Below are 57,671 nucleotides of genomic sequence, written 5' to 3'. Positions count from 1 at the left end.
GGCTTGACGCCGGGAGCGTGGACAAAGTGGTGGTCGGCGAGATGCAGGTCTTCTTCCAGCGAAAGTGTGCGCTCAATGCAGACTGACTGGCCTGGAACGTAACTCACGACCTCGCCGATGAAGGGCAATACGTTGTCCTCGTCATCCCCCCCCTTCGGGGGACGCTCCCGCCGCGCGGTCGCCTCGGCCGCTTCTGGTGCTCTGCGGGCCGGCGTGGCGGGCGGTGACGATCGCTCCAGAGCGAACCCTTCGATGCGGCTCACCTCGGCCGCGGAATTCACTTCGTGAATCCGCGCGATCAGCGGCGTGCCATGGTTATAGTGATTGACCATCACACTTTCTCCATAACCAGTCCGGTCACCGTCAAGCCTGGCCCAAAACCAAGCGATACGACACGCGTACCCGGCGCAATCGCCTTCTCCTCCACGATTCGTTTGAGGATGTGCGGGATCGTGGCGGAGGTCATGTTGCCGTTATCACGGAAGACTTCCTTGCTGATGACGACATGATCATCGCGCAGTCCAAGCTCGTCCTGAATGTGCTCGACGATCCTCGGTCCTCCCGGATGAATCGCGAACACGAGCGAATGCTTGTCGCGTTCGAAATCGATTCCGATGCTTTGCAGCAACGCTATGACGAAGCGGCGCACGTGGCGCTTGATGACGATCGGCACTCTGATCGTCAGGGTCATCTGGAACTGGTGCGACGAAGGCACTTCGGTCATGTCGTCAGCGGAGTCCGGGAGCAGGTTCTCCCGGAAGGCGAGGATTCTCAGGCCCCGGAGTCCTCGCGCTCGCACGTACTCGTCGGAGCAGACCGAATACTTGATGAATCCATCGCCGAACAGGGTCATCGCCACGATGTTTTCCGCGCTGGAGTCCTCGAGATTATGGTGAGCCGACAGAAGCTCGGTATGGACGACGTCCACACGTTGCTTCGGCGGCGTAGCCCCAAAGTGCGAGGACGACAGAAAGCCGTGCGCCATCCTGATGGCGGGAAAGGCGCCGTAACAGCCCATGTGATAGCTGTGAGTGACCGTCGTATCGAACCATTCCTTGTTTGCGACCATCCGTTCCACAGGACTCGGCGCGAGGTATCCGGTACTCGTCACGTGGATCATGTCATCGGGCGCAGCGGTGATGCCGTCGTACATCTCGGCGAGGCAGGTACCGACCACCTTTCCATAACTCTCATGACGCTCCCGGATATTCGCCCCTTTGGGATCCTTCATATCGGATGAGTGCAACCGCAGGTGCCTGTTCTCTGCAGTCGGTTCGGCGAGGACCAGCTCGCCATCGACGAAGCGAATGTCCCTGATCCGCGGGAAGAACACGAGTTGCCGCCGCCTGATCTGATCGGGCGATACAGCGTACTTCGAGAACTTGTCCTTCAGGTCGCGCATCGCCTGGCGAACGCCCTCCTTGTTCTGAATGTCGTGGGTCTTGCAGTAACCCATCGCCAACGCATAGGCGCTGACTTCCAGGGTAATGCGCTGTGCCACGGGCTTGGCAACTTGTGCCGGCCAGAAGTGGGTGAGAACCGGCTTGGCGAAAGTGTTCATTTGATTGATGCTCCTTTTTCGTGGCCAAGGCGCAGCGTGGCGATTTGCTGGATGCTCGACGAAATGACGAGTTCGGGTTTGCCGCTCGCCCCACGCTCCAATTCGTCAAGAAAATGGCGCCGCCCAAGCTCAGCCGGTATTGGCCGGATGGATCGTGCCGCATAGAGTTTGCGCAACTCGTCGCTGACCATGCCCGCATCCCACGGCCCCCAGTTGATCGAGACGGCATGGACATGCGGCCAGGTATGACAGAGCCGGTTGGCCAGTTTGTTCAACACCTCATTGGCAGCGCTGTAATCGCACTGACCGACGTTGCCGAAGCGACCGGTGACCGACGAGAAAAACACGATGAACTTCAGGCTCGACGGGCGCAGCTTGCTCTCCAGCACGAGTGCCGGAGTCACCTTGGTATCGAACACGGCGTCGAACGATTCGACGGACTTGTCCGCAATCAGCTTGTCGCTAATCACGCCTGCGCCATGCAGGACGCCATCGATGCGGCCACAGCGCGCATAGACATCGTCGATCAGGTTGCCGAACGCGACCCGGTCGCGCACGTCAAGGCTGTGATATTCGACCTGGGCGCCCGTCGCTCGCATCGCGGCCAGATTGGCCCGGATCTCGCGGTCCCTTATCACCCGTTTGAGTGCGCGGTCGACCTCCGCCGGGGTCACCTTGCCGTGCCGGGCTCGCATGTCCCGGATCAGGAACTGCTTCAGTTCGGCCGGATCCTCGATGTCGAAAATCGTCTCCGCTTCGTCCTCTGGCAGTGCGCTGCGTCCGACCACAATCAACCTTGGACGATACTTTTCGGCGAGCGCGCGGGTAACGTCCGCGGTGATGCCGTAGGCGCCGCCGGTGACCAGCACCACCGCGTCGGGATCCAGGGTCAATCTGGACAGGTCCTGACGGAGCACGTCATGGTTTTTCAGGTCAAGCCGCCAGCGTCCCTGCCCCGTGTACCCGACTTCGACACCCGGTTGCCCGCTGCGCATCTCAGCCAGCACCTGCGCCGCCAGCCAGTCTGGCTCCAGCCCGGGCGCGACGTCGATGCACTTCACGCGGACCGTCGACCACTCTCGCGCGACGGACTTTGCGACACCCAGAATGCCAGCGCTTTCAGCTGCAAACGCGCGCGACTGACTGAGGCCAAACTGTCCGTCGAAGGAGGTCACGTTGACTATCCAGCCCGCGCCGCCCTGAGCGCTGTTTTTCAGATCCCTCTCGAATACTTTCAACAGCAAAAACAACGCACGCCCATCCTGTTGATGGTGGCCACGCGCATCGCTGTCACCGGACGCCCCCATCAAATTGATCAGTGTGCCGACCGGTTCAGCCGAGCCAGCGAGCAGTTCGCGAAGCTGCTGCACGGACTCGAGCGACGAGAAATCGACTTCATAGCGGCCCTCATCCAGCACGCGTGTCGCTTTGCCCGGTATGAGCTGGCGTACAGAGTGGCCGCCACGCCTCAGCGCGCTCTTGAACGCGTTGCCTAGCGGCGTCTCATCGCCGATCAACAGGATCGGGTAACCGGCCGGAAAATCGGTTACGCCGACGCCATCATCAAAGTGTGCAGCAATCGGCTGGACCGTATAGCACTGCACCGGATCGGTCTGCGTCGTATCGATTTTGGACTCCACCGTCTCATTGAACGTGGACAGTGGAGTCTGAGCTTTTTTTGGGGACATCACTCCCAGCTCAGCGGCAACTGCGCCGCCCAGTAACTGCTCGTACCACCCCATAACCTCGTTCAGGGTCTTGAGCCCCGACAGCTCCTCGATGACCGCTTCTTCGTTGCGCTCGCCAAGCAGGTTGTATTTGCTCGTGAGGCCACTGAAAATCTCGATCCGCTTGATGGAATCGATGCCGAGGTCGGCCTCCATATGTGCGTCGAGATCCAGCATGTCGGCAGGATATCCCGTGCGTTCCGATACCGTGCTTAGCAGGTCAGCCTTGAATTCGGCAGCCGAAGCATGGCTCGGCGGCAGGCTGCCATTGCTACGCGTCGCAGCGGGCCCGCTTTCGAGCGGCGCGGCCACGGGTTCGGGGGCCTCGATGGAACCCGCGAACTCCAGAGTCGGCTCACTCGTACTGGAAGCGACCAACTGTTTGGGCAATACCGGGGTGGGCGGAGCCGCACTGAGGATCATCGGAGCCACGGAAGGGACAGCCTCCGCCTGTGCACGCGGAGGGGGCGCGAGATTCGCTGCGCTCACCTGAACAGGTATCGCCATGGGTTGCCCCACGTGCTGCGGCGAGTGCAGCAGTTGGACCCCGATCAGCTGTGCCTGGAAATCCAGAAAATGGCGCAGGCTCTGCTGCTGCTCGCATTGCAGGTCGAGGAGCCGCCCGACACCGTACTGGATCTGCGCGAACTCGGACTCCGAGCAGCGGGCGCCTGCAGGTTGGGGGCCGGCGCCAGTCGCCATTGGCCCGTCGCTTGATACAGTATCTGCTTTCATTGCGTTTCTCCTGTCGCTGATGGATGGACTCTCCAGGTGTCGAGTCGCTATCAACGTTGGCTTGGGGGCTTCGACGGGTGACTCCGCCGTGCGGGAAGGACGGGCTTCGACGGGTGACTCCGCCGTGCGGGAAGGACGGGCTTCGACCACTGGTGCGGCAATTTCCGTCACGCCCGGAGCTTTGCGAGGTTGCGCCGCCTTTCGTTGGGGTCCGTGCCATGGTTGTGCGCGAGCCGCGTTGACTCGCCACACCAGTGGTCCTGGGGCAGCCCGCTTGCCCGCCTCGGCAAAGACCTCCTCCGGACTACATTCAACCAGGCCGCGACCGGCGAACCACGTGTCAAGCCGCACCGGGAGCCCGATCGCCACAGCCTGGGTCAGCAATTGCGCGAGTTGCAGCCAACCGGGTCGACCCGGTGCGTCGATAGCCAGGGTCGTGTGCGTTCTGTCGGCCAGGATACGGTCGACCAACCCACCTAGCACAAGGCCGGGACCACATTCGATGAACACCCGGGCGCCAGCTTCGTAGAGTGCGTCAATTTCGTCCCTGAACCTGACAGGCTCCGCAATGTGCTTCGCGAGGAGCGCGCGCACCTCATCGCTCGTCTGTGGATAGGGGCGGCAAGTGGTGTTGCTGTACACAGGGATCGTCGGCGAACGGAACTCGACCGTTGCCAGTTCACCCGCCAGCGTGTCGCGCGCGCCGGCCATGATTTCGCAATGAAATGCAGCGCTCACGGGCAGCTTCTTGACACGCAGCGACGCTTGACTCAAGCACGTCACCGCCGCGTCGATCGCCTCGGTCTTTCCGGCGATGATGGTCTGGTCCGGTGCGTTCAGATTGGCAATGCTCACCTCAAGACCGTGCTGGGCGATCGCGGCCGCCACCTGCTCACCGTCGCCATCGAGCGCCGCCATCGCTCCCGGTGGCGCGCTCGCAGACAGCCGCCCGCGGAACCGCGACAGGTGCAGCAGGTCGTCATACGTGATCGCTCCCGCGGCGCACAGCGCGACATATTCACCGTAGCTGTGACCTGCGACAAAGTCGGGACGCAAACCGTAGCCAGTGAGCACCTGGAACGCCGCCATTTCGACCATGCCTAACGCAGGCTGAGCAATTTCGGTCGCATTCAGGGCCTGCTGCTGAGCCTCGCGCTCCGCGTCGCTGAAAGCGGGCAGTGGATAGATAAAGCGCGATATCGGCTGGCTGGGGTCTTCGCCGCGCCTGACCCGGTCATCTGCAAAGCACTCGTGCAGTGCGGGCAGCGCCACCGCCAGATCGCGCAGCATATTGATACGCTGCGAACCTTGTCCAGGAAAGAGGAAACAGACCCCGCCTGCCTTGTCGGCTGTTTCCCGATAGTAGATACCGGGCGGCTGCGTAATCTCCGCGTGCCTGGGCAGCAGTTCGAGAACGCGTAACAGCTTCTGTTTGAGATCCACGACCGAAGCGGCCAGCAGTGTAAGCCGGCAAGGCTGCCCGCCATTTGCGCGCCGCACGACGTGCTGCTCCCGGTAAAGCGAATACGCAAGCTGGGCGAGGTCAATCTGTTCCGCGTGCTCCAGCCCTTGCAACATACGCCGCACGTCACTTTCGATCTCGGCGCGGGTGGCGCCCGCGAACGCGAAGATTTCGCCGTCACGGGGATTCAGATCGACCGCATCGGAGTCACGATAGGCCCCGGTGTACTCCGCCAGCACGGCATGGAAGTTTGTCCCGCCGAAGCCGAACGCGCTGACGCCGCAGTGCCGCGGATGATTCCGGCCGTCGTGCAGCCATGGCCGCGTCTCGGTATTGATGTAAAACGGCGACCTGGCGAAATCGATCCCGCTCGCGGGCTTGTCGACGCCCAGCGTCGGCGGCAACACACGGTGCTTGAGGGCAAGCGCGGCTTTGATCAGGCCTGCCAGGCCGGCCGCCACCTTGGTGTGGCCGATCATCGACTTCACCGACCCGACCGCGCAAACTTGCGTCGCGAGCGATGCCTCGCCAAAGGCAAGGTTGAGTGACTCGATCTCCGATTTGTCGCCCAGTGCTGTGCCTGTGCCGTGTGCTTCAATCAGCGTGACGGTCGCGGGGTCCACGTCGCCATCGGCGTACGCCCGCTTCAAGGCCGTTACCTGGCCGGGAGGATGAGGTGCCGTCAAGCTGCGGTTGCGCCCGTCGCTCGAGCTGCCGATTCCCCGGATGACCGCGTAGATCCGGTCACCGTCGCGCTCCGCATCGCTCACGCGCTTGAGCACCACAGCCCCCACCCCTTCGCTGATCGCAATACCGTCCGCGGTCTCGTCGAAAGGTCTCGAGCGTCCGCGTGGCGAAAGAGCATGGGTTTGCGCGAAACACATATAACCGATTGGACTGTTTGTACCATCGACTCCGCCCACCAGCGCGACATCGGCATCGTGGTTGCGCAACTGCCTGATGCCCGCATCGAGCGCCGCGAGTGACGCAGCACAGGCAGCGTCCACCGTAAAGTTGGCTCCGCCCAGGTCGAGGCGATTGGCTACCCGACCGGAGACCACGTTACCGAGGATGCCCGGGAAGGTGTCCTCGGTCCATTTCGGCAGTTCATCCCTGAACAGCGCATCCAGGATGTGCTTGCGGGTCTGCTCGGGAAGGTCCGGCACCTTGGCGAGGTATTGAGGCAAGAGCGTGCGAAAATTGAAGATCGTGCCCAGGTCGTTCATCCCGCCTACCGCGAAGATCGTCGCCGTCTTTTCACGAGGGAACGGGCGGCGATCGAATCCCGCGTCTTCCAGTGCCTGCCTTGCGACCTCCAGCGCGAGAAGTTGCACAGGCTCGATGGAGGCCAGACTCGCCGGTGCAATCCCATACCGCTGCGGATCAAACTGGATATCGTCGACAAATCCGCCCCACTTCGAATAGACCTTGTCCGGCGTACCGCGCTTTGGATCAAACAGATCGGCTACGCTCCACCGATCGTCAGTCACCTCCCGGATCGCGTCCACCCCCCGCAAAATGTTTTGCCAATAGTCACGCAGTCCTTCCGCGCGAGGAAACAGGCAAGCCATCCCGACAATGGCGATATCCTCGCGACGGGACCGAGGAGGCAGCTGTATGCTGCGCGCTTTGCGATGCCTCAGCAGTGCTTCGCTGCCCGTCGATACGGAAGCGTGAAGTTCGGCGATGCTGCACGTGCGACTTCTTAGCCGTGCCACTTCGCCCAACATGTACATGCCTTCGCGACGCTGGGTTTCGCTATCGACGTTGACGTAGCGATCGTCACCACTCTGGGAGGCGGGATCGCTGTTGTGCGCGATCCCCTTGGCTGCGATGCGCAACCTGCCGATGTTCATCAACTCCAGCGCCATCAAGGTCTCGTCTTCGGACTTCGATGCCAGAACGAGCTCGCGCCGCACCCCTTCAAACTCATCGCAGAACGGCGTCTGCGCGCAGCGCGTGTAAATTCCGACGCCAGATTGCAACAGCGCTGTTTCCTGACAATCGACGGCCTGCTGCTGGAACTCCTCTACGATCGCTCCGGCGCGGACGATCTCATGGGTGAAGAGATAAGCCGTGCCCATGAGCACGCCCACCTTCATGCCGCGCGCGACCAGGGGCGAGGCCAGCACGGACACCATGGCCGCAGACATCGCGTCGTGGATGCCACCCGCAAACAGGACTTGAACCGATTCTGGATCCTTGATGTCGGCGCTCGTCAGGATCTCGATCGCGGATTCCCAAAGGATAAAGCTGGTGCGGGGGCCCGTATGACCGCCGCATTCGCTGCCCTCGAACACGAATCTGCGCGCGCCGTCCGCCAGAAAGCCGCGCAGTAAGCCCGGCGAAGGTACATGCAGATACGTGGTAATACCGACGTCCTCCAGTTCGCGCGCCTGGCTAGGCCGACCGCCCGCGATGATCGCGAATGGCGGCTTGACCTCCCGTACGATGTCGAGCTGCTGCTGGCGTAACTCGAGGGGTATGAAGCCGAGTATGCCTACGCCCCAAGGCAGATCGCCGATCAGCTCCTTGGTTCGGGTCAGCATCGCACGCACCTGCGGGCCACGCAGAACGGCCAGCGCCATGAACGGAAGTGCGCCCCCGTCGGCCACGGCTTTTGCAAAGGATCCGACGTCGCTGACCCGCGTCATCGGTCCTTGAACAATCGGGAAACGTGTTCCATGCAGTGTTGCAAGCGCTGAACCCGGTACAAGGGGAGTCTGCGCAGCCGCCCTTTCCAGGCACTCAGCGATGCTTTCGCGAACGGCGGTGATAACGCGTCCAACCGTCCCATAGCGCCTGGCAAGAGGCGCCGCGAACGCGATATCCTGTCCGACGGCGATCAATCCATTGTCGGGTTCTGCCAGGCCGTCCGCCACGGTCTCCTGCCAGGGTTCCCCTTTGGCAACCGCAACTTCGAGCTCACGCAGCCGGCCTCGACCCGAGCGGCTAAAGAACCGATAGAGCGCATCAGTTGCGCCGATCAACGAGGTTTCACTGCCATCGAGATGCCCCCACTGTGTGCGCGACTCGACCGTAGTGAATGGCCCTTCTTCGGCCAACCACAACTGCTCGCATAGAACCACGCCTGCGGCTCCCGCCAGCACGGCCGATGCGGCACTATGCAGGGCAACGCCGCCTTGAATCCAGTAGGGAATGCTGAGTTGCCCATGAAACTCTTGCAGCAACATGAACGACGAATGTGGACTGACCCGTCCGCCAGACTCATGCCCTTTGACAACGAGTCCGTCATAGCCCGCCGCCTGTGCCGCACGCGCCGTAGCCAGATCGTGCACTTCCAGGATGACTTCGCGTCCTAGCCGCTTCGCGGCTTCGTGGACCCGCGTGGCGTCTTCGGCCGTGAGGCCGGCCAGCACCAGAACGGGTACAGGCGCGAGCGAGCCGACGATTTCCGCGAGGCGTGTGAGGTCTTTCGACGCTTCCCCCAGGGTATCCCAGCGAATCCCCCAGTGCTCCGCGCTACCCGCCGCGCGGGTCAACTCGGCCAGCGCCGCCTTGATGTCCGGCGACTCCCTGCGGATGCCCAGGTCCAGCACGCCTGATGCCCCGGCCCTGCACGCGCCAATCGCGATCCCGGGTGTCAGCCGATGCGACGGTGTAATCGCCACCACCGGCACAGATTTCAATCGAGCTGCTCTCATGAGACCAACCTCTTCATCGTAAGTTGACGTGCATGACGGTGATGCGCTCTTGAACGATGAGTTGCCGTATTCGCTCGAGATCCATCTTTTCCCGCGCCGGCAGAATCACCAATCGCGCCCCGTGGGTCAGCGGCCAAAGAAATTCCCATACGCTGGCGTCAAAAGCGTAATCAGAGCTCTGCAATAGGGAATCGCCCTGGCCGATCGGGCTGATCTCTTGCATCGACTCCAGCCCGTCGATCACGTTTGCGTGGTCTTTCACCACGATGACCGGACAGTCCACCTCGGAAAACCTGCAAATTGCGCAGGCCGGCGAAACGTCTTCAGTCAGACAATCCAGAGGCCATGAACATGGCAAATCATCGGTTTGCTCACCGCAGTAAATGATCTGCGCGTTCGTCCCGGCGAACCGGTCCGAGAACGCTTCCTGGGTGATCACGGTTCTTGCGTTCGAAGCGCTGAGCGTGGCTGCAATCCGCGCGTCGTGGAGCGTCGGGTCCAGTGGCAAACAGGCCCCGCCAGCTTTCAGCACCGCCAGAATCGCGCGCACCATCGCCAACGATCCCTGCATGCAGATGGCACACAGATCGCCGGGGCCCAGTCCCTGGGCCTGCAGGAGAACGGCCAGTCCATCTGCCTGACTGTCCAGTTCGCCATAGGTGAGTTCGGACTGGTTGAACTTCACGGCACGTGCGCCGGGATTCAGTTGGGCGTACACCTCGAAGCGTCGGTGCACGGGTTGCCGAACCAGGTTAACAGCGGCAGGCGCCGGCCTTGCGGATCGTTGTGCCTCGTCTTCGTGCGCGCAGGCCACTGGCGCCTCGTGTAAAACCATCTCCTCGAGCATCGTCCAGTCAACCCCTGTGAAGGGGACACGGCACAACAGCTCGTCGCCGTCCATCCAGACAACATGATGATCGGTCATCCACTTGCCAACGTCAGGTCTGACAGTCATGATCAGCATCCCCCGTACGCCACACCGCTATGGCACCCAGCGTGTGGCTTTTCTTCCACCTACCCCGTTCGTCGCGCCTGCGCGCCACAATCGTCCCTGCGCGTGCGGCCCTCAGACAACCTCGGGTTGTCCGGACTGGCTCGGCCTACCCTCTCGCACTTCGGTGTGGGCGACGCGGCGTTTGTACGCATCGCGGTGCTTGCGCATGTTGTCGGTCAACTCTGAAATCACTTCCGACGCCGCGAAAATAATCTGATTGAAATTGAATCCCGCACCGATCATTTCCCGGTAAAACGATTTGGCCAGAATCCGCGCCATCTGATTGGGTGTCTGGGCTGATTCCGCCACAATTTCCCCAATGGTCTTCTCCCCAGATCGCGTCAACGCCATCTGCGTAAAGCGTGACCTCAGAATGTTTTGCAACTGAATCACCTGAATCGACTTCGTAATGACAAGCGTCAGAATGGCGAACAATTGCAGGTCATCGGCGCTGAAGCAATGCCGGTGTTGTGGCTGGTAGGCACGAACGACACCGATGACTTTTCCATGCATCACGATGGCCGAAAACATGCGTTTTCCCGTTCGGGTATCCGCGGCAATGCCTGCGGGAATGATCCCGCACTCCACATCCTCGCCCGGCACCGAAGCGTCATAACCGGGATGCATGGATCCTTGAGCGTCGGCCATTTCAAATGGCCTGTCCGGCACATCGCCAAATTCCGTCCCCGGACGCAAGCCGATCTCCTCCACCTGCCGTTCGCTCAACATTGCGATCGCGCATCCCGCATTAAGCATCTCGCCTGCCCTCAATGCCAGTTCGCCCAGACATTCATCCAGACTGCCAGCAAATTCGACATGGCTAAACGTATCGCGCAGCTTTGTCATCACAATGGCGTCAGCATTCATTTTTCGTCATCCTAAATGTTGTACAAGGATACCGCCCGTGCTGTGTTCTCTTTAACCATCATATTTGCGACCGACAATTCCAGTTCGGCCCCACCGATTCCCGAACAGCACTACCGCCGGGAGTGGGTCCGCTTCGTCTATCAACGATCAAACGAGTGTGGAATCAGCCAGCTAATACCGCCGGCTGATATCCTTCACACCGGTCCGCACATTCAGGAATGACCGCGCACGCCTCGGCAAGACAAGCTTACGCGTCGCGCTTCGTCGGTGAGCGTGTTCACGCATTCAGTGTTATGGATACCCCGTTCAACTCGCCCGTGTCACGATGACAACGAGCAATCTCAGTTTCGATCAACCCATTCTGGGTGCATTCAAAGCCGCATCCAGTTTTTTCGTCGCCTGGGGAATGCCCTGGAACCCCGGTTGCAGTTTCAAACGTCGATCTGTTAATGACCATGTTATTGGATAATTTTCTTCAATTCCGACAACCTGCCCTAGATTTCGGACGCGACCTTCATATTTTGCGACGCCGCACATCGCCGCTCGTGTAGTTGCCTCTCCTGTTCAATACAAGGGGATCGGCGATGCTGCGTCTGCTCCGGACACGAGCAGCGTATTTTGCAGACGAGCAGGGTCGGAGCTGCGAGGAGATGAAATCGGTGAGCAATGCCAGGGGGTTGACCGAACGCAACAACACCATGTCCAACACGTCTGCGCATGGATGTTCTGGTTGACACCTCGATCGGGTCATCGCACTCACGGCGCCTGGGAAGTCGCGGGTTTTCCTGTGGAATGCGCAGTCTGTTTGCTGTGCAATCTCGGGGCCTGGTGCCGCGGAATCGATGGTCGCCTTCACGCGGAATGCGCTGTCGTTCCGAAAACCGCCAAAAAAACCTACTTTTCGGACGAAAACCATCCGCCCCAATAATTCGTCAGTATGCTGCAACGCAACCGCTGGATAAATCTGCGGATACGAGACGGGGGAATCGATGAACCTGAGACACTGGAACGATGCTGCGGATGGTGCGCAAATTCAGACTGAGCAAGCGCCCCTCATGGACGGTACGCGCCAAATTGCGCTGCTTATTCTTGATGAATGTCCTCTCAGCGAAGCAGCCGCCGTTGCCGAGACCTATCAGCGGTGGAATGAGTCGTTACCCTATACGAGCGCAGACGCGCACCGCTACAGCGTCCACATGCTGTCTACCCAGAAAGGGTTCGTGTCATGCGCATCCTCAATTCGCCTGTTTGCAGAGAACATCGACGATTTCGACCCGCGCATCTTCAAGTCGATTTTTGTTGGCGGGGGCGGTGGTACGTGTGATCCGCGGGTTGCCAGCTGGCTGGCGCAAGCCGGCCCTGAAGTCGAACTCATTGCGATTTCGGCTGACGCCCATGATATGCTCGCCGCGACCGGCCTGTTGCCTGCCACGGCGCTGGGCGCCCCGCTTGCGGAACTGGAGCACGGAGCGCGTGGCGTGGCCAACCCTTCGAAGCCGGGCTATCCCGAAGTGAAGCTCGCCCAAGGCGAACAGGCGTTGCACCGGCTACTTGCGACGGTCGAACGTGACTTTGGCGTGCTGGTGCGGATCCGCAGCGAAATACTGCGCGCCAATCGCTCCCTCACCCGGGGGGGCGCTGCGCCGATCAGCGTCCGTGGCACCGTCGCGTTGAGCGAACGAATTGAAGCGTCTGTCCTCTGGATCAAAAGCAATCACGCCGGTTCTGTCTCGATCTCCGAGCTGGCCCGACGCGCATCCATGAGTGAGCGAAATTTTCTCCGGCGCTTCAAATCGGAAATCGGCCAGACTCCGCACGAATATCTGGCCCGGGTTCGCCTCGAAAATGCACAACTGTTGCTGGTGCAAACCGACCTGCCAGTCGACAAGATTGCCCGGCGATGCGGCCTGTTCAACGGCGACCATCTACGCAAATATTTTCTGAAGTACCTCGCGGTCTCCCCGGTCGAATATCGGATGCTAGCTCGTGATCGGGCTGTTAGCGGCAAGGCACCCAACGGAGTCAATTCAGGAACATAGCAGCGCTCAGGCAGACGTTCAGGTGAGGACATCTGGATTGGTCAGGCGGGACAAGTTTTAAACAAACCCGAAAACCGCATCGCAGCAAGCTGGCGCCTGACTGTCAATTCTCGCGCGACATCCGTCATCGCCTCACTCGCAGTGTTATTTAGTTTTGCTTATTTTACTGAAGTGACGTATTGACGCATCGTTAGCGAATGAGACAGACCATTTCCGGAGAACGTTTCATTCCAGGATGGCGGACCGGCGCAAGACGCTTTCCGGTTCAGAAGGAAGCCACGGATTGAAGGGTCAGGCCGTCTTGCCTTCCGTGGAACACTATTGGAGCAATCTCCATGGCTTTCCATCACGGGTACATTTTTTACTAAGAGGTCAGCATGACTAACTATTCCGAATCGACGGATGTTACTTTGCTGGATGCGCCTCCCGCGTCGGCTGGAGTCGCCCCCGCGACCTCGCCCGCACCCGCGAAGGGGCCGTTTCCCGCACCCGCTGGCATCCCGACGCAGAAGGCATCCAGGGGAATCCGGTTTGACTTCAACCTTGGCTGCAGGATCACGCTGCCCGACGGTAAATGGCGCATCCGTTTGCGCGATCTCGATACCGGCAACGTCCTGTTTGAAACCGCAATTGGGGCCGGCGCGGTGTCGAGCGCCAAGAAGTACTACGTGCGCTTTGGGATCGAGGTCTGGGATCAGTCGCATGGCGACGGCCTGCGCGTCGTGGATCACACCTACGACGCGAAGAGCCGGCCTGTGCTGATTCAGTTCCCCGTCGGCACGCTAGGCGACATCATCGGCTGGTTCCCCTATGCAGTGAAATTCCAGCAGCAGCATGGCTGCCGGTTGACCTGTGCGATGTCCGGCGTACTCATTCCCCTATTCGAGGAGGCCTATCCGGACATCCAGTTCATCACGCCGGAAGAAGTCAAGCCCGAACAGTACTACGCGACTTATAACATCGGACTGTTCTTTGACGACGCGTCGTCCGAATGGCAGCCATGCGATTTCCGGCAAGTCGGATTGCATCGAACCGCCGGCCACATCCTCGGTGTGGATGCTGCGGAGCAGGCGCCTCTGCTGGCCCTCGAAGACGACAGCCGGCCGATCCCCGAGCGCTATGTCTGCATAGCAGCGCAAAGCACGACGCAGTGCAAATACTGGAACCACCCAACTGGTTGGCGGGAGATCGTCGAGTTTCTCAGGGCACGCGGCTACCGGGTGATTTGCATTGACCAGAAGCCGACACATGGTCACGGGATCGTATGGAATCACATTCCCTACGGCGCGGAGGATCAGACCGGCGATCAGCCGCTCACCGAGCGGGCGCGCTGGCTCAAGCATGCCGACTTCTTCATCGGACTCTCGAGCGGGCTGTCCTGGCTGGCGTGGGCGGCAGGTACGCCCGTCGTGCTGATCAGCGGCTTCTCAAGTGCGGCCAACGAATTTTCGACACCGTATCGGGTGATCAATTACCACCCCTGCAACAGTTGCTGGAACGACGCACGCGTGCGCTTTGACCATGCCGATTTTTTGTGGTGCCCCCGACATGCGGGGACGCCACGTCAATTCGAATGCACCCGTCTGATTACGCCGGAGCAGGTCAAATCGGTGCTACGCCGGATCCCTGGGTTTTTCGAGTCTGACAGTGAAATCGACTGACTTAATACGTTGTCCATATTACGTCAGATAGACGGAAGTGGCGGCCGGAGCAGTGATCACAGCCGGCTCTCGAGTTGTAGTTTTACCCAAGCCCTCTTCGCTATCGAACCAACGGAGAGTTTACGACGCTTCTCGTTTTGCAACGGATAGAAGTGACGGTCTCGTGATAGAGCACGCCGCGGGGTGGCAGCGCCATCGCCCCCTTTGTCAGAGCTTTCGAGTATGCGCACGCAATGGAGAATCCTTCATGAAACCGATCACTTACCGTCGCACGTTCTGTGTCCATACGTTCGGCCGCCGCACACGGCGGCTCCCACGCTTGACGTCCCTACTGCTTGCGAGCGTCATTGTTCATGTCTGGATCGCGCCACCGGCGATGGCGCAATGCGTCGTTTCATGCGTCGTTTCGTCCGGGGTGACAAGCACAGGGGTGTCCGTGCCGGCGGGCGCTACCCAGTTCGTCCTCAGCGGCGGCACGGCCTCCGGCACCGTCGTTAGCAGCGGTGGCACTCAGGATGTCACGGGCGGCTCGGCTGGCGGCACCCTCGTTGACAACGCCGGCACCCAGCAGGTCGTCAACGGCGGCAGCGCCACCAGCACCATGGTCGACGGCGGCACCCAGACCGTGGCCAGCAGCGGCACCGCCGTCAACAACACCATCAACAGCGGCGGCAGCGAGTACGTCGGCAGCGGCGGCACCGCGAGCGTCACCACGGTCAATGGCGGCAGCTATCAGGACGTCTACGGCGGCCACGCCGTCAGCACCACCGTCAATAACGCGGGTACCCAGCAAGTCCTCGGCGGTGGTTCGGTCACCAGCACCACGGTCTACACCGGTCTCCAATACGTGGGCAGCGGCGGCTCGGCCACCGACACTGTGGTCAATGGCACCGGGACTGCTGCTCAGGTGGCCAATGCAGTGGCACTGGTAGCCGGAGGACTGCAGAACCCAAGCCAGTTTTCGGTGTCCGTCATTCCCGCGACCGCAGATAGCATTACGGTGACGGTCAACTCCGGCGGGACAGTCAGCAGTGCCACGATCAACGCTGGCATCCAGTACATCGACGACGGTGGGTCGGCCACCAGCAACACGATCATTGCCGGCGTCCAGGTCATCAACAACAGCGGCACTGCCAAAGACAACACCATCACCGCCGGCATCCAGTTGATCAACGGCAGCGGTACGGCGAATGACACGACGATTACCGCGGGCGTTCAGGTCATCGACACGGGGGGCGCGGCGACCAGCACCACGCTTAACGCGGGCTATCAGGTCATTGCCTTTGCCGGCTCTGCCACCAGCACCACACTCAACACGAGCATCCAGCAGATCCTCTACGGCGGCACGGCCATCGACACCACGATCAACAACAGCATCCAGGATATCGGCTACGGTGGCACGGCGATCAGTAGCACAGTCAATTCCGGCATCCAGTACGTCGACAGCGGCGGCACCGCAAACGTCACTACCGTCAACAATGGTGGCAACCAGGACGTCTACGGCGGCAACGCCACCAGCAACACCATTGGCGGCGGCGGCACGCAGACCGTGATCAGTGGCGGCACGGCGACCAGTAGCACGATCAGCGGCGGCGCCCAGTACGTCAGCGACGGTGGCACCGCGAACATCACGACGGTCAACAGCGGCGGCACGCAGACCGTGATCAGTGGCGGCAATGCCACCAGCAACACCATCAGCAGCGGCGGCACGCAGACCGTGGCCAGCGGTGGTACGGTCACCAGTAACACGATCAGCGGCGGCGCCCAGTATGTCTACAGCGGTGGCAGCGCAAACCTCACCTCGGTTGGCAGCGGCGGCTACCAGAACGTCTTTGGCGGCACCGCCACCGGCAATACGATCAACGGCGGTGGCGTGCAAACGGTGGTCAGCGGTGGTACGGCCAACAGCACGATGCTCAACGGCGGTGGCATCCAGTACGTCGGCGGCGGCGGCACGGCAAACGTCACGACCGTCAACAGCGGTGGCCACCAGGACGTCTACGGCGGCAGCGCCACCAGCAACACCGTCAGCGGCGGTGGCACGCAGACCGTGGCCAGCGGTGGCACGGCCACCAGCAACACGATCAGCGGCGGCGGCATACAAGCGGTGGTCAGCGGTGGTACGGCCAACAGCACGATGCTCAACAGCGGTGGCATCCAGTACGTCGGCGGCGGCGGCACCGCAAACGTCACGACCGTCAACAGCGGTGGCCACCAGGACGTCTACGGCGGCAGCGCCACCAGCAACACCATCGGCAGCGGTGGCACGCAGACCGTGGCCAACGGTGGCACGGCTACCAGCAACACGATCAGCGGCGGCGCCCAGTATGTCGACAGCGGTGGCAGCGCAAACCTCACCTCGGTTGGCAGCGGCGGCTATCAGAACGTCTTTGGCGGCACCGCCACCGACAATACGATCAACAGCGGCGGCGTGCAAACGGTGGTCAGCGGTGGTACGGCCAACAGCACGATGCTCAACAGCGGTGGCATCCAGTACGTCGGCGGCGGCGGCACGGCAAACGTCACGACCGTCAACAGCCGTGGCCACCAGGACGTCTACGGCGGCAGCGCCACCAGCAACACCATCAACAGCGGCGGCGTGCAAACGGTGGGCAGCGGTGGTACGGCCAACAGCACGATGCTCAGCAGCGGTGGCATCCAGTACGTCCACAGCGGCGGCACCACCAACCTCACCACGGTCGGCAGCGGCGCTTATCAGGACGTCTACGGCGGCACCGCCACCAACAACACGGTCGACAGCGGCGGTGTACAGACAGTGGCGCGCGGCGGCACGGTGTACAGCACGAAGCTCGACGGCGGCGTTCAGTACGTCAACAGCGGGAGCACCGCCAACACCACCAAGGTCAACAACGGCGGCTACCAGCGCGTGAACAGCGGTGGCACCGCCATCGGCACCACGCTCAAGAACGCCGGAACACAGTCCGTCGCCAGCGGCGGCATGGCAAGCATGACCGCGATCAACAGCGGAGGCCATCAGATGGTCAGCTACGGCGGCACCGCCGTCAGCACCACCATCAACAAGGGCGGCGAGCAAACCGTGGCGAGCGGCGGCACGACAAGCAATTCCACCGTCAACAGCGGCGGCTATCAGTATGTCGACGGTACGGTCATCAGCGCCACGGTGAACAGCGGCGGCACGCTCGAGATCGGACAAGGCAGTCCGTCCGGAAATCTTGTCGGCAACGCGGCTAATAACGGCGCGGTGATGTTCGATCTCGCCGGCACGTATATGTATAGCGATGCCGTCAGCGGCAGCGGCGCCCTTGTCCAGGAAAGCAGCGGCATGGTGATATTGAATGGCGTGAACTCCGGATTCAGCGGCACGACGAACGTCATGTCGGGCACGCTCGAAGTCGGCGACAGCGCCCACCCCACCGCTTCGCTCGGCGGAAACGTGGTGGTCGACCCGGGCGGCACGTTGCGCGGCTATGGCACGATCGGCGGCAATGTCGTCAACAGCGGCACCGTCATGCCTGGCGGCTCGATCGGCACGACGACAATTGGCGGCAACTACACGCAGGCGCCGACCGGGACGCTGACGGTCGAAATCAGTCCGACCGCCAACTCGCGGTTGAGCATCCTGGGCAATGCGACACTGAATGGCACGCTGGGAATTGTCTACGATGCCGGCACCACGGCGTACGCGCCGGGAACGATCAAGATCCTGACTGCCTCCTCGGTGAGTGGCACGTTCACGTCGCCGCCCACGAATACGCTCGAACCGGGCGCGAGTTTCCAATATGTGACGCCATCGGTCAGCTACAAACCGACCGAAGTCGACCTTGTTCTTGCACCGATCAACACCAGCATCTTCACGGCCACCGGCTCGGCCGCGTCGCAGAGCGCCCAGTCGATGAACGCAACGGTGCTGGAACGCCTCCGTGTGCTGTGCCGCGACGGCAACGCAGCCGACTGCACGGGTAACGGCGATTCACTCTGGATCAAGGCGGACGGAGACTATGAGCGGATCGATAGCGGGACGGTGTCAGGCTTCTCCGCGCATCAATACGGCTTCGTCGCTGGCTACGATCATCAGATCGGGGTCTATACCGTGGGCGGTACCGTCGCCTACAGTCACTCAGACGTGAGCGAAAGCTCGACGCCCGACACCGGCACCGTGGATAGCCTACGTTCGTCGATCTACGCCGCGACCTCGATGGGTTCGGTCAATCTGGGCGCAACGGTGGGTCTGGGTTACGACTTCCTCGCTCAGAAACGGCCTTTCAATCCCGGGCAAACGGAAACGGCGACGGGTGACCACAACGGCTTCGAAGTGACCGCAGCGGCGCAGGCAAGCATGCCAACCCCAGCGCTTGGCGGCTTCAGGCTGATCCCGAGCGCCGGGATCCGTTACGCGTATTTCCACGGCGACGCGTTTAGCGAATCGGGGGCCGGCGGGCAAGACCTGTCAGTCGGAACCGACAACATCCAGAGCGTGCAGCCGTATGCCGAACTGGCATTGAAGTACGCCTTCGGTAGCGTGACGCGGCCCGCGACTCTGGAAATGAAGGTGGACTATGCGCGAGAGCTTGGGACTACGAATCGTGCGGTGTCGGTGAGTGCGCAAGACGGCACCCTGTTCACCGGTTACGGGGCGACCCTGCCGAAGAACCTGGTGACGGCCGGCTTTGCGCTGACCGTACAGGCTACCAAGGCACTTCAGATCTCCGCGGGCTTTGACACATTGCTCGACACCGATCACGCATCCGTCAAAGCCGGGAGCGTGAAGCTGAACTACCGGTTCTGATGAGGGCAAAGCGTGCTCGGCAAATGACGGGGATTTCGTGCGAACCGATGACCATCCAGGGCCCTTCATCACGCGACACACCCCGCGGGGTGACGTGATGAACGGCCCGGTCTCCTGCCTCAGTACGCGATCCCCGCATCGAGCCATTGAAATTGAGGGCTGCCATGACAACACCGTTAAGCATTGTGTCGGGGATCGCACTTGGTATGAGCCTCGCCACACCCCGACTCGGCATCGCCGATCCCGTCAACGCCCCGCCAACCGAACAGACGCTTGCCCAGCCGCCCGTCAACGCGCCAACCGTGACGCTTGCCGATTCCAACGGTGTGCAACCGACGCCGCGAACCTTCGCGCAGGCGATCGACGACGCGCTACGCCGGCGGGCCGCCGAGGCCGCTGCAGCGCAACCGGCAACGCAGACGTCGGGCGAGACGGTCGCGAACGCGCCAGGCGCGACTGCCGTCGACTCAAACGATACGCCACCGCCGACAACGCGCGCGGAGGCCTTCGCGAACGAACCTGCCGCAACCTTCGCGGATTCTGAGGGTACGCAACCGACGATCACTGGCCAGCCGTCCGTCAACGCGCCGCCCCTGACCCTCGGCGCTTCCGACGCTGCCCAACCGTCAATGTCAACGTCAACGCCAACGCCAACGCTCGGCCAGGAACTCCTCGACGGGTTCTATTCAAGGATCTATCTTATCGGCTACGGCATCGTGCAGGACCCGGTCAACTCGGGACTCAATCCAGACAATGCTTTAGCGATTCCTCGATATCAGACGGAACTGAACTTCAGGCCTGATTTCGATCTGAATTTCCGTCAGTTCGAATTTGGCATCAAGCCCCGCTTCACGACTTCATGGAGCAGGGTGCAAAACGGCGTCGATGCCAACACCGACACGACGACGGCTACCGCATACATCAATGAATGGATTGCCCGCTATCGCGTAACGAATCAGCTGTTAGTGAGCTATGGACGCGAAAACCTGCAGTGGGGACCGTCCCAACTGCTGTCCCCGTCTAATCCCTTCAACCAGAATAACGGCAAGAACAATCCGGCTATCGAGCAGCCGGGACAGGACTACGGCAGGGTCGTCGTCATCCCGAACTCCTCCTGGACCCTGTCGCTGATCGCGAACACCGGGGTCGGCCGTCTCGAAGATAGTGGCGAGGAAACCGGTCCGTTCCACAAGGCGTATGCCGCGAAGCTGGATTACACCGCGGACAGGGGCTATTTCTCGGTGATCGCGTCCAAACGCGAGACGACGCCCTACAGGATCGGCTATTTCGGTGGCTGGACCGTTTCCGACGCCCTGCTGACGTATTCGGAAGGCAGCGTAGCGGTATCGCACAATTCGTCCACACCGCGCACCGATTACGACATACTCGTCGGCGCCGCGTACACGCTTGCAGCCGGCCCCACCATTACCGTCGAGTATTTTCATCACAACATCGGTTGTAACGGTTCGCAGATCGATCGGTGCGTATCGCCAGCGAACCTCGATCCAACCAATCCTTTACCCCGCAGAGACTACGTCCTGCTGCAGTATGTCGATACAAAGATCTTCCATAACCTCAACCTGACGGTGCGCGTTATCCAGGATCTTAACGACCACTCCACCGAACTCGTCTCCGATCTCGAATACGAAGTGGGTGAGAACTGGCAGCTGTATCTGGTTCCGTCCGTCACACGCGGACCGAGCAGTAGCGAGTTTGGCAGCCTGTTGCGGTATTCCGTGTTTGCCGGCGTTGCGTTCACATTCTGACGCCGCGCGAGAAAAGGTCATCGAGATATGCCCAAAATGCCCCTTCCCCTTCCTCCTCCCCCAACGCCGGCGCCCGACGCGCCACCCGAGGCGCCGCCCCATGAATACACGATCGACGAACTTGCACGTGTTGCCAACAGCACCGTCCGTAACGTGCGCGCGTATCAGGATCGCGGCCTCCTCGCGCCGCCGAAACGGCGTGGGCGCGTCGGCGTCTACGACGACAGGCACCTCGCGCGACTCAAACTCATCAACTATCTGCTCGCGCGCGGCTACACCCTCGCGAACATCCTGGATCTGATCACGGTCTTCTACGAGGGGCACGACTTGCGTTCGATCCTGGGGCTCGGACCGGAGAACGACAACGACGGGTCGGGCGAACATCCGGACCAGGATCCGCTAGGCGAACTCGAGCAGATGTTCGGTGATAAGGCGTCGCTAACGATGCTCGCCAAAGCGGTCGATCTTGGACTGCTGGAGCGCAACGGTCCGCCCTCTGCTGCGACGAGTCCCGCCGCGCTCGCGGAGCTGCTCGATGCTGTGCGCGTCGTGCGCCCGCATTTCACAGCCATCGCAAAGTCGCTGGTAGACCTGGTCATCCGCCAGCTCGCCCGCTATGATGCCGACCCACTGCGACCGGCCGCCGACACGCCCATGCTCATCGAGGCGATCTGGCGGATTTGGCCACTCGGTATGGTGCTCGTCGAAAGTGAAATGAACCGGGCACTCAAGGAAGTCTCCGACGCCTATCTGGCCGACCGCGTCGCGGCCATTTTTGAAACGCTCAGCGTGAGGTAGCGCTTCGCGTGTTCGACTCCCATGCGATCCTGCTCCACCTGGCCGCCACGCATCGCAGGTTCTTGCCGGCCACGCCGTCAGAACATGCGGAAATGCTCTCCTGGCTGCTGTTCGTCGCGACCGGCCTGTCGCCCTTCTCGGGCCACGCGGTGCACTTCCAGCACCACGCGCCGGCGCCGCTTGCGCACCGGACAGAACCGCATAGGCTCTACGGCAGGCGCAGCCCACACCTCTCACCGCCCACTTTCAATCTCCGGCATCGGCGCGAATAGCGCGTCGAGATCGTCGTCCGAGAACTTGGCGGCGCCGGCCGCGTCTTCGGAGAGAATGCTGTCGGCGAGTCCCGCCTTCTGCTCCTGTAACGCCACGATCTTTTCTTCGATGCTGCCCGCGGCAATCAGCTTGTAGACGAACACAGGCTTGTCCTGCCCCAGCCGATGCGCGCGGTCGGTGGCCTGATTCTCGGCGGCGGGGTTCCACCACGGATCGTAGTGAATCACCGTATCGGCGGCGGTCAGATTCAAGCCCACGCCGCCTGCCTTCAGACTGATCAGGAACAGCGGCACCTCGCCCTGCTGGAAACGCTCGACCGGCGTGATGCGGTCCGCCGTGTCGCCGGTCAGGATCACATAGGGAATCGCGGCTTCCTCGAGCGCTTCGGCAATCAGCGACAACATGCCGGTGAACTGCGAGAACAGCAGCACGCGCCGTCCTTCCTCGATCAATTCAGGCAGCATCGACAGGAGCAAATCGAGCTTGGCCGAGCGCGTAACGCGCGCCCCCCTTTCGGCTTTGTCCGCTTTGTCCGCTTTGTCCGCCTTGTCCGCTTTGCCGCGCCGCTCATTGCCGCGCTTCTCGCCAGGTTCGCCCTGCTTCTCGTCCACCTGGATTTTCCGCACGAGGCGCGGATCGCAGCAGACCTGGCGCAGCTTGAGCAAGGCGTCGAGCACGATAATGTGGCTGCGCGCGAGGCCCTGAGCGCTGACCGCCGCACGCACCCTCTCCTGCATCGCCGTACGCACTGTTTCGTAGAGATCGCGCTGCGCGCCTTCCAGATCGACCGAACACAGAATGGTGGTCTTGGCCGGCAACTCCTTCGCGACCTCGTCCTTACGCCGGCGCAGCATGAACGGCCGGATGCGGCGGGCCAGCAGCGCGCGGCGCACACCGTCGCCGTTTTTCTCGATGGGATTGCGCCAGCGTTTGGTGAAATCTTTCTGGCTGCCGAGAAAGCCCGGCAACAGAAAATCGAATTGCGACCACAGTTCGCCAAGGTGATTTTCCAGCGGCGTCCCCGTCAAACACAGCCGATGCCGCGCGCGCAACCCGCGGATCGCCTGCGCGGCTTTGGTCGTTGCATTCTTGACGTACTGCGCCTCGTCGAGGATCAGCAGGTGGTAGTCATGCTCGGCGAGCACCTTCTGATCGCGCCACAGCAGCGCGTAAGTCGTGAGAATCAGTTCGTGCTCGCCGATCTGTTCGAAGCGCTCCTTGCGCTGCGGGCCGTTCAGCACCAGCACGTTCAGTTCGGGCGCGAAGCGGCGCGCTTCCTCGCGCCAGTTGTGCACGAGCGTGGTCGGCACGACGATCAGCGCGGGACGGTCGAGCCGCCCCGCTTCTTTCTCCGCGAGGATGTGCGCGAGCGTCTGCACGGTCTTGCCGAGACCCATGTCGTCGGCGAGCACGCCGGCCAGATCGTGTTCGCGTAGAAACTGCATCCAGTTCAGACCCTGCTGCTGATACCCGCGCAACTCCGCTTTCAGGCCACGCGGCACCGGCACCTCATGCAAGCCCGGGCCAGCCTGCAGACGGCGCGCCAGTTGGCGAATCGAATCGTCGCCCTGGAATTGCCAGCGGCCCGTGCTGTTCAATGCTTCGAGCCGGCCCGCATCGACGGACGGCACGCGCAGCGGCGCGCCTTCCGCTAACGTGCCGCCCAAGGCGTCGAACAGGTCGACCAGCACGCGCACCACCGGCTTCAACCGGTCGGCGCGCAGACGCAGACGTTTGTTTTCTTCGGTCTTCAGCTCGATCGGCTCGTCGTCGGCGATGGCTTCGAGCTTGCCGCCGAGCCAGCGCCGGTCGCGCCGGAACAGATCGGCAAGCAGCGGCTCGAGCCGCACGTTGCGCTCGCCGATGCGGATGCCCATCTCCAGATCGAACCAGCCGTCGCCCGCCTGCTGCGCGGTGCCTTCGATCGCATCGATCTCGATGACGTTGTAGCGGAATTGCGGCGCCATCGTCACGCGCCAGCCTTGGCTCACGAGGTCAGGCACGGCGTCGTTGACGAAGGCGGACCAGGATTCGGCATCGGGCAGGCCGAGCATCGTATCGGGCAAAAGCCGCGATGCGTACACACGGCTCGTCGGCACTTTCTGCAGCCCGGTCTTGCGCAGTTCGAGCAAGCGCTTCTTCTCGGCCTCGTAGCGCCGGCGGATATGGATGACGTCGCCGCCCGGCATCGGCACAAGCGTGACGCTGCTGTCGACATTGATGCTGACGCCGTCGTAATCGAAGCTGACGCCGGCCAGCTCAACGGCCTCGGCTTTGCGTTGCCCCGTCTTGCCCGCAGACGGCAGCGCATGGCTATTGAGCGTGAGCACCGGCACGGGATCGACGTCGATCACGCGGATCGAGGAGGCGTCGTGCGTGGGCGGCAGCGGCAGGTCGGGCGCGATCTCGCGCAGCACCGCGGCGACGAGCGGCGCTTCGGCTAGCGAGATCGGCGGCATGGCAAGGTAATCGGGCAACTGCTGGAACGGCAGTGACGATTCGACGATGCCCGCTTCATTGGCGATGCCGTCGACGTACCAGACCGGCTCGGTGGGCAGCACCATGGTGGCGCGCGGCTCGGTGCGCAGCACGGGCCGCAGGCGTTCGTCCGCCAGCGGCTCCCATTCGATCCGTCCGGGCCGGTCGGCGCCGCGCGACAGCGGAGTCGGCCCATCGTGACCCGGCGCCGGCTTGAACTCGAAGAACAGGCGACCCGTGGCGATCAGTTTTTGCAGCATCTCCGCGCCGCTCGTGCCGCGCAGAATGAACTGCCCGAAGTCCTCGCGCGAGCGGCCGAGCCACAGGCCGCGCAGGATCGACAGGTCTTCGTCGGAGACGAATCTGGGTTGCTTGAGCAGGGCCGCTTCCACATTGCCCCAAGGCTCGTCGACTTCGACAATCGTGCCGTCCGGCTTACAGCGCGCCCGGTACAACACCACCTCATGGCGCAGGTGGAACCTGGACCAGTTCAGGAGATAGGCCAGCGTTTGGGTGCGCGCGGCGGCCGCCTTCTGGGCGACCGCATCGGCGGCCTCGGCGCGCGCGCGAAAACGCTCCAGCCAGCTGACCAGTTCGGGACGCACGCCAGACGGCGACTGCGCTGTCGCTCCTCCGGACGGCGCCTGCGGGTAGCCGCCGAACGGGTGCTCATCGGCGCCGATATCGACGCGGGTGATGTGGTCCATCTCGTCGTGATACTCGAGCTCCGCGAGCAGCAGCGCGGCGACATGCTTGCAGTTGCGGCCGACCGGGCAGCTGCAGTCGCCCTGCGCCCACGGTGAACCGCCATCGGTACGAAATCGCACTCGCGTGCGGTAGGGTTGGCGTTGCGTGCCTTGTACATCGCCGCTTAGCGTGTCGCCGCGCCACTCCACCTTCGTGACTGCGCCAACCGAGCGCGCCTTGGCGACGGTGTGGTCACCCAGCCATTCCGTAATCCGTTCCCGATCGAAGAAAACTGACGACATCAGGGTCCATTCCTTTTCAAGCCGGCGAAGGCGACGATGCGTGGACACGGAAGCCGCGCGGCAGGCGATGAATGGCGACTGCCCGCGCAGTTTCGGTCCAGCATGGATTGCCCGTGGTAACCCGCCATTTTACGCGTTGGACGCAATCGGCTGTGGCGGCGGCTTTGAGGGCTGAGAAAGGCGTCGAAAGCGCGGCCGGGACTGGTTCGCCTGACTCGCCGGCCGATCAGCGGCCCGACTTCTCAGGGCGCAGCGCCTGTCGGCAGGTTGGCATGATCACCGTTTCCCGCATCCGGCGCGGCACCGCCTTGCGCAGGCGCTCCGACGCTCACTTCCAGCCCCGCCGCAGCAAACACCTGAGCGAGCGCGGGAGCCGGCGCCTCGTCGGTGACCAGCAGATCGGCCGCATCCGGGCCGAAAGCGTGCACCAACGCGCTATGACCGAATTTCGCGTGATCCGCCGCCACCACGCGCCGCTCGGCCTGCGCAAAGGCCGCGAGCGAAAACGCCACGTCGGCAGGCAGCGCGTCCATGAAGCGGCCCTGCATGTCGATTGCGGTGACCGAGACGATCGCGTAGCGCACGTGGAACTGACGCAGGAAGGTCAACACGCTGTCGCCGAAAGCGGCGGAGTCGTCGGCGCGCAGTTCGCCCCCCGCGATGAACACCCGATTGCCGTTGCGCGGCGCCAGCAGGCGGGCCACTTCGATGGAATGGGTCACCACCGTGAGCCGCGAGCGCGCGCAGAGTGCCTGGGCGATATGCAGGCAGGTCGTACCGCCGTCGAGAATCAGCGAATCGCCGTCGCGCACGAGTTCGCCGATGCGCGCGCCAATCGCCTGCTTGCCCTTGCGGCTTGCCACCATGCGCCGCTGGAACGGCGGCTCGTCGAGACGCTCGGGCAGCATGATGCCGCCATGGACCTTGATGAGCAGGCCATCGGCGATTAGTGGCTTGATATTGCGGCGGATGGTCTCGTCGGAAACCTCGAAGCGGCTGGCGAGATCACTGATCGTGCAGGTGCGCTGCTCGCGGACGAGCCTCAGGATTTCGGCTTGGCGTTGGGTGGAGAACATAGGATGGAGACCGGGATGACGGCACCCAGTCTAGCAAACACCTCATAGTTCACCAAGAAATCCCAACGAACTCCCATACAAACCCACATGCGGCGCACTGAAGTTCAGCCCGCCCTCACTTCCGCCAGCAGCTCCGGGTGCCGATCCAGCACCTTCAACAGCTTGATAAGCGCGAGCGGTGGCCTGGTCTTGCCATTCTCGTACCGCGAAAAAGCGTTCACCCCGCCGCCGAAAATTTCTGCTGCCTCGCGCTGGTCCAGATCAAGCTTCTTGCGTACGGCGGAAATGAAGGCGGGATCCACTTGCGATGCATTCACCTCTTTGTTGAAGGCCAGCATCATTTGACCCGTGCGGGTCGCCTCGTCCATGTCGAGCACCGCCTCTTCGCATGCCGGGCAATAGTCGCCAGTGACGGCCTCGAAGATGGCCGTCTCCCCCTTGTAGACATAGCGCATATTGCGCGTATCGCGCACCAGTTCGGCCGCTCCGCAGTTCGGACATTTCATGCTCAGCACTCCTTGAATGACACGACGAGGACGTCATCGACCACCGTCAATTTCAAATAGACCATGCCTGCTTCAGTCACGGCGCAGTAGACGTCCTGCCAGACCCGGTGATCCGCGTACGTGGTCATGCTTTTTCTGAATTGGCGCCGATCAAGCGACATCAACGTTTCGACGATTGCTGCAGGTCCGAGGCCGAGTGCCGCAGCCCCAATCACGGCCGATTTCGTGATTCTGACCTTCCCTGCGCGCACCAGGCCCTGGACATCTGCCAATTTGCAGTGAGGCGTATTTTTTTCCACTCTGGCCTCCGATCGATATTAACCTACTTGGTTACAAAAAGGTAGCGCCGCCGTCTCTTGCCGACGCATCCGCGACCTCCTTTGATCCCAGATCAGCCAAATCGATCGTTGCTTTTTGCCAAATTTTGTCGCAATCTACGCGCGTTAATTCAACTCATTTCCACAAATGTCCACATCCATTCCAGCCCACGCCCGCGTCGTCATCATCGGGGGTGGCATTATCGGCTGTTCGGTCGCCTATCACCTCGCCAAACTGGGTTGGACCGATGTGGTTCTGCTCGAACAGGGTCAGTTGTCGTGCGGCACGACCTGGCACGCGGCCGGCCTCGTCGGCCAACTGCGCGCGCAGGAAAGCATGACCAAGCTGATCCGCTATTCGACCGCGCTCTACGCCGAACTCGAAGCCGACACCGGCCTCGCAACCGGCTGGAAGCAATGCGGCTCGCTCTCGGTGGCCCGCACGGCCGAACGGATGACCCAACTCAAGCGCACCGCCGCCGTCGCGCGCGCCTACGGCGTAGCGTGCGACGTGATCAGCCCGCAGGAAGCCGGCGATCTATGGCCGGTGATGCGCACCGACGACCTGCTCGGCGCCGTCTGGCTACCCGGCGACGGCAAAGCGAATCCCACCGATCTGACCCAGGCGCTCGCCCGCGGCGCCCGCACGCGCGGCGCACGGATTGTCGAAAACACCCGCGTCACGGCGATTCATACGCGCACTGCGCTCGAAGACAAGGCAAACGGCACAACCGGCGCGCGCGAAGTCAGCGGCCTCGCGTGGCGCAACAAGGACGGCGAAGAAGGCACAATCGGCGCGGATATCGTCGTGAATTGCGCAGGCCAGTGGGCCAAGGCGGTCGGCCGCCTGTGCGGCGTGACCGTGCCGCTGCACTCGGCCGAGCATTACTACATCGTCACCGAGCGCATTGCCGGCGTGCATCCAGACCTGCCCGTGATGCGCGATCCGGACGGCTTCATCTATTTCAAGGAGGAAGTCGGCGGCCTCGTGATGGGCGGCTTCGAGCCGAACGCGAAGCCGTGGGGCATGAACGGCATCCCGGACAATTTCGAATTCCAGCTGCTGCCCGACGATTGGGATCAGTTCGAAATCCTGATGGAAAATGCACTGCAGCGCGTGCCCGCACTCGAAACAGCGCAGGTGAAGCAGTTCTACAACGGCCCGGAGTCGTTCACGCCGGACAACAACTTCATGCTCGGCGAAGCGCCGGAGTTGCGGCGCTTTTTCGTCGGCGCGGGGTTCAATTCGATGGGCATCGCGTCGGCGGGCGGTGCGGGCATGGCGCTCGCCGAATGGATCGTCGCAGGCGAACCCACGATGGACCTGTGGCCGGTCGACATTCGCCGCTTTGCGCGCTTTAACGGCAACGACACCTGGCTGCACGATCGCGTGAAGGAAACCCTCGGCCTGCACTACGCCATGCCCTGGCCGAACCGCGAACTCGATACCGCTCACCCGTTCCGCCGCTCGCCGCTCTACCCGATGCTGCACGACCAGGGCGCGAGCTTCGGCAGCAAGATGGGTTGGGAGCGTCCGAACTTCTTCGCGCCAAGCGTGGCCGAAGCAAAGATCGACTACGCCTTCGGTCAGCAGAACTGGCTGCCATGGAGCGGCGCCGAGCATCGCGCCTGCCGCGAAGGCGTGGTGCTGTTCGACATGACCTCGTTTTCGAAATTCCTCGTGAAGGGGCGCGACGCGCAAAGCGTGCTGCAAGGCATCGTCACCAACGATGTTGCCGTGCCGACCGGCACCACCGTCTACACCGGGATGCTCAACGAGCGCGGCACCTACGAGTCCGACTTCACGTTGACCCGCCTCGCCGACGATCAATACCTGATCGTCTCGGGCTCGGCGCAGACCACACGCGATTTCGACTACATCGAGAAGTCGATCCCGCACGACAAGCACTGCGCGCTAGTCGACGTCACCGGCCAATACGCGGTGCTGGCGGTGATGGGCCCGAGCTCGCGCGAGCTGCTGCAGAGCATCTCGAAGGCTGACTGGAGCAACGCGGCATTTCCGTTCGGCCAGAGCCGTGAAGTGGATATCGGCTATGCGACGGTGCGCGCCACGCGGCTCACCTACGTGGGCGAACTCGGCTGGGAACTGTACGTGCCGGTCGAATTCGCCGCGGGGGTCTACGAGACGCTGCAGGCGGCAGGCAAACCGTTCGGCCTCGTCAACGCGGGCTATTACGCCATCGATTCGCTGCGCATCGAGAAAGGCTACCGCGCATGGGGCCGCGAACTGACACCGGACTCCACCCCGTTCGAAGCAGGTCTCTCGTTCGCCTGCAAGCTCGATAAAGACATTCCGTTCCGTGGCCGCGAAGCCTTGCTGAAACTGCGCGCGGAGCCGCTGCGCCGACGCATGGCCGTACTCACCGCCGACGGCGCCGCCGATCGCATGCTATGGGGCGGCGAGGCGATCCTGCGCGACGGCAAGCCAGTCGGCTTCGTCAGCTCGGCCGCCTTCGGCCATACGCTCGGCTGCCCGGTGGCGATGGGCTACATCAACAATCCGGACGGTGCCGCGGACACGGCGTATCTGAGCAGCGGCCGCTACGAGATCGACGTGGCCGGCGACCTTCTGCCTGCCACCGTGCATCTCAAAGCACCCTACGACCCGCGCTCAGAACGTGTCAAAAGCTGATCGAACCGGAACCGCTCCTGCCCCACCTTGAAAACAGCTACATCCTGAAGCTGTCGTGTCCCGATCGGACGGGTATCGTGCACGCGGTTTCGCATATGGGGCAGGACGCCGTGGCGCCGGTCGGCGGTCACTCGGATACGCGCCCGGTCAGTGCGGACAGTTCGGTGCTTTTAAGGGATCCGCCCCTGTGTTCAACTTTAGTACACGAGGGCGCAGATAACGAATAGTTTCGAGAGGGGCGCGTCGCCGATGCCCCCTCCACGGACTATCGTTGCGTGATGAACTTGGCGCTTACGTACCCGTCGAACGTCTCACTACCGCCCTCGACACCAATGCCACTATCTTTAATGCCGCCGAATGGCGTCTCGGGCAGTGATATCCCGAAGTGGTTGATGTTTACCATTCCGGCTTCGATGGCGTTGGAGACGTACGTTGCGGTGTGCAGCGACCCCGTGAACACGTAGGAGGCCAGGCCAAACGGAAGGCTATTGGCACGACGGATCCCTTCGTCGACGTCCTTGAAACGAACGATCGGCGCGATCGGGCCAAACGGCTCTTCACGCATCAGCTTTGCGCTGTCGGGCAAGTCCGTAATGAGAGTAGGTGGAAAGAAATGGCCTGTACGCTGCAGCGGTTCGCCACCGAAAAGCACTTTACCTCCCAGGCGTCTCGCATCCTCCACAAATGCTGACATCGCCGCGACGCGCCGCTCGTTGGCCACCGGCCCCATGTTGACGTTGGCCTGCAGACCGTCATCGACTTTCACAGATGCGAGGGTATCCCGAAATATCGAAACGAACTCATCGTACGCGCCCTCCTGTACAAAGAAGCGCGTCGGAGAAACACAGACCTGACCTGCATTGAGGACCTTGAGTTTGGCAAGCATCTTTGCCGCCCGGGGAACGTCACTATCGTCGAAGACGAGAACTGGCGCATGCCCACCGAGCTCCATGGTCACTCGTTTCATGTGGCTCCCTGCCAAGGCGGCCAACTGTTTGCCGACTTCGACGGAGCCGGTAAAAGAAATCTTGCGGACGATCGGAGACGTGATAAGCCGATGCGATATTTCGGCAGGCTTGCCCCATACGATGTTGAGACAACCTTTGGGCAATCCGGCATCGTGAAACAGCCGCGCAATCGCCATAATCGCGCTTGGCGACTCTTCAGGTCCCTTCAATATGAGCGTACATCCGGCGCCCAAGGCAGCCGCGACTTTCCGAATAGCCTGGTTAAAGGGGAAATTCCACGGCGTGAACGCCGCACACACGCCAACGGGTTCGTGGACGACAATCTGACGGATAGATGAATGGCGCGCTGGAATAACTCGGCCGTAGATGCGTCGACATTCTTCCGCGTGCCAATCGACGTGATCTGCGCATGCCAGAACCTCGGCTTTGGCCTCCGCGAGCGGCTTGCCCTGATCCAGCGTGATATTGCGCGCAATCACGTCTACTTCATCCCGAATCCTTGCCCCTACATTCCGGAGAATCGTTGCGCGGTCCATCGCGGACGTCTGCCGCCATGATTCGAACGCGCGATGCGCAGCAGCGATGGCACGGTCCAGGTCCACTTCATCGGCATGCGGGAGATGAGCGATTGTTTCGAGGGTGGAAGGGTTTAGGACGTTCTGACTCGATCGCGGCCCTCCGTCGATGAACTCGCCGTCTATATACAGAGATAACTTTTCATACATAATTTGTAAACTCAGTGACTTTCAAAAGAGATCCAACTTCAGCGCCTCGCGCATGTTGCCATGTTGCTGGTAAGACGTATGCCACGCAAAGGCGCTCTCCAGCAAATGAGGAGTGTGTCCGCCGCGAGTTCCGGCTCTCGTAACGTAGTCACGCAGTGCGTCCCGGTACAACGGGTCAGCGCAATTGGTGATTATCTGCTGTGCCCGTTCGCGCGGCGCAAGGCCTCGTAGATCGGCCAGTCCGTGTTCGGTCACGAGGACGTCAACATCTTGACCGACGTGGTCGACATGCGACACCATTGGCACGATGCTGGAAATGTCACCCCCCTTCGCCAAGGATTTCGTCACGAATACGGACAGGTATGCGTTGCGTGCATAATCTCCCGAACCACCCAGGCCGTTCATCATGTGCGTGCCGCAGACGTGTGTCGAATTCACGTTTCCGTAGATGTCACACTCAAGAGCTGTGTTCACTGCAATGACGCCAAGCCGACGAATGATCTCGGGATGGTTGCTGATTTCCTGCGGCCGCAGGAGGATGCGAGACCTGTACCTCTCGATATCATCAAAAAACCGCGCCTGATATGGTGCAGATAACATGAGCGCCGACGCGCAGGCAAAATCAACACACCCCGCGTCCAACAATTCAATTGCACTGTCCTGCAGTACCTCTGAGTACATGCGCAGACCACGATAGCCAGAATCGACCAGCCCATGTAGAACCGCATTCGCAATGGAACCCACACCTGCCTGGAGTGGTTGCAACGACGGTGGCAGCCGCCCTACCCTGACCTCATTTGCAAAAAACTCGCTCAAATGTCCCGCGATCTGCATTGTTTCGGCGTCGGGCGGTTGAATCTGGTTTGGACTGTCACCCTTACGGGTTATAACGATGGCCGCAATCTTCTCGAGATCCACGGGAATATACGGTAGACCAACTCGCTGCTCTGTTGCCGTTAGCGGAATTGGCAAGCGGTGGGCGCGTGGACCCGGTGCGTAAACGTCGTGCAACCCTTCCAGCGTGAGCGGCATGTCAAGATTGATCTCAACAATTACCTGCTTTGCGAGCGACGCAAACACGGCTGAGTTTCCAACCGACATGGTCGGTACAATGCCTGCTTCTGTCACTGCGACGGCTTCGATGATGGCGACGTCCACCGGACCTAGATAGCCGTCACGCAGTTGCTCCGCCATCTCTGAAAGGTGAAGGTCGAAAAACATGACCTCGCCAGCGTTGATCTGATTACGGAGCGTCTTGTCGGACTGGTAGGGCATGCGCCGACGAATGGCCTTAGCCTCAGCTAGCACACCATCGCTGTCGTACCCGCCCGATGCCCCCGTCATCAAATTAATCCGCAGTCCCTCTCGCGCTCGGGCAGCGAGAGCGCGCGGCACAACCTTGCAGTCGCCCGCAGCCCCAAAGCCACTCGTCCCGACAGTCATACCATCATGAATCAGTGACGCCGCCTCCTCGGCTGTCGTTATTTTGCTGCGAAGCAGCGGCAATCGAACACGGTCCTCTAACAATTCAGTCTCCTTTAATCTCGCGTCAGTTCGTGCAGGACGGTATCTGTTGTTCACTGCCCACGAACCGGCAGCTAACGTCGCTCCACGAAAGTGTAGTTAATGTTTTGTCATTCTCAGTACGATTAATTATCATAGAAGGTATTCGATTTTTTCCGACTACAAGCAACAAGCATGTCTATAGATATCCGCGCCCTGCGCTATTTCGTCGAGACTGTAAAACTCGGCAGCTTTACACATGCCGCTGCCGCAGTGTTTGTCACCCAGTCGACAATCAGCAAAATGGTGCGCCAACTCGAGGAGGAGATCGGTCAGCCGCTTTTGATCCGTGAAGGAAGGAAGGTCCACCCCACCGACGTAGGGCGCGTCGTTTATGAACGTGGGTTGCAGGCATTAGGCGTGATCCGCGAACTGCAGCTCGAGGTTGCTGATGTCGCTCAGCTTGGCCGTGGTGAATTGACCGTAGGCATGCCACGAATGGGCAACCTTTTTTTCCCGGCTGTCGTGAGTGAATTTCGACGACGTTACCCAAAGCTTGAGCTATGTCTCGCTGAACATGGGGGTAGCGTTCTCGAACAGAAAATCATCGGCGGCGAACTGGAAGTGGCCGCAACCGTACTGTTTTCGGGTGGCATCCAGGAGAAACTTGCCTCGCGGGTCATCGCGCGTTACGCGATATACGCGGTCGGCCCTCGGAATGTACCGTGGGCTGGCCGGCCTACCGTGGAGCTCTCCACATTTAAGGACCAGCCGCTGGTTCTCCTCGAGGAAGGATCCGCCTTGACTCGTCGGCTTCGCTCAGCGTTTCGCGAGTTAGACATCGAGCCCCATGTGGTGGCCCAAAGCGGGCATTGGGAATTTCTCGCGGCGTTGTCCGAAGCGGGGCTCGGGACAACATTCTTACCTCAACCATTTCTGGCGCGATTAGACGTCAGTGGGCTTTCGGTTGCACGGGTCACGGAGCCAGAACTGGAGTGGACCCTGGCCAACATCTGGTCACACGACCGCTATTTGTCCCACGCTGCACGCGCGTGGCTAGCATTATGCGCAGAAGTGCTCGAGGCGCAATGACCCTCGGGGGAATGGCCCGGCTTCAAGAGACGCGCACGACACCTGCGGTAGGCGACGCACAGGCCCGAAGGGCCTGCAAAGAGGGGCAAGTCCTCGCCTTATAGAAGAAATCCTAACCCTGCCATTTCCGCGCGGGGCACGGTAGCCAAGGCGTCAACGTCCTCCAGTGTCGCCGCTGATTACTTTATTGCGCAGCTCCGTAATCGACGACGTGCCAAGCATCGCCATGTTTCGGTCCACCTCATCTCTGAGCAGCGAGATCGCATGGCGCACCCCAGGAGCGCCACCTACTGCGGCCGCATACATGAACGGTCGACCAACAAATACGAACCGTGCTCCGAGCGCTAACGCCTTGAGCACGTCTCCTCCCCGTCGGATTCCGCTATCCATCATCACAACCGTTTTATGGCCAACGGTGTCACTGATATGAGGTAGGACGCCCAGCGGTTCAACGGCACCGTCTAGCTGGCGTCCCCCGTGGTTAGAAATGATGATTCCGTCCGCGCCAATTTCCGCCGCCTGTCTTGCGTCATCAACATGGAGAATTCCCTTGATAACCAGGTTGCCGCTCCAACGCTGGCGAATTCGTTCAATGTCCCCCCATGAAAGATGATCACGCCCGGTTGTGTCACGGACGGCCGTAGCCGACAGCATCGGTGCACCGCGTGTTGCGAACGAGTTTTCAAAGTGCGGCATACCATGGTTGATCAGCGTCCGCAGAAAGGTGCCCGCCAACCATTTTGGGTGGGAGATGCCATCGATCGCCAGACGCAGCGACGGGCGCAATGGCAACGAGAAACCCGTTCGAACATTATTTTCCCGGTTCGCCCAAACCGGTATATCGACCGTCACAACCAGTGTCGAAAATCCTGCAACCTTGACTCTGTCGATCAGTGCATCGATACGAGCAGTGTCACCCGGGAGGTACGCCTGAAACCATGTGTCCGGCGCGGCGGTTCGGACCGTCTCCATCGGAATGAGCGAGGAACCGCTCATGATTGCGGGGATGTTCTCTTCCTTCGCGGCTGTCGCCAGGACAACGTCGCCTCGATAGGCGGAGATTGCACTAATTCCTATAGGGGCGATTCCGAATGGTGACGCGTACGTCTTCCCGAAGATCGTGGCGGCCTGCGATCGTCGTGACACGTCTACAAGTATCCGAGGCTGGAATTTAAGCTGCTCAAACGCGGTGCGGTTGGCAGCGTGAGAAGTCCCGTCCTCGGCAGCACCAGCGATATATCCGAACAGCGGGCGCGGCAGAATTTTTCTCGCGGCCAATTCAAAGTCCGCTAGCGACAATAGCTTGCGAAGCCGCGCAGGTACATCGCTCCTGACGCCATATGCAGTCTGATTTGGCGTCCCGCCCTGCGACATGTGACTCACTCGTCCACTGTCGACGTCATCTTTCATCTGTTTCTCCACAAAAACGCATCCCACACGATGGCGGCGCGCCACGCGAGGCAGCAGCCTCCAAAAAAATTCACCCTACGAGAACATGCCCCGTTGCCGCATCAGCTCGCGGTGCAACGCTTCGTTCGTTTCGAACGGCGCCCGACCATGGAGGTAGAAGTAGTTGTTCAGAACGACCAGGTCGCCCACCGGTAATACAACTTCCTTTGTGCCGCTCGATGCTTCCATCGACTCGGAAAGGGCGCGAAGGAACGCTGCCTCGTCTCGGTTGGCGGGTTGCACGAACTGGTCGATAAACGAAATCGACAAACCAAACTCACTTTGGAAGAAGATTGGGCGCTGAACCTTTTCGCTCACGTTTTTCGAACCGGGCGCCTTGTAAAGGAATGGCTTTGTGCCGTAATGGTGATTCACGAACGAGTCGCGCTCCTCCCAATCGTCGAGATGTAGAAACCTCGACTCGCCGCCGAATGCATTATTCTCGGCAAACTTCATCATCAGCAGCCAGTCCGTCGCCTCGCTAACAAAAGTGCCATCGGTGTGCATGGTGAACAGCCGATAAGCCTGACGGAGGTATGAATCGCTATTGTCAGTATGTTTCACAAGGAAACGTGCATAGTAGGTACTCGACATAGCGTCGTGGTTCGACGGACCGAGAACGTGGGCAACGGCCGTGCCGAATTTTACGAAGTCGGCGGGATCGTCTGAAAGACCTTGAAGTCCCACTGTGAAGCCGCCATATCGCCGGTCCTTTGCTAGTTGGATCAACGTTCTGGCAAAGCCCTCACCGAGTCGCTGGATCAGAAGGTTAGCGAGGTGATAGCGCATGAATGGCACATATTCGAGACTTTGAACATCAATGTCCTGGGCATCCTGGATGAAACCAACTAACGCGTCGACGTCAGCAGTCACATGCATGATCCGGTGGTGAGTGGGGTGCGGCGAAACAAGGAAACCTTTCCGCGAGGCGCAAATCGTGTCATCAAGCATCAATCCGTCCATCGTCTTCTCCGTAAGAATCAGGCTACATTTAAGCGCTCTTTATTGATACCATCCAGACCTGAATGATGAATGTTTGTACTGAGATTCAGATTAAATGGTCGACGCCCGTCAACTCCGTTACTTCGTTGCCCTGGTTGAGGAGTTGCACTTCGCACGCGCGGCAGATCGATTGAAAATCGCACAGTCTGCGTTGAGCACCCAGATTCAACGGCTCGAGCGTGACCTCGGTGTTCGTCTGCTAAACCGCAACAAGCGTCAGCCTGTCGCGCTTACTGACGCAGGAAAGCTGTTTCACGCCGAGGCTGTAGCCGCATTGCGGCATATTGAGCGCGCCGATCAGATCGGACGACTGGCAGCGAGAGGACTCGCCGGCATTGTGCGAATTGGCTCTGTTGCGTCGGGAGTGACCAGCGGCGTCTTGTCTGGAATGTTGCGAGATTTTCGTCTCTCGCATCCGAATGTCCGAATCGAAGTGATTTCGATGGAGACACCTCGACAGTTCGAGGCGCTCGGCAGTGGCGAGATCGACGTCGGCATCGTACGACCCAGACGTCAGTATCCGTCGGGAGTCGTTGCCACTCGTGTCCAGGATTTCATATCCGGCCTAAGTCTGGCTTCCGCCGGCTATGGTGTCTCCGTCGTACCCGAATCGATGCGAAATATTGCGCAACCCGGCCTGTGCTTCAGATCAATCACAGATTTCGATTTTCCCGTTCATCTTGCTTTGGCGAGCAGACGACGGGAACTGTCTCCTGCCGTTCGCGCCTTCGTGGAAACCGCCGTGAGGCAATCCTGCAGCCCAACGTCATAGCCGGCGTTGACCCAATCTAGTATCACGCGTCACATCCTGAAAATTGCATTGCTTCAACGCAACCTGAAAGCCCGATCCTTCAGGAAGGGGATGAAAGGGGGTCGCAACTCGGACTGGACCGGCGTTGTGGACGCCTGCAGTTGAGATCAAGCGGCACAGGATGCGCTTGAAGTGCGAACGCTTTCACGCAAGACGAGGGGCGCGTAGAGTCATGACCTGTTGCGGGGCGGAAGTCGCACAACCGGTGCGAGCGGAGGGTGCTTCAAAAAAGTGTCCTCCGACCGATTATGAATCTGTCGCCAAGGTCGAAGCGTTCCTCGTTTGCTCGGTTGCGATGATGCGGAATACCGAAATCCGCATGACGCTCACGGGTTCAGGGTCGCTTCGGCTCGACGCTCTGGCAGGCATCTACTCACCTGCATCTGTACGTTATTGCTATCGCAATGATAGTAGTACCTGTTGCGCTTGGGTCCGATATTGGGTGACCACAAGGAGACAAGGAAATGACAAAGAATGGAGTGGGTAGCGAGCGCGGCCGCCGAGGAGCGCGTCTGGCACACGCTCAAAAAGATTGTGTAGAAGTTGAGGTTGCGGCGATCTAACGATTGTTCTTGAAGGCACCCCGATCATAAAAGCTGTCTGGCATAACGAGGCTTCCATGATCGCGAGATGGGTTCATATTGAATAGGCTTTCAGAAGACGATCGACAACTACAGGCAGGTTCCTGGCCAAGCGCACCCTCTCGGCTTCAGAGCGGATAGGAACGACAGCACCCTCCCACACGAGATAGAGCGCGTCGGCGAGAGCGGTGGACTCTTTTGCAGCGGAAATCTTTGTCAATTCGAGGAGCAAATCATAGAGGTTGCGCCGTCGCTCTTCGAGCGTCGAACACACGTCATCGGAGGCATCCCCGAAATGAGGGGCAAGCATGTGCAATCGGCATTCGGTAGGCGTTTCGCGAAGCAGACGATCGGCAACAATGGTGAATAGCACACGTATTCGGCATCCGGTGGCATCGAGACAATTCTTAACCGTCTGAGTCCATAACGCCGCTTCCTGTTTGCATAGCCACTCGGCGCATGCTCTTGCCAGTCCTTCTCTCGACCCGAACGCGCGATAAATCGTCATCTTATGCACGCCCGCTTGCTCGGCCAGGCGCTCAAGTCCTGGTAATTCATAAGATTTGTTGGCCAGCAATGCCGTCGCGACTTCGAGTATGATCCGACGTGCTTCCTCAGTCGTACGCCTTGTACTCCGTGATGTCACTCCGGCTTTTCGAGGAGAGGCGTCGGCCGATTGGGCACGCCTAGCCGTTACCCCTCCGCGCCGATTGAGGTTGTACTCTTTGCTCAAAGTTACCGACCCGTGGCTAAGGTAATCAGCTTCATGATCTTATAGCGGCCACCAACTCAGCCGTGGTGAGAATCTCATGAGCATATGTAGGACTGTCAATATCCGGTGCAGCGTGTAACGCCTCATGTGACTGTGCCGAAGTCGCATCTCGCATCAATATGCGCGATATCCCAATTCCATGCCACATGCAATGCATTGCGGTGATTTTCGGTTCCCAGCTCAGCATGAAAAGCTACTTCCAGAGTTGAGATCCGACGCTCAGTCGCCGATCCCTTTCCTTGCGTAAAATACATTTTACTCGTAATGTATTTTATGAGCATCTTGCGACACTTGGCAAGCCCGACCTCAGATAGCTGTGTGGTGCGCGCCGCGGCGCACCGAAAATATTCGAGCTACATCGCGAAGAGTGAGTCGCAAACCCGCAATGCCGTGTTTGGAGACCATTTTGTTGTGTTCCCGGCAAACTGGCCATCGTTTCTTGCAATAGGAGTGGTGCAATCGTGGGGCGTTCCAATCGAGAGCAGGCGCAACAGAATCGACAGCGGATACTCGATGAGGCCGACGCGATCGTACGTTGCGGTGGCGCTGCAGCGGCCGGCATCTCTGAGATCATGGCACGCGTGGGGATGACTCAGGGAGCCTTCTACCATCACTTTGCATCGAAGGACGCCTTGATTTCGGAGGCCTGCTCGGCCGGGTTCACGCAATCTGTGAAGAACTGGACGGCTAAGGCATTCCCGAAGGGCCGCCCACTCTCGGGTGCCCTGAAACGGCTCGTCACGTACTACCTCAGCAAAAAACCCGTTGAGCAGAGTTGCCCAATGGTGGCTCTCGGCCAGGACGCTGCACCACATCATGCGAGCGAGGCCCTAAACGACGCGTATCGGGATGGCGTTGATCAATTGTTTTCCACATTTGTGGACATTGCACGTACCGACCCTTCGTGTTCGCTGTCGCAGGAGCAACTGCGCAACGCATTTGTTGCAATGGTCGGTGCCAACATGCTTGCCATGGGCGACTGGCGATAAGAAGTGGTCTACGCGCCTGGAGCAATCTCTCTTCAACTCCCACGCGGAGAAAGTTGACACAGGGAATTCAGACAGTGCCATCAGTGGAGCGAGCGATCTTTGAGACTGTCATCGCGTCGATAGGGAACCCCACAAGACTGCAAAAAAAAACGACGCACTTACTTACCGGCGCTCAACGTGGAGATGGCATTGACCACTCTCCGAACCCACCGGATGAGGTTTGATTCGCGACGCGGCTTGCGACAGAAACGGCAGCGTAAGGACTTGGGCTTTCCACTGGTATTGACGCCGTGGTGCGCTTGTCCTTTCGCGGTTTCCGCCCCTGATTTTGCAGCGTTTCGCTTTCGAGCCATTCGCGAAACGTCACGAGTGCCGGGTTCTCCGAGTGGTCGTCCGGAAAGATCAGACAATACGCATTCATGCTGGGGTGTTCGTAGTCGCACACACGCACGAGTACCCCACGCCGCAACTCCCCCTTGATCAATGGTCTCGGGATGAGTGCAATACCGAGGCCTGCGGTCGATCCGCCAGCCAACATCGAAAACGATTAGAGCCTTGGGCTGACCATGTCGCAGCGCGTCGCAACCGCGTGACGGATGGCCACCGCGTTTGCAGCATGATCCAGGACGAGTCGCAAACTCCACCTTGCAAAAAGTGTGGATACACCTATAATCGTGACGAAGACAAACGTCGCAACATGCGGATAGCTGCTGGTCCTTGACGCCTCATGCGCATCGTCGCAAGAGGCGCTTTTGCGGACGGAGAAGCGATAGAAATTTGCGGTCGAAGCAGTTTGTCCTATGACGCAGCAATACCTCCAAGCCGATCGATTGACAATCGTCCTGACGTGTGAATTGATCGTGAGCATGTCAGCAGTGCGAGAGGAAGTGAATATGGCGAAGGCGCTAAAAGAGGCAGTCCCGGCGAAGGAACGCACGAGCAAGGTGGTCGGTCAGCGGCGCCCTCTGCCAAATAACGACAAGGATCTCCTCACGCAATGTGCGTTGTTCGACGTGCATCGCCTGTCGCGTCTCCTAACAGGAATGTACAACAGCTATTTGCGTGACACCGGTTTGACAATGGCGCAATTCACGCTATTGCGAAATATCGACGTCTTGGCTCCTGCTGGCATGAAGCAGATAGCACACGCAATGTTGATGGATAGAACGAGCGTTACACGCCTGATCGATCCTTTGATCAAGCAGGGATTCCTCACTGATTCCGTCGGTGAGGACCGTCGATTTCGAAATATTATTGTGACCGCCAAAGGCCAGTCCGCGATCGCCAAGAGCGAAGGTGCGTGGACACTGGCTCAGCAGGAGCTGTTCAAGTGCATCGGTTCCGAGCAGTGGCGCAGCCTGCGTACTGCCCTTCGCGACACCATCCACGTGGTTCGCGATAATCATGAGGATATTTTGCAGTAGTCAGCAGAATCACTCTGAAAAACACATGACCCGGGCTGACCGTCGGGCTCGATTTTCCGGACACGCCGCAATCGCCCCCCCAGCCCATCTGATGCCGCACCTCATGAAGGCATCGAAGTCTGTGCCATGATCTTCTTGGGACGTCGCGAGCGGACATGCTAATCAAATGCAACAGGGCGCTCCCGTAACTACGCCGGAGTACCAGCGCGTACCGATTGCGTCTGCCGCATCGCGCCGAAGACAGCAAATTAACAAGAATGGTCGCGTGCAAAATGAGGACGAGCGCGCGCATCCCCGAGACTTCGCCTTCAAAAGAATTTATCAAGATCGTCCTGTGCCAATGTCACGGTGAAGCCCATAGCTCTGCCCAGCCGAATGATATGCTCCTTCGTGATCGTCGTTTTGATCTCGCAGGGCACCTGCCCCCCCTTCTTCTTGACCCCATTCCATCAGTTGCGTAATTCCTCGGTCGGCGTATCTTCATGCGCCGCTGTGCAGGATTTCGACTCCCGGTGAGCGCGAACATCGAGTCGCGTTTCATCTGAGTCATCGGGTGAGTTCTTCTTCGCGGACTTGCACGCGCAAGATATCGCTCTATAATAAGTGTGTACGCACATATATTTCAAGTTCGGCGAGCACCAGGGAATACCGGCACATACGACGGCTTTCGAGGTGTGCTTCATTGGAGAAGACAAATCATGTTGGAAAAACGCGCGCTGTGTTCAGGATGCGATATCTATTGTCAGGTGCGAGCTGAAGTTCCGGAGTCCGGAAAGGTTGGAGATGTTTCTGTCAAAGCGATTGATCCTCGCCCCTTGCGCGCAAATATCTGCATGAAGGGAGTGCACGCGCCGCAAGGATTCGCTCACCCAAAGCGGATACTTCATCCCTTGAAGCGGGTTGGCGCACGGGGCGAGGGAAAGTGGCAAGAGGTTTCCTGGGATGCCGCTCTGGACGACATTGCCGAGCGCCTCTCAAAAGTAGTTGCCCGTTATGGTCCCGAAGCGTTGGCTGTGTCAACCTCCCAATGGAACACCCAGACCGATAACGGCGCAGGGCGCCGGTTCATGAATTTTCTTGGTTCGCCCAACTGGATCAGCGGTGTTGCGATTTGCGCTGGGAACACAGCTGCGGTCAACCGTTTGGTCTATGGCTGGTATCCCTATCCTGACTATCCCAACACGCAGTGCATTGTTCTCTTCGGTCACAACCCGAAACAGCATTCATGGACACCGGTTTACAACGCAGTCCGGCGTGCCCAGCAGCGCGGTGCAAAGCTGATCGTTCTGGATCCACGCAAAAGCGAGAATGCCGAGCAGGCAGATCTCTGGCTGCCACTAAAACCAGGATCCGATGCTGCAATGTGTCTTGGCTGGCTGAAGGTTATCCTCGACGAGGAACTGTATGACAAGGAGTTCGTCGCGAAGTGGACCGTTGGGTTCGACGCCCTCCGAGAGCGGGTTAATGAGTTTCCGCTTGAGCGTGTTGCGGCACTGACGGGTGTGCCCGTCGCTCTAATTCAACAGGCAGCCCGCATGTATGCCACCAGTGGGCCCGCAGTCATTCCGTGGACTCCGATCACCGATCAGCAACGCAATTCGACCTCAGCAATCCGACTGATGTGCATTCTTCGTGCGATCTGTGGCAACCTCGACGTACCGGGTGGGGAGCTCCTGCATGGCTTCCATCCTGATATCGTTCACGAATCGGAACTGGAGCGTCACGACGTACTCTCCGACGCACAGAAGTCCAAGCAATTGGGTTCTACCACTCATCCATTGTTCACCTATCGCGGAATGGCCGCCCTTCGGGAACCCGCCAAACGCGTGTGGGGCTATGAGTGGCCAAATCTGATTAATGGATGCTACATGGCGAACCCATCCGCCACGTTTCGCGCGATGGCCGATGGAGATCCCTACCCCGTCAAGGCATTCTTCACGCTGGGCAATAACACACTGATGAGCTTTGCGAATATGCAACTGATCCAGCGGGCGATCCTTAATCAGGATCTGGTCGTGGCAGTCGAGCATTTCCGCACGCCCACTGCTCAGCTAGCAGACTATATTCTTCCGGGGGACGCCTGGCTCGAACGCAATTGTCTCGCCGACGGCTTCGGGTGGACCGCCATCTACCGGCCGTCGCAAAAGGTCGTCGATGCCCCGGGTGAATGCCATTCAGTCTATGACTTCTGGCGAGACCTTGCGGTACGGATGGGCCTAGGTGAGCACTTTCCGTGGGAATCGAATGAAGCAATGCTCGACCATCGACTGAACCGACTTGGTATGGACTTCGCCACATTCGCCGAAAAACACCCATACCATGCCCCGCCCTTCGTGCATCAGAAGTATCGTGAAACCGGTTTTGCCACCCCGTCTGGCCGAGTGGAGCTTTTCTCTTCAGTGCTTGACGATTTGGGCTTTGATCCACTTCCCTACTGGCGCGATGCGCCTCCCGCCAATCCGGCGTTTCCGCTGACTATGTTCATGGGCGTCAGAGACGATGAATTCTTCCAGACAGGCCATCGTCACATCGCGGCACTCCGTGCGCGAAAGCCGGATCCGACCATGTTCATCCACGCTGCGGACGCTGCCAATTCGGGACTCGCAGAAGGTGATTGGGCGTCTATTATCACGCCTCAAGGGAGCGTCAAGCTCAAGACGTCGATCCGCGCCGATATGCCTCAGGGCGTTGTCCGTGTGCCGCATGGCTGGTGGCTACCGGAACGCGAGGAAGGGGACGGTACACTCTCGGGCGCATGGGAGTTCGCCGATGCGCAGATATGCCCTGATGACGAGGATCACCTCGATCGCGAACAGGGTATTCCTCACATGAAGGGTATTGCCTGTCGTGTTCAGCCGTTCGAAGCCTGAATGCATGACGCTTACAGCGCCCCTGCAGGCTGACGACGGCTGCGACACCGGCCAGTTCACTCACCCGCCTCGAATGGACAAGTTGCTGTTCTCCTACGAAAGAGCCCGTGGCAGAACAATGGGAATATCTCTCAGTTTGCGTAACTAGCGCGGAACGGTCGAGCACTGCCCGATGGCAGTGCTCGAAGCAGCGTGAGAGATGGCATCGGCTGCTGCAGGACACGCGATAAAAAAAGGAGCCCGAGGGCTCCTAAAATAGCTGAAGCGGCGTTCTTTTGGTCAGCGAGAAGGCCGGGTAATCAGTGACTTGAAGGCGCTGTAGCACCGAGCCCGGTCTGAGCACGGATGTACTGTTCCTCGAAGGCTTCGGCTTCGCCGGCGGCGCGCGCGCTCTTGTCGGTCACTGACATCAGCAATGTGACGAAAAACGCCGCGTTCATTGAAATGATTGCCGGATGGTCGTATGGAAATACCGCCTTGGCATTGCCTAACACTTTTACCCAAACCGCCGGCGACAGGATCACCAGACCGACCGCCTTGGCGAGATGCATGACTGCCATGTTGCCGCCGCCAATCAGCTTTCCGCCAACGTGGCCACCCTCAAAAAAGTTCGGATTGGTTCCGACAACGCTGATCGCAGCGATGCCGAGAATGATCACAATGAGAAAGAAGAAACCGATGAAACCAGTCGCGTAAAACACCGAATTGCGTGCTTCCCGGGCATTCGGGACGGTAAAGAAGCGCATCATAATGTGCGGCAGTCCCGCCGTGCCGAATAGAAGACCCAATGACAGCGACACAGCGGAAACCGGATCGGCCATTAGTGAACCAGGACTCATGATCCCGACGCCAGCCTTATAAGCGGCAACCGCCTCGCGGAACAACGCGTCGAATGAAAAACCAAACCTGGCGAACGACAAGAGCATCAGCACGATGCCGCCGCCAAGCAGCAAACACGCCTTGATAATTTGCACCCAGGTCGTCGCGACCATTCCACCGAAAGTAGGCAACGTTTCATTTGGATGCCTCCTCGAGTATTTCCTTATTCAGCGCATCGAACTCGCCATTGGCACGCAGGATGTAAACGCCAGTAGTCATCCAGGCGCCGACGATCATGATCGTCGCAAGCGGCCAGCCAACCGTCATCACTGCGCCGGCGGCAAGTGGTCGGCTCAGCAGTTCGGGGCTGAAGGCAGTGATCATCATAAATGCGTAGTACGGCACCAGCACGATGACCGACAGCATGATCGCGAGTCGCGTGCGCTTGCGAACCATCATGGCGAATTTCGGGTTTCGCCGGATTTTTATTCGAGCAACCCCTACGGCGGTAACGTCATATCGAAAGCCAACCGCACGGCGGCCTTTTTTTCGCAGATTCAAAAAATGCTGCCGCGTATTTTTGGGGGTATTGAGACGCGCTGCCACCTGCGTTTGTCCACATCTAATCTTGAGCGGACGTGTCCCTGGCAATTTCCCTTAATTTAAATTTCTGCACCTTTCCGGTTGCAGTCCGCTCAAGCGGACCAAAGATAAATCGCGTGGGTACCTTGTAGCGCGCGAGCCTCGCCGCGCAATAGGTAATTAGTTCGTCCTCGCCGAGGGTGTGCCCTTCGCGAACGTTGACAAACGCCCATGGAACCTCGCCCCATTTGGGGTGCGGTGCTGCCACTACCGCTGTCTCGAATATCGCAGGATGCGAAATCAGAACCTCCTCTATCTCGAGCGAAGACATCTTCTCCCCGCCAGAATTGATCATGTCCTTTGATCGGTCGCAGATGGCAATATAGCCATCGGGGAAACGGACGGCCAGATCGCCGGTATGGAGCCAGCCACCGGCGAATGCCTCCTCAGTGGCGGTCGAGTTCTTGAGATAACCACGCATGACCGTGTTGCCGCGAACCACTACTTCGCCGACGGTCTTGCCGTCGCGCGGCACCGGCGCGAATGTCTGTCCAACCACCTCGAGTTCCTCGCAAGCCGGGTACTGCACGCCTGCACGAGACTTGAGCTTGTATCGCTCGTCATCCGGACGCTCGTTCCATTCGGCCTTCCAGGCGCTAATAGCGGTGGAGGAATAGGTCTCCGTCAATCCGTAAACCTGAGTGACCTCTGCATTAAGACGCTCGATATCCGCAATGACTCGCGGCGCAGGCGCGGCCCCGGCAGTCAGGATCCGCACCGGTCGAACAAACGCCAAGCCTTCCCTCCCACACTCGGCAAGCATGGAAAGCACTACGGGCGCCGCGCACAGGTTGGTCACCTGGTGTTCATTCGCAAGACGAACAATCTCGCGCGGATCTGCCTTGCGTAGGCATACATGTCGGCCCGCGAGCAAGGTAATCGTCCACGGGAAGCACCAGCCATTGCAGTGAAACATCGGCAGTACCCAGAGGTACGTTGCATGCGATGGCATGGACCATGCGACCGTGTTTGCCATCGCATTGAGATAGGCGCCTCGGTGATGCGTGACGACACCTTTGGGATTGCCTGTCGTCCCAGATGTATAGGAAAGCGCAATCGGCTCCCATTCGTCTCGTGGTCCACGCAAATGTGCCGCCTGCTGCCCCATAACGAGTGCGCTTTCATAGGGCACCGCAGAGGGCAGGCCACTGGCCTGGAATGTTGCGTACGGGTCATTGACCTCGATCAGGGTCGGGGGGGAGGTCATCCCAGCCACGGCTTCGCCGACGGTTCCAGCGTACTCGCTGTCGAAAACAAGAATCTTTGACTCTGCGTGTTCAAGCTGAAACCGTATCGCGGCAGCATCGAGGCGCGTACTGATGGGGTGCAAGACCCTGCCGCCAGTGTTGGCGGCGAAGTGCATCTCGATCATTTCTGGGATGTTCGGCAGTATGGCTGAAACGACATCGCCCTCGCCCAGACCTGCCGTATCCAGAAATCCAGCAAACGCCATGCAGCGCTCCCGCATCTCATGATAGGTCAAACGATAGTCGCCATACACGACAGCCACATACTCGGGATAAACCTCGGCTGACCGTCGAAGGAACGATAACGGCGACAGTGGCGTATGGTTTGCTTTGGTCTTGTTGAGCCCTTCGTCGAACATAGATGGCATTGCTTGTCTCCTACATTGAGTGCGTTGCAACCTTGTGCTACTTCACTTGGGAAAACTCACGTCTTTGGCGGGATGTCACCGCGTGCTAGCGGATACCCGTAAAAGTCACCTTCAGTAAGCGACTCCCAAAGTCAGTACGATGCGATTCAGCGCTTGAAATAGTTTGTATTGGCGATATGATAGGTGTATTCACACCTACAAACAAAGGAAATCACTACCGTGAAAACCCGTACCGCTCTGATCGTTGGTGCCGGCGACAGTCTCGGCTCCGCACTTGCGCGCCGCTTTGCGCGTGAAGGTCTGACCGTTTGCGTTGCGCGCCGTAACGCAGAGCAACTCGAGCCGTTAGTGGAGTCAATCCGCGCGGAAGGGGGTAACGCTCACGCATTTGGATGCGACGCCCGCAAGGAAGACCAGATCGTTTCCCTCTTCGCCGCAATTGAAAACGACCTGGGTCCTTTGGCGATTGTTGTCTTCAACATCGGTGCGAATATCCAGTTTGGTTTGCGCGAGACAACGGCCCAGAAGTACTACAAGGTCTGGGAAATGGCGTGTTTCTCAGGATTTCTAACCGGGAGGGAGGCAGCAAAATATATGGTACCGCGGGGAGAAGGAACTATCTTCCTCACAGGGGCAACGGCAAGTATCCGCGGGGGCGAGGGCTTTTCGGCTTTCGCTGGCGCCAAGCATGGTTTGCGCGCGCTCGCCCAGAGCATGGCGCGCGAATTTGGCAAGCAGGGGCTGCATATCGTTCACCCGGTAATCGACGGGCCAATCGACACCCCCTTCGTTCGCGAGCGTTTCGCCGATCTGGTGGCATCACGCCCAGCCGACGGGTTGCTTGCGCCCAATGACATCGCCGACACCTACTGGTACATGCACACGCAAAAACGCAGTGCATGGACCTTTGAGTTTGATATTCGCCCGTGGCTTGAACCCGTCACCAACATCTGAGATGTCCAAGGAGACAACTGTGTCTATGCAGGTAGATTTCTATTTCGACTATGGTAGTCCGACGAGTTACCTCGCCTACGAGCAAATGCCCGGACTGGCAGAACGCACGGGAGCAGTTGTACGTTTCCGGCCCATCCTGCTCGGGGGCATTCTGCAGGCAACATCCAACGTGTCCCCCATGGACATCCCACTGAAGCGTAAGTGGATGATTGCCGACATGGAGTTTTTTGCGAGGCGATATGGGGTGCCATTCACCGTCAACCCGAACTTCCCGATCAATACGCTCAATCTGATGCGCGGTGCAATATATGCTCAGCGCGAAGGATTTCTGCTCGAATATTCAGACGCAGTGTTCACGGCAATGTGGGCAGACGGGCGCAATCTCGGCGATATTGCAGAGATCAAGGCAGTCCTCACGGCCGCACATCTGCCCGTCGACGCGATTCTGGCGGCAACGCAAGACCCGGAAATCAAGGATGCGCTGAAACGGGAAACGCAGGCCGCTGTCCAGCGTGGGCTTTTCGGCGCGCCGGTGCTTTTCGTCGGTAACACAATGTTCTTCGGCCAGGATCGCGTCCAGTACGCCGAAGAGGAAGTCCGCCGACAGGAACAAGTTGCCGTGTGACCTGTGATGAGGGCTGTCGGGATTGTTGATCAACCCGACAACGCTAGATTACTGCACGAAGAACCATTTGGCCCCATCGCTCCCGTCGTGCTGCTTTCACGACATCGAAGAAGGCGTGCGCAGGCGCCAACAGTCTGCCATTCGGCTGGTTTCCTATGTGTTCACCGGTTCGTTGCGCACGGCGACACATGTTTCGAATGCGATTGAGGCGGGCACGGTGAACATAAATTACTTTGGTATCTCGTTGCCGGAGACACCCTTTGGCGGCATCAAGGACAGCGGCGCTGGTATTGAAGGTGGAAGTGAGACATTTGATGGATACCTGACCACCAAATTCATCACGCATCGCTAGTTCGCGCGGACGTTCGTGCATTGGCGACGCTCCCTATTTGCGCACAAAGACAATCGGTCCGCTGACACGAAGCTTGAGCGCGCGACGCCGACAGGGGCGCCGCGCGGGCCATCTCATCCAAAATTGCTAAAGGCATCGAAAGCTCGGGAACAAATTCGGTCTGGGCCGGGCGCATTCGCGCCAGACGTATTTTGCCCTCTTGGCCAACGCCGGAAGCGCTGAACGCACATACATAGCCCCCTGCAAGTAATGAGGGAGAGTAGCAAAGACCACTCGATCTCAATCGACGTAGTGGACCCGCGATCTAGAGAACATCGACCGCGAATCTGAGAAGAAGGTTGGATGGATACGTTACAGAGGATGCGAGCATTCGTTCGCATAATTGAGGCCGGCAGTTTCACTGCGGCAGCCCAGTCGCTTAATTCGACTAGTGGTGTAATGTCACGGGCGGTGTCAGAACTGGAAACACGTCTACGTACCCGCTTGCTAAACCGTTCGACGCGCCGTCTTGCACTGACACCAGCAGGCGGACAATATCTCGAACGCTGCGTACAAATCCTCGCGGATGTCGAACGCGCCGAAGAAGAAGCCAGCCGCGCCCATGAGCGACCAGCAGGCACGTTACATATGCACAGTTTTGCGGGTATAGGGCAGCATTATGTGCTGCCCTCGATCTCGCGCTACCGTGCTCAACACCCCGAAGTCACGGTCGCTCTTACGATGTCGCAACGTATGCCGGATCTCTTTCAGAGAAGCAGCGATGTATCGGTCATTACCGCTTTATCGCTGCCAGACTCCGACATCGTATCGCACCTGCTTGGCTCGACGTTCAGCATCCTCTGTGCGTCGCCGATGTATCTGAAGACACACGGCGTGCCGCGCGTGCCCGCCGATCTTGACCGTCACGAGTGCTTGATTCTGAAGTCGCCGGCGTCTCGCGTGCACGACTGGACAATCGACGGTCCGGAGGGCAGCGTCGAAATGCAGGTCAATGGGCCAGTTCAGGTGAATATTCCAGAGGCGCTTGCCGTGGCCATCCGCGAAGGCATGGGCATCGGAATGCTGCCGGTCTACGCAGCGATCGAAGGATTGCGCAGCGGCACCCTGGTACGTGTATTGGCGCGTCATACATTGCAGAAAACCAACGTGTATGCGCTTTATCCGTCCCGAAAGTATGTTGATGCAAAGACGAAGACGTGGGTGGAGTGCCTCCGTACCTATCTTCCTCAGCTGATTGCACGTGACCTCGCACTGCTTGGAAAAATTACCCAGGAGCAACTCGCGAAAGAGACGTCGTCCGATGCGTCTGAGATGGAAAATCGGTACGTGTGTCCTTAACACTAACGCACACTGTCGTCGGCCCGGATGGACAGTCGCGATCCGCGCTGGATTTGCCGGCATCTCCGATTGCGCCTGGTCAAGCGGACGTAACAACCAGGAATAATTTGGTCAACGTGGGTATTGGTAGACCCCCTGCCCTGATTTGCGGCCGTGCCGACCCGCCGCCACCATCTCGCGAAGCAACGTGGAGGCCCGATACTTCGAGTCTCCGAAGTCCTTCAGGAATACGTCCAGTATCGAAAGGCATACGTCGAGGCCGATCAGGTCGGCGAGCGCCAGTGGCCCGATTGGATGGTTCGCGCCGAGCTTCATGCCCGCATCGATTTCCTCGGCGCTCGCGACACCTTCCGCCAGCGCGAAGAATGCCTCGTTGATCATTGGCACGAGAATGCGGTTCACCACGAAGCCCGGTGAGTTCTTTACGGCGATCGGCATTTTTTCCAGACGCAGTGCAAGCTCGCGCACGTCCTCTGCGACCTGCGCACTGGTCTGCAAGCCCAAAATGACTTCGACAAGTGGCATCATCGGCACTGGATTAAAGAAATGCATGCCGATAAAACGCGACGAATCCGCGAGGGTCGTCGCCAATTCGGTAATCGAAATTGAAGATGTATTGGACGCGATGATCGTCTCAGGCCGTACCGCGACCTCGATCTGCTTGAGAATTCGCGTCTTGAGCTCAACATTCTCGGTGGCCGCTTCGATCACAATGTCAGCGCCCGCGAGAAGCTCATAGTCGGTCGACGTCACGATGCGCATGAGTGCGGCGTCCCGCGCACCCGCGTCGAGCTTCCCTTTCACGACGAGGCGTTCGAGACTGCGCTTGAGTGTTGCCAAGCCCTTCTCGAGCGCATCATCCGTCACATCGATTATCACTGCCTTCAGACCGGCTACCGCCACCGCCTGAGCGATGCCGTTTCCCATAGTGCCCGCACCCACGATCCCGACTGACTCGATTGTCATTGTGTTTGCCTCAACTGCGTGCTAATTAAGGTTGCTAACGAGTTCCGGCACGACCGTGAACAGATCACCGACCAGACCGTAATCGGCGACGCTGAAAATCGGCGCCTCCGGGTCCTTGTTGACTGCGACGATCACTTTGCTGTCTTTCATCCCGGCCAGATGCTGGATTGCGCCCGAGATGCCGACTGCCACATACAGTTGCGGCGCGACGATCTTGCCGGTTTGGCCGACCTGATAGTCGTTCGGTACGAAGCCCGCATCCACGGCTGCACGCGATGCGCCCAGCGCGGCGTTCAGCTTGTCGGCCAGCGGCTCCAACACCTTGGTGTAGTTTTCGCCGTTGCCCAGACCGCGGCCACCCGAGACGATGATCTTCGCCGACGTCAGTTCCGGGCGATCCAGCTTCGTCACTTCACGGCTGACGAACTGCGAGAGGCCACTGTCGGCTGCCGCCTGGATTTTCTCGATCGTTGCGCTGCCGCCTTCGGCTGCAACAGGATCGAAACCGGTCGAACGGACCGTGATGACCTTGATCGGATCTTGAGACTGCACCTTCGCGATCGCGTTGCCCGCGTAGATCGGGCGGTCGAATGTGTCGGCGGAATCCACTGCGATGATGTCGCTGATCTGCGCGACGTCCAGCTTCGCTGCAACGCGCGGCGCGATGTTCTTGCCGTAAGCGGTAGCTGGAGCCAGGATGTGCGTGTAGTCCTTCGCGATGTTCAGCACCGTCGCTGCGACGTTTTCCGCGAGACCTGCTTCCAGTTGCGGTGCATCGGCCAGCAGCACCTTCGCCACGCCTGCCACCTTCGCTGCCGCTTCAGCCGCAGCCTGCGCGTTGTGACCCGCGATCAACACATGAATAGCGCCGCCAATCTTCTGTGCGGCGGCAACGCTGTTCAGCGTCGCGGCTTTCAGCGACCCGTTGCCCCCCAAGGGGGCGTCCTTCGGGCCATCGTGTTCGGCAATTACCAGAATCGTCATTTCGTTCGTCTCCCTCTTAACGCACCGTGGCTTCAATCTTGAGCTTCTCGACCAAGGTATGCACGTCGGCGACCATCACGCCGGCGCTGCGCTTGGGCGGCTCGCTGACCTTAAGCGTCTTCAGACGCGGCGTCACGTCAACACCGAGATCTTCCGGCTTGATGACTTCCAGCGGCTTCTTCTTCGCCTTCATGATGTTCGGTAGCGTCACGTAGCGCGGATCGTTCAGGCGCAGATCAGCTGTAATTACCGCAGGCAGTTTCAGCGACAGCGTTTCCGCGCCACCGTCGATTTCGCGCGACACCTGCACCTTGCCGTCAGCGACTACAACTTTCGACGCAAAAGTAGCTTGCGGCAGACTCGCCAGCGCAGCCAGCATCTGACCTGTCTGATTCGAATCGTCGTCGATGGCCTGCTTGCCGAGGATCACCAGTTGCGGCTGTTCCTTGTCGACCAGCGCCTTCAGCAGCTTAGCGACCGCCAGCGGTTGCAGGTCTTCGTTCGACTCGATCAGGATGGCGCGGTCCGCACCGATCGCCAGCGCCGTGCGCAGCGTTTCCTGACATTGCGTGACGCCCGCCGACACCGCGATCACTTCTGTCGCGACGCCCGCTTCTTTCAGGCGCACCGCCTCTTCGACGGCAATTTCGTCAAACGGATTCATCGACATCTTCACATTGGCGATGTCGACACCCGTGTTGTCCGACTTCACGCGGACCTTCACGCTGTGGTCAACTACGCGTTTGACTGGCACAAGAATCACCATGAATTTTCTCCCAAGCAGAATTTCGCTTAATTTAGGCCACTGCAGGTAACGATTCGTCTCTACCCGACTATCGTCACCGTGCTGCGGGCATGTAATAGTGTTCCGGACACCGATCCTTTCAGGTTTCCGTTAGCGCTGGCTTGACCGCGAAAACGAAGTCACAGTTGACGGTCCATGGTGCCATGCTCGCGGCAGCGTGCATGCCACGCGAGCGCATTTCCGATCAGATGCGGTGTTTGGCCGCCGCGAATACACGCTTGCGCCACATAGTCGTGCAATGCCTCCCGGTGCAGCGGAGCGGATATAAACGTGTGCCCGATGCGTTGCTCTGGCGCCGTAAGCAGATAGGCTCGCGATGGGGACGCGGCGTCGGCATTGATCTGGTTTCCGAGGATCTTGTCATTCTGGTACGGTATGCGCCGACGAATGGCACGAGCTTCAGCAAGCACGCCATCAATGGCGTAGCCTGTTGATGCTCCCGTCATTAGCGTAATGCGCAGTCCATCTTGCGCCCGCGCAGCCAAAGCACGCGGGACCAGCTTGCAATCACCGGCAGCACCGAAGCGGCTCGCTGCGACGGTCATACCATCAGGGAACAACAATGCTGCTGCCTCCGCGGTCGCAACCTTCTCGCGAAGGCGTGGTATGCGAATGCGCTTCTCTAGCACTTCCATCTCCTTTGTTACGGCGCTCCCTCGTTGCCGACGAGTGCAATCTGATCTGTCGCGTGTGATCAGATCGTGCACTTAAGAGAGTTTAGAGAAAACTTGATCATTTCAAATACGACTTATTACCATACTTGGCAGTCACTTTTTTCATGCCAAGCCGCCGCGAACATTTCCTTTGATATCCGTACTTTGCGCTATTTCGTCCGGACCGTGCGCCTTGGCAACTTCACACAGGCCGCGTCCGCGGTGTTTGTTACCCAATCGACTATCAGCAAGATGGTGCGCCAACTCGAGGAAGAAATTGGCCAGCCGCTCCTGATTCGCGATAGAACACAAGTCGCGCTCACCGATGTAGGGCGCGTGATCTATGAGCGGGGCTGCAAAGCACAATGTGACAATCAATAACCCTCTCCCCTATCGGCCAGAACCTGTTGCTCGACGGTGGTGCGTATAGCGAACATCAGATAGCTACCGTCGCGAGTGTGCCTGTGGTCACGGACTTCCGCATGACCCGTTCAATGCGATTTTTGGCCCGCGGCCAATCGGCTGGATTTCGACGCGGGATGCCAATGGCGTCGCCAACCTGGCGCCGTATAGCTTCTTCAATCCGTTCAACTACACGCCCCCCATTGTCGGATTTTCGAGCATAGGGCCGAAGGATTCGCTGCTGAACATTCGGGAAACCGGTCTTTTCGGCTGGAACCTCACAGAAGGATGGCTCGGTGTCGACGGTCGCGAATGTGACCTCATCAAATGCCTGTACTGGCGTGACGGCGAGCTATGCCTGTTCGCCAAACTCCTGGAGCGTAGGCGCTTTGCGTGGCCTCGTGCTGACGGTGGTATTGTTTCGCTGACCAGTGCACAACTCGGCCTTCTGCTCGAAGGATTCGACTGGCGACAGCCTGTCGATGCAACCCGACCCTGCAGCGCTTTGTAAACGTATGTGACAACGCGCGCGACGGCGTGGAGCTCAACCGTTCGACACTCGCGGACTGGGTCGGCCAGTGCAGTGCGTTGCTCCGGCCACTCGTATAGGTCATTCGCCGGTACGTGATGGCGGCCTCGAGATCGACAACAACGCCGCCGAACGCGGCGCCGCAATCTACACCCTGGCCGGTGCAGCCAAACTGAATGGCCTCGATCCCGAAGCCTATCTGCGCCACGTCATCGCTCGTATCGCTGAGCATCCAGTCAACCGCGTCGACGAACTGCTGCCATGGGTCGTCGCCGACCTGCTCCACGCCGGATGCCGTCGCTTCAATACAACGGCGATTCGTCCCAGATGCGTCCCGCATGGGATGACATACAGCACCGCGCCTTTTCTGGCAGGGACTTCATCAAAATTGTTTCGAAATTATGACGAATTACCTCAGTAAAACGCAATGGTGTAATCCAGCCAGGAAATGACATCATGCAGCTTCGTGCCTTCTATACTCGCGCCGCTGTTTTCGGTCTGAATCCCAACCCGCTAGAGTTAAATCATGAAAAAAATCCCCGTCGCCCTCGCCGTATCCGCTGCACTTGCCGCATCGGCCGCCCATGCACAGAGTTCGGTCACCCTGTACGGCCTGATCGATGCCGGTCTGATGTATACCAACAACGTCAAGACCTCCGCCACTTCGCACGGCAGCCTTTTTCAGGCGACTAGCGGCACCGTCAACGGCAGCCGGTTCGGTCTGCGCGGCGCCGAGGACCTCGGTGGCGGCCTGAAGGCCATTTTCGTGCTGGAAAACGGCTTCAACGTGCAGAGCGGCAAGCTCGGGCAGAATAGCCGGCTGTTTGGTCGTCAGGCGTTTGTCGGCCTGACGAGCAGCGAGTTCGGTACGGTGACGCTGGGCCGCCAGTATGACTCGCTGGTGGACTTCGTGGCACCGCTATCCGGTACGGCCGGCACGTTCGGCGACACGGGCTTCGCGCACCCGTTCGACAACGACAACCTGAACCACACGCTGCGGATGAACAACGCGGTCAAGTACATGAGCAGCAATTATGCGGGCCTGAAGTTCGGCGGCCTCTACGCGTTCTCGAACAACACGGACTTCACGCTGAACCGTGCTTACAGCGCGGGCGCAAGCTACGACTTTGGCCCGTTCAAGATGGCCGCTGGCTACCTGCAGATCAACGGCAACGGCGCTGCCCCCCAGGCGAACACCAGCGGCGCAGTTGACCTCGGCGAAGCGCCTGCCCAGACTGCAGGCTTCAGGTTCGGGGCGAACGTTCAGCGCACGATCGGCGCGGGTCTGAACTACACCTTCGGCCCGGCAGTGGTCGGCTTCGTGTACACGAACAGTTTTTATCAGGGCACGCAATCGTTCAACCTCAACAATGGTTCGCAGCGCTTCAACAACTATGAACTGAACGCCAAGTACACGCTGACACCGGCGGTTACACTGGGTATCACTGACACGTACACCGATGCCCATCTGTCAGGTGCGTTCAATGCGACCGGTACGCGGTACGGCATGGATCCGAAGTGGAATCAGGTCAACCTGCAAGCTGTCTACGCGCTTTCCAAGCGCACGGATGTTTACGCCGAAGGCATGTATCAGCACGCAATCGGCCAAAACGTTGTCGCCTTCATTAATACTTCGGGTGGTGCGTCGTCGACGGCGAACCAGGTGGTCGGCACGGTCGGGTTGCGCACGCGCTTCTAAGGAAGCCTGAAACCGAACCGGTTTAGCCCTGTCTCAGGGCGCAACAGCAGTGTGCGCCGGCAAAAGCACCCGCCGGTGCAAATTCATCTGGGTACGACCGATACAGTTTGATTGGAACGGTCACGTCCAGATGTGTCGGGATTCTCGTCGCGGGTCCAGACGAAACGGCGGTCACGGCGCAGTGAATGCGGAGCGAGAGTCCGCGGACACTTGCGCTGACGCGACTTTCTCCGAGCAACAATTTGGCCCGTCCGTCTGGATGGGCTTTTTTTCGACGTATCCGTCAGCGCATCCCGTCTTGAACGCACCTACGCGTGGTGCAAAGGTGTAGCCATCGTAACAACAGCAAATCGATTGATGGGCTGTCATATCTGGTCGAACCGCTGCTTGCCCAGAACCCTGTCTCGGGCAATCTGTTCGTGTTCGTCGGCCGGGGTCGCTCGAAAGTCAAATGTCTATACTGGGATCGCACCGGCTTCGCGCTCTGGTACAAGCCCAAAATCAACGCGGAACGTGAACATCGCATTGAGATGGAGGTGGTCGTCGACGCCTATACCGAGGAAGAGCGGGCGACGTCGTGGCACTGCTATCTGGAAGAACAGCTCTCGTTTCCATTCGAGGCCAGCATTCGCAAGGCAATGGCCTCTTCACCGCTGCGCCCGGGTGAACACGTCTCGGTCACAGGACTCGCTCATGAAGACCTGTGTCGGGTTGGCATCTTCGTCTGGGTTCGGTGGGGCCAACGTGACGTGGTGGCACCCCTGGCC

Annotated in this window: 38 protein-coding genes and 6 pseudogenes (2 of these 44 running past the window's edge); 22 read left to right on the top strand and 22 right to left on the bottom strand. The window is 59.7% G+C overall.

What is annotated here, in order from left to right; genetic code table 11:
* The 5 genes from AYM40_RS25100 to AYM40_RS25080 all read right to left on the bottom strand — a co-directional run.
* Positions 1 to 332 carry the 5' end (the start) of a polyketide synthase dehydratase domain-containing protein gene (locus AYM40_RS25100; protein WP_063498904.1) on the bottom strand. Its footprint begins 1,528 nt before the window's first position, so the window shows 332 of its 1,860 coding nt (coding positions 1–332); its start codon is at positions 330 to 332; its stop codon lies off the left edge, out of view.
* Positions 332 to 1,561 (bottom strand): 3-oxoacyl-[acyl-carrier-protein] synthase III C-terminal domain-containing protein, encoded by a 1,230-nt coding sequence (locus AYM40_RS25095; RefSeq protein WP_063498903.1) that lies wholly within the window; start codon positions 1,559 to 1,561, stop codon positions 332 to 334. The genes AYM40_RS25100 and AYM40_RS25095 overlap by 1 nt, the downstream gene beginning before the upstream one ends.
* Entirely contained in the window at positions 1,558 to 9,150 is a 7,593-nt protein-coding gene (locus tag AYM40_RS25090; RefSeq protein WP_063498902.1) for a type I polyketide synthase, read from the bottom strand. The genes AYM40_RS25095 and AYM40_RS25090 overlap by 4 nt, the downstream gene beginning before the upstream one ends.
* Positions 9,151 to 9,163: 13 nt before the next feature.
* Positions 9,164 to 10,114: an AMP-binding protein gene (locus AYM40_RS25085; protein ID WP_063498901.1), complete on the bottom strand. Its 951-nt coding sequence runs from the start codon at positions 10,112 to 10,114 to the stop codon at positions 9,164 to 9,166.
* 102 nt (positions 10,115 to 10,216) lie between these two features.
* Entirely contained in the window at positions 10,217 to 11,011 is a 795-nt protein-coding gene (locus tag AYM40_RS25080) for a hypothetical protein (RefSeq protein WP_063498900.1), read from the bottom strand.
* Between the two features lie 989 nt (positions 11,012 to 12,000).
* On the opposite strand from AYM40_RS25080, the gene AYM40_RS25075 reads away from it, so the two are divergent.
* From AYM40_RS25075 to AYM40_RS25055, 5 genes are all read left to right on the top strand, one after another.
* Positions 12,001 to 13,050, top strand: coding sequence for a helix-turn-helix domain-containing protein (locus AYM40_RS25075; RefSeq protein ID WP_063498899.1), 1,050 nt, complete (start codon positions 12,001 to 12,003; stop codon positions 13,048 to 13,050).
* Positions 13,051 to 13,427: 377 nt separating this feature from the next.
* Positions 13,428 to 14,711, top strand: coding sequence for an autotransporter strand-loop-strand O-heptosyltransferase (locus AYM40_RS25070; RefSeq protein WP_063498898.1), 1,284 nt, complete (start codon positions 13,428 to 13,430; stop codon positions 14,709 to 14,711).
* 247 nt (positions 14,712 to 14,958) lie between these two features.
* Positions 14,959 to 19,479: an AIDA repeat-containing protein gene (locus tag AYM40_RS25065; protein WP_063498897.1), complete on the top strand. Its 4,521-nt coding sequence runs from the start codon at positions 14,959 to 14,961 to the stop codon at positions 19,477 to 19,479.
* Positions 19,480 to 19,643: 164 nt separating this feature from the next.
* Complete coding sequence (locus AYM40_RS25060; RefSeq protein ID WP_148662294.1) at positions 19,644 to 21,245, top strand: hypothetical protein; 1,602 nt, start codon at positions 19,644 to 19,646, stop codon at positions 21,243 to 21,245.
* A 27-nt stretch (positions 21,246 to 21,272) separates the two neighbouring features.
* Positions 21,273 to 22,043, top strand: a complete 771-nt coding sequence (locus AYM40_RS25055; RefSeq protein WP_082855285.1) for a MerR family transcriptional regulator — start codon at positions 21,273 to 21,275, stop codon at positions 22,041 to 22,043.
* A gap of 233 nt (positions 22,044 to 22,276) precedes the next feature.
* On the opposite strand, the gene AYM40_RS25050 is transcribed toward AYM40_RS25055, so the two are convergent.
* From AYM40_RS25050 to AYM40_RS25035, 4 genes are all read right to left on the bottom strand, one after another.
* Entirely contained in the window at positions 22,277 to 25,783 is a 3,507-nt protein-coding gene (locus AYM40_RS25050; protein ID WP_063498894.1) for a DEAD/DEAH box helicase, read from the bottom strand.
* A gap of 242 nt (positions 25,784 to 26,025) precedes the next feature.
* The gene (locus AYM40_RS25045; protein ID WP_063498893.1) at positions 26,026 to 26,859 is read right to left on the bottom strand and encodes a DeoR/GlpR family DNA-binding transcription regulator; all 834 of its coding nucleotides are present in this window, start codon (positions 26,857 to 26,859) and stop codon (positions 26,026 to 26,028) included.
* A 104-nt stretch (positions 26,860 to 26,963) separates the two neighbouring features.
* Positions 26,964 to 27,365 (bottom strand): type II toxin-antitoxin system MqsA family antitoxin, encoded by a 402-nt coding sequence (locus tag AYM40_RS25040; RefSeq protein WP_063498892.1) that lies wholly within the window; start codon positions 27,363 to 27,365, stop codon positions 26,964 to 26,966.
* A gap of 2 nt (positions 27,366 to 27,367) precedes the next feature.
* The gene (locus tag AYM40_RS25035; RefSeq protein WP_063498891.1) at positions 27,368 to 27,664 is read right to left on the bottom strand and encodes a type II toxin-antitoxin system MqsR family toxin; all 297 of its coding nucleotides are present in this window, start codon (positions 27,662 to 27,664) and stop codon (positions 27,368 to 27,370) included.
* Positions 27,665 to 27,830: 166 nt separating this feature from the next.
* On the opposite strand from AYM40_RS25035, the gene AYM40_RS25030 reads away from it, so the two are divergent.
* Entirely contained in the window at positions 27,831 to 30,335 is a 2,505-nt protein-coding gene (locus tag AYM40_RS25030) for a GcvT family protein (protein ID WP_063498890.1), read from the top strand.
* Between the two features lie 265 nt (positions 30,336 to 30,600).
* Here the strand turns inward: AYM40_RS25030 and AYM40_RS25025 are convergent, their stop codons facing one another.
* Together AYM40_RS25025 and AYM40_RS25020 are read right to left on the bottom strand one after the other, a co-directional pair.
* A complete protein-coding gene (locus AYM40_RS25025; RefSeq protein ID WP_063498889.1) occupies positions 30,601 to 32,028 on the bottom strand; it encodes an NAD-dependent succinate-semialdehyde dehydrogenase in 1,428 nt (475 codons plus the stop codon).
* Positions 32,029 to 32,049: 21 nt separating this feature from the next.
* Positions 32,050 to 33,555 (bottom strand): acetyl-CoA hydrolase/transferase family protein, encoded by a 1,506-nt coding sequence (locus AYM40_RS25020; protein WP_063498888.1) that lies wholly within the window; start codon positions 33,553 to 33,555, stop codon positions 32,050 to 32,052.
* Between the two features lie 171 nt (positions 33,556 to 33,726).
* On the opposite strand from AYM40_RS25020, the gene AYM40_RS25015 reads away from it, so the two are divergent.
* A complete protein-coding gene (locus tag AYM40_RS25015) occupies positions 33,727 to 34,623 on the top strand; it encodes a LysR family transcriptional regulator (RefSeq protein WP_063498887.1) in 897 nt (298 codons plus the stop codon).
* Between the two features lie 153 nt (positions 34,624 to 34,776).
* Here AYM40_RS25015 and AYM40_RS25010 read toward each other — a convergent pair whose 3' ends face one another.
* Together AYM40_RS25010 and glaH are read right to left on the bottom strand one after the other, a co-directional pair.
* Positions 34,777 to 35,997, bottom strand: coding sequence for an alpha-hydroxy acid oxidase (locus AYM40_RS25010; protein ID WP_063500682.1), 1,221 nt, complete (start codon positions 35,995 to 35,997; stop codon positions 34,777 to 34,779).
* Positions 35,998 to 36,108: 111 nt separating this feature from the next.
* On the bottom strand, positions 36,109 to 37,035 hold the full coding sequence (gene glaH, locus AYM40_RS25005; RefSeq protein WP_236721075.1) for a glutarate dioxygenase GlaH: 927 nt from the start codon (positions 37,033 to 37,035) through the stop codon (positions 36,109 to 36,111).
* Positions 37,036 to 37,129: 94 nt separating this feature from the next.
* Here glaH and AYM40_RS43400 point away from each other — a divergent pair, with 94 nt between their 5' ends.
* Entirely contained in the window at positions 37,130 to 37,846 is a 717-nt protein-coding gene (locus tag AYM40_RS43400) for a LysR family transcriptional regulator (protein ID WP_063498886.1), read from the top strand.
* 675 nt (positions 37,847 to 38,521) lie between these two features.
* Here the strand turns inward: AYM40_RS43400 and AYM40_RS38980 are convergent.
* The gene (locus AYM40_RS38980) at positions 38,522 to 39,112 is read right to left on the bottom strand and encodes a TetR/AcrR family transcriptional regulator (protein ID WP_256390496.1); all 591 of its coding nucleotides are present in this window, start codon (positions 39,110 to 39,112) and stop codon (positions 38,522 to 38,524) included.
* Positions 39,113 to 39,699: 587 nt separating this feature from the next.
* Here AYM40_RS38980 and AYM40_RS24990 point away from each other — a divergent pair.
* A complete protein-coding gene (locus AYM40_RS24990; RefSeq protein WP_063498884.1) occupies positions 39,700 to 40,227 on the top strand; it encodes a TetR/AcrR family transcriptional regulator in 528 nt (175 codons plus the stop codon).
* Positions 40,228 to 40,399: 172 nt separating this feature from the next.
* Here AYM40_RS24990 and AYM40_RS43820 read toward each other — a convergent pair whose 3' ends face one another.
* Positions 40,400 to 40,765, bottom strand: coding sequence for a LysR substrate-binding domain-containing protein (locus tag AYM40_RS43820; protein ID WP_082855282.1), 366 nt, complete (start codon positions 40,763 to 40,765; stop codon positions 40,400 to 40,402).
* A gap of 262 nt (positions 40,766 to 41,027) precedes the next feature.
* On the opposite strand from AYM40_RS43820, the gene AYM40_RS24985 reads away from it, so the two are divergent.
* Positions 41,028 to 41,651 (top strand): MarR family winged helix-turn-helix transcriptional regulator, encoded by a 624-nt coding sequence (locus tag AYM40_RS24985; protein ID WP_236721074.1) that lies wholly within the window; start codon positions 41,028 to 41,030, stop codon positions 41,649 to 41,651.
* A gap of 698 nt (positions 41,652 to 42,349) precedes the next feature.
* Complete coding sequence (locus AYM40_RS24980; RefSeq protein ID WP_063498883.1) at positions 42,350 to 44,521, top strand: molybdopterin-containing oxidoreductase family protein; 2,172 nt, start codon at positions 42,350 to 42,352, stop codon at positions 44,519 to 44,521.
* Between the two features lie 299 nt (positions 44,522 to 44,820).
* On the opposite strand, the gene AYM40_RS24975 is transcribed toward AYM40_RS24980, so the two are convergent.
* From AYM40_RS24975 to AYM40_RS24965, 3 genes are read right to left on the bottom strand one after another with little or no spacing between them, the layout of a single operon-like run.
* On the bottom strand, positions 44,821 to 45,513 hold the full coding sequence (locus AYM40_RS24975; RefSeq protein ID WP_063498882.1) for a sodium:solute symporter family transporter: 693 nt from the start codon (positions 45,511 to 45,513) through the stop codon (positions 44,821 to 44,823).
* A 22-nt stretch (positions 45,514 to 45,535) separates the two neighbouring features.
* On the bottom strand, positions 45,536 to 45,946 hold the full coding sequence (locus tag AYM40_RS42680; protein WP_236721073.1) for a DUF485 domain-containing protein: 411 nt from the start codon (positions 45,944 to 45,946) through the stop codon (positions 45,536 to 45,538).
* A gap of 16 nt (positions 45,947 to 45,962) precedes the next feature.
* Positions 45,963 to 47,597 carry an AMP-binding protein gene (locus AYM40_RS24965; RefSeq protein WP_063498880.1) on the bottom strand — a complete coding sequence of 545 codons (1,635 nt, stop codon included), beginning with the start codon at positions 47,595 to 47,597 and terminating at the stop codon, positions 45,963 to 45,965.
* Between the two features lie 219 nt (positions 47,598 to 47,816).
* On the opposite strand from AYM40_RS24965, the gene AYM40_RS24960 reads away from it, so the two are divergent.
* The 4 genes and pseudogenes from AYM40_RS24960 (at position 47,817) to AYM40_RS24945 (ending at position 50,866) form a co-directional block, all read left to right on the top strand.
* A complete protein-coding gene (locus AYM40_RS24960) occupies positions 47,817 to 48,551 on the top strand; it encodes an SDR family oxidoreductase (protein WP_063498879.1) in 735 nt (244 codons plus the stop codon).
* A 25-nt stretch (positions 48,552 to 48,576) separates the two neighbouring features.
* A complete protein-coding gene (locus AYM40_RS24955; protein WP_335341233.1) occupies positions 48,577 to 49,176 on the top strand; it encodes a 2-hydroxychromene-2-carboxylate isomerase in 600 nt (199 codons plus the stop codon).
* Between the two features lie 21 nt (positions 49,177 to 49,197).
* Positions 49,198 to 49,528, top strand: a pseudogene (locus AYM40_RS24950) (aldehyde dehydrogenase family protein); the annotation flags it as partial.
* Positions 49,529 to 49,870: 342 nt separating this feature from the next.
* Entirely contained in the window at positions 49,871 to 50,866 is a 996-nt protein-coding gene (locus tag AYM40_RS24945; protein ID WP_063498876.1) for a LysR family transcriptional regulator, read from the top strand.
* Between the two features lie 111 nt (positions 50,867 to 50,977).
* On the opposite strand, the gene AYM40_RS24940 is transcribed toward AYM40_RS24945, so the two are convergent.
* The 4 genes from AYM40_RS24940 to AYM40_RS24925 all read right to left on the bottom strand — a co-directional run bounded on the left by AYM40_RS24940 (position 50,978) and on the right by AYM40_RS24925 (position 54,250).
* Positions 50,978 to 51,832 carry a 3-hydroxybutyryl-CoA dehydrogenase gene (locus tag AYM40_RS24940; RefSeq protein ID WP_063498875.1) on the bottom strand — a complete coding sequence of 285 codons (855 nt, stop codon included), beginning with the start codon at positions 51,830 to 51,832 and terminating at the stop codon, positions 50,978 to 50,980.
* 21 nt (positions 51,833 to 51,853) lie between these two features.
* A complete protein-coding gene (locus tag AYM40_RS24935; RefSeq protein WP_063498874.1) occupies positions 51,854 to 52,816 on the bottom strand; it encodes an electron transfer flavoprotein subunit alpha/FixB family protein in 963 nt (320 codons plus the stop codon).
* A 16-nt stretch (positions 52,817 to 52,832) separates the two neighbouring features.
* Positions 52,833 to 53,582 (bottom strand): electron transfer flavoprotein subunit beta/FixA family protein, encoded by a 750-nt coding sequence (locus AYM40_RS24930; protein ID WP_063498873.1) that lies wholly within the window; start codon positions 53,580 to 53,582, stop codon positions 52,833 to 52,835.
* A gap of 158 nt (positions 53,583 to 53,740) precedes the next feature.
* On the bottom strand, positions 53,741 to 54,250 hold the full coding sequence (locus tag AYM40_RS24925; RefSeq protein ID WP_148662421.1) for a hypothetical protein: 510 nt from the start codon (positions 54,248 to 54,250) through the stop codon (positions 53,741 to 53,743).
* A gap of 168 nt (positions 54,251 to 54,418) precedes the next feature.
* Here AYM40_RS24925 and AYM40_RS24920 point away from each other — a divergent pair.
* The 7 genes and pseudogenes from AYM40_RS24920 to AYM40_RS43805 all read left to right on the top strand — a co-directional run.
* Positions 54,419 to 54,637: pseudogene (locus AYM40_RS24920) on the top strand (LysR family transcriptional regulator); the annotation flags it as partial.
* 136 nt (positions 54,638 to 54,773) lie between these two features.
* Positions 54,774 to 54,956 (top strand): annotated as a pseudogene (locus AYM40_RS42675) (flavin reductase family protein); the annotation flags it as partial.
* 36 nt (positions 54,957 to 54,992) lie between these two features.
* Positions 54,993 to 55,187, top strand: a pseudogene (gene tnpB, locus AYM40_RS43815) (IS66 family insertion sequence element accessory protein TnpB); the annotation flags it as partial.
* 115 nt (positions 55,188 to 55,302) lie between these two features.
* Positions 55,303 to 55,476 (top strand): annotated as a pseudogene (locus AYM40_RS38960) (transposase domain-containing protein); the annotation flags it as partial.
* Between the two features lie 255 nt (positions 55,477 to 55,731).
* On the top strand, positions 55,732 to 56,904 hold the full coding sequence (locus tag AYM40_RS24910) for a porin (protein WP_063498869.1): 1,173 nt from the start codon (positions 55,732 to 55,734) through the stop codon (positions 56,902 to 56,904).
* A 314-nt stretch (positions 56,905 to 57,218) separates the two neighbouring features.
* Positions 57,219 to 57,338: pseudogene (locus AYM40_RS43810) on the top strand (hypothetical protein); the annotation flags it as partial.
* Between the two features lie 96 nt (positions 57,339 to 57,434).
* Positions 57,435 to 57,671, top strand: the 5' portion of a protein-coding gene (locus AYM40_RS43805; protein ID WP_063500679.1) for a calcium-binding protein. 87 nt of this gene lie beyond the right edge of the window; only the first 237 of its 324 coding nucleotides appear in the window; its start codon is at positions 57,435 to 57,437; its stop codon lies off the right edge, out of view.

The sequence above is a fragment of the Paraburkholderia phytofirmans OLGA172 genome (assembly GCF_001634365.1).
GTDB lineage: Bacteria > Pseudomonadota > Gammaproteobacteria > Burkholderiales > Burkholderiaceae > Paraburkholderia.
Note: the sequence above shows the minus strand (reverse complement) of the source record. Positions and strands in the feature narration are given on the sequence as shown.

What these genes read in the sequence shown, in the direction of transcription:
- AYM40_RS25095 (WP_063498903.1), bottom strand. Translation starts at nt 1,561, where the DNA reads ATGAACACTTTCGCCAAGCCGGTTCTCACCCACTTCTGGCCGGCACAA.
- AYM40_RS25090 (WP_063498902.1), bottom strand. Translation starts at nt 9,150, where the DNA reads ATGAGAGCAGCTCGATTGAAATCTGTGCCGGTGGTGGCGATTACACCG.
- AYM40_RS25085 (WP_063498901.1), bottom strand. Translation starts at nt 10,114, where the DNA reads ATGCTGATCATGACTGTCAGACCTGACGTTGGCAAGTGGATGACCGAT.
- AYM40_RS25080 (WP_063498900.1), bottom strand. Translation starts at nt 11,011, where the DNA reads ATGAATGCTGACGCCATTGTGATGACAAAGCTGCGCGATACGTTTAGC.
- AYM40_RS25075 (WP_063498899.1), top strand. Translation starts at nt 12,001, where the DNA reads ATGAACCTGAGACACTGGAACGATGCTGCGGATGGTGCGCAAATTCAG.
- AYM40_RS25070 (WP_063498898.1), top strand. Translation starts at nt 13,428, where the DNA reads ATGACTAACTATTCCGAATCGACGGATGTTACTTTGCTGGATGCGCCT.
- AYM40_RS25065 (WP_063498897.1), top strand. Translation starts at nt 14,959, where the DNA reads ATGAAACCGATCACTTACCGTCGCACGTTCTGTGTCCATACGTTCGGC.
- AYM40_RS25060 (WP_148662294.1), top strand. Translation starts at nt 19,644, where the DNA reads ATGACAACACCGTTAAGCATTGTGTCGGGGATCGCACTTGGTATGAGC.
- AYM40_RS25055 (WP_082855285.1), top strand. Translation starts at nt 21,273, where the DNA reads ATGCCCAAAATGCCCCTTCCCCTTCCTCCTCCCCCAACGCCGGCGCCC.
- AYM40_RS25050 (WP_063498894.1), bottom strand. Translation starts at nt 25,783, where the DNA reads ATGTCGTCAGTTTTCTTCGATCGGGAACGGATTACGGAATGGCTGGGT.
- AYM40_RS25045 (WP_063498893.1), bottom strand. Translation starts at nt 26,859, where the DNA reads ATGTTCTCCACCCAACGCCAAGCCGAAATCCTGAGGCTCGTCCGCGAG.
- AYM40_RS25040 (WP_063498892.1), bottom strand. Translation starts at nt 27,365, where the DNA reads ATGAAATGTCCGAACTGCGGAGCGGCCGAACTGGTGCGCGATACGCGC.
- AYM40_RS25030 (WP_063498890.1), top strand. Translation starts at nt 27,831, where the DNA reads ATGTCCACATCCATTCCAGCCCACGCCCGCGTCGTCATCATCGGGGGT.
- AYM40_RS25025 (WP_063498889.1), bottom strand. Translation starts at nt 32,028, where the DNA reads ATGTATGAAAAGTTATCTCTGTATATAGACGGCGAGTTCATCGACGGA.
- AYM40_RS25015 (WP_063498887.1), top strand. Translation starts at nt 33,727, where the DNA reads ATGTCTATAGATATCCGCGCCCTGCGCTATTTCGTCGAGACTGTAAAA.
- AYM40_RS25010 (WP_063500682.1), bottom strand. Translation starts at nt 35,997, where the DNA reads ATGTCGCAGGGCGGGACGCCAAATCAGACTGCATATGGCGTCAGGAGC.
- glaH (WP_236721075.1), bottom strand. Translation starts at nt 37,035, where the DNA reads ATGGACGGATTGATGCTTGATGACACGATTTGCGCCTCGCGGAAAGGT.
- AYM40_RS43400 (WP_063498886.1), top strand. Translation starts at nt 37,130, where the DNA reads ATGGTCGACGCCCGTCAACTCCGTTACTTCGTTGCCCTGGTTGAGGAG.
- AYM40_RS43820 (WP_082855282.1), bottom strand. Translation starts at nt 40,765, where the DNA reads ATGTTGGCTGGCGGATCGACCGCAGGCCTCGGTATTGCACTCATCCCG.
- AYM40_RS24985 (WP_236721074.1), top strand. Translation starts at nt 41,028, where the DNA reads ATGACGCAGCAATACCTCCAAGCCGATCGATTGACAATCGTCCTGACG.
- AYM40_RS24980 (WP_063498883.1), top strand. Translation starts at nt 42,350, where the DNA reads ATGTTGGAAAAACGCGCGCTGTGTTCAGGATGCGATATCTATTGTCAG.
- AYM40_RS24975 (WP_063498882.1), bottom strand. Translation starts at nt 45,513, where the DNA reads ATGGTCGCGACGACCTGGGTGCAAATTATCAAGGCGTGTTTGCTGCTT.
- AYM40_RS24965 (WP_063498880.1), bottom strand. Translation starts at nt 47,597, where the DNA reads ATGCCATCTATGTTCGACGAAGGGCTCAACAAGACCAAAGCAAACCAT.
- AYM40_RS24955 (WP_335341233.1), top strand. Translation starts at nt 48,577, where the DNA reads ATGCAGGTAGATTTCTATTTCGACTATGGTAGTCCGACGAGTTACCTC.
- AYM40_RS24945 (WP_063498876.1), top strand. Translation starts at nt 49,871, where the DNA reads ATGGATACGTTACAGAGGATGCGAGCATTCGTTCGCATAATTGAGGCC.
- AYM40_RS24940 (WP_063498875.1), bottom strand. Translation starts at nt 51,832, where the DNA reads ATGACAATCGAGTCAGTCGGGATCGTGGGTGCGGGCACTATGGGAAAC.
- AYM40_RS24935 (WP_063498874.1), bottom strand. Translation starts at nt 52,816, where the DNA reads ATGACGATTCTGGTAATTGCCGAACACGATGGCCCGAAGGACGCCCCC.
- AYM40_RS24930 (WP_063498873.1), bottom strand. Translation starts at nt 53,582, where the DNA reads ATGGTGATTCTTGTGCCAGTCAAACGCGTAGTTGACCACAGCGTGAAG.
- AYM40_RS24910 (WP_063498869.1), top strand. Translation starts at nt 55,732, where the DNA reads ATGAAAAAAATCCCCGTCGCCCTCGCCGTATCCGCTGCACTTGCCGCA.